This window comes from Corynebacterium sp. UMB2355A, from assembly GCF_033877495.1.
Taxonomy (GTDB): Bacteria; Actinomycetota; Actinomycetes; order Mycobacteriales; family Mycobacteriaceae; genus Corynebacterium; species Corynebacterium pseudogenitalium.
Genome location: NZ_CP138855.1, coordinates 288,137 through 345,270, shown reverse-complemented (window position 1 = coordinate 345,270; position 57,134 = coordinate 288,137). Strand labels below are relative to the sequence as shown.

The 57,134-nt window shown below is 55.5% G+C and carries 52 protein-coding genes and 4 pseudogenes (2 of these 56 running past the window's edge); 31 read left to right on the top strand and 25 right to left on the bottom strand.

What is annotated here, in order from left to right; all coding sequences use genetic code 11:
* The 4 genes from R0V12_RS01720 to R0V12_RS01705 form a co-directional block, all read left to right on the top strand.
* Positions 1–407, top strand: the 3' end of a protein-coding gene (locus R0V12_RS01720; protein WP_252930810.1) for a bifunctional riboflavin kinase/FAD synthetase. The gene continues 586 nt to the left of window position 1, outside the view; the window shows 407 of its 993 coding nt (coding positions 587–993); its start codon lies beyond the left edge, outside the window; its stop codon occupies positions 405–407.
* 38 nt (positions 408–445) lie between these two features.
* On the top strand, positions 446–1,399 hold the full coding sequence (locus R0V12_RS01715; RefSeq protein ID WP_256005089.1) for a nucleoside hydrolase: 954 nt from the start codon (positions 446–448) through the stop codon (positions 1,397–1,399).
* 99 nt (positions 1,400–1,498) lie between these two features.
* Complete coding sequence (gene rpsO / locus R0V12_RS01710; RefSeq protein ID WP_070362312.1) at positions 1,499–1,768, top strand: 30S ribosomal protein S15; 270 nt, start codon at positions 1,499–1,501, stop codon at positions 1,766–1,768.
* 137 nt (positions 1,769–1,905) lie between these two features.
* Positions 1,906–4,224 (top strand): polyribonucleotide nucleotidyltransferase, encoded by a 2,319-nt coding sequence (locus R0V12_RS01705; RefSeq protein ID WP_070362313.1) that lies wholly within the window; start codon positions 1,906–1,908, stop codon positions 4,222–4,224.
* A gap of 60 nt (positions 4,225–4,284) precedes the next feature.
* Here R0V12_RS01705 and R0V12_RS01700 read toward each other — a convergent pair whose 3' ends face one another.
* Positions 4,285–4,899, bottom strand: a complete 615-nt coding sequence (locus tag R0V12_RS01700) for an AMIN-like domain-containing (lipo)protein (RefSeq protein WP_141742246.1) — start codon at positions 4,897–4,899, stop codon at positions 4,285–4,287.
* A gap of 97 nt (positions 4,900–4,996) precedes the next feature.
* Between R0V12_RS01700 and dapB the strand changes: the two genes are divergently transcribed.
* The 7 genes from dapB (at position 4,997) to R0V12_RS01665 (ending at position 14,595) form a co-directional block, all read left to right on the top strand.
* Entirely contained in the window at positions 4,997–5,743 is a 747-nt protein-coding gene (gene dapB, locus R0V12_RS01695) for a 4-hydroxy-tetrahydrodipicolinate reductase (protein WP_070478907.1), read from the top strand.
* A 36-nt stretch (positions 5,744–5,779) separates the two neighbouring features.
* The gene (gene thyX / locus R0V12_RS01690) at positions 5,780–6,499 is read left to right on the top strand and encodes an FAD-dependent thymidylate synthase (RefSeq protein ID WP_246814941.1); all 720 of its coding nucleotides are present in this window, start codon (positions 5,780–5,782) and stop codon (positions 6,497–6,499) included.
* 45 nt (positions 6,500–6,544) lie between these two features.
* Positions 6,545–7,453: a 4-hydroxy-tetrahydrodipicolinate synthase gene (gene dapA, locus R0V12_RS01685; protein WP_070478911.1), complete on the top strand. Its 909-nt coding sequence runs from the start codon at positions 6,545–6,547 to the stop codon at positions 7,451–7,453.
* Positions 7,454–7,455: 2 nt separating this feature from the next.
* Positions 7,456–9,468, top strand: a complete 2,013-nt coding sequence (locus R0V12_RS01680; protein WP_070478912.1) for a ribonuclease J — start codon at positions 7,456–7,458, stop codon at positions 9,466–9,468.
* Between the two features lie 53 nt (positions 9,469–9,521).
* Positions 9,522–10,148 carry a TIGR03085 family metal-binding protein gene (locus R0V12_RS01675; protein WP_083290919.1) on the top strand — a complete coding sequence of 209 codons (627 nt, stop codon included), beginning with the start codon at positions 9,522–9,524 and terminating at the stop codon, positions 10,146–10,148.
* 86 nt (positions 10,149–10,234) lie between these two features.
* Positions 10,235–13,246 (top strand): DNA translocase FtsK, encoded by a 3,012-nt coding sequence (locus R0V12_RS01670; protein ID WP_320072699.1) that lies wholly within the window; start codon positions 10,235–10,237, stop codon positions 13,244–13,246.
* 179 nt (positions 13,247–13,425) lie between these two features.
* Complete coding sequence (locus tag R0V12_RS01665) at positions 13,426–14,595, top strand: TerC family protein (protein WP_070478917.1); 1,170 nt, start codon at positions 13,426–13,428, stop codon at positions 14,593–14,595.
* A gap of 12 nt (positions 14,596–14,607) precedes the next feature.
* Here R0V12_RS01665 and R0V12_RS01660 read toward each other — a convergent pair whose 3' ends face one another.
* Positions 14,608–14,895 carry a YciI family protein gene (locus tag R0V12_RS01660; RefSeq protein WP_070478919.1) on the bottom strand — a complete coding sequence of 96 codons (288 nt, stop codon included), beginning with the start codon at positions 14,893–14,895 and terminating at the stop codon, positions 14,608–14,610.
* Positions 14,896–14,940: 45 nt separating this feature from the next.
* Here R0V12_RS01660 and pgsA point away from each other — a divergent pair, with 45 nt between their 5' ends.
* The 4 genes from pgsA (at position 14,941) to R0V12_RS01640 (ending at position 17,335) form a co-directional block, all read left to right on the top strand.
* Positions 14,941–15,477, top strand: coding sequence for a CDP-diacylglycerol--glycerol-3-phosphate 3-phosphatidyltransferase (gene pgsA, locus R0V12_RS01655; protein WP_246814944.1), 537 nt, complete (start codon positions 14,941–14,943; stop codon positions 15,475–15,477).
* Entirely contained in the window at positions 15,477–16,043 is a 567-nt protein-coding gene (locus R0V12_RS01650; protein WP_070478921.1) for a CinA family protein, read from the top strand. The genes pgsA and R0V12_RS01650 overlap by 1 nt, the downstream gene beginning before the upstream one ends.
* Complete coding sequence (locus R0V12_RS01645; RefSeq protein WP_083290921.1) at positions 16,043–16,417, top strand: helix-turn-helix domain-containing protein; 375 nt, start codon at positions 16,043–16,045, stop codon at positions 16,415–16,417. Before R0V12_RS01650 ends, R0V12_RS01645 begins: the two co-directional genes overlap by 1 nt.
* 90 nt (positions 16,418–16,507) lie before the next feature.
* Positions 16,508–17,335: a PspA/IM30 family protein gene (locus tag R0V12_RS01640; protein ID WP_070362323.1), complete on the top strand. Its 828-nt coding sequence runs from the start codon at positions 16,508–16,510 to the stop codon at positions 17,333–17,335.
* 76 nt (positions 17,336–17,411) lie between these two features.
* Here R0V12_RS01640 and R0V12_RS01635 read toward each other — a convergent pair whose 3' ends face one another.
* The 3 genes and pseudogenes from R0V12_RS01635 to R0V12_RS01625 all read right to left on the bottom strand — a co-directional run bounded on the left by R0V12_RS01635 (position 17,412) and on the right by R0V12_RS01625 (position 19,300).
* Positions 17,412–18,029, bottom strand: coding sequence for an energy-coupling factor transporter transmembrane component T family protein (locus R0V12_RS01635; protein ID WP_371327493.1), 618 nt, complete (start codon positions 18,027–18,029; stop codon positions 17,412–17,414).
* Positions 18,019–18,714 (bottom strand): energy-coupling factor ABC transporter ATP-binding protein, encoded by a 696-nt coding sequence (locus tag R0V12_RS01630; RefSeq protein WP_070478922.1) that lies wholly within the window; start codon positions 18,712–18,714, stop codon positions 18,019–18,021. Before R0V12_RS01630 ends, R0V12_RS01635 begins: the two co-directional genes overlap by 11 nt.
* 14 nt (positions 18,715–18,728) lie before the next feature.
* Positions 18,729–19,300, bottom strand: a pseudogene (locus R0V12_RS01625) (biotin transporter BioY).
* 75 nt (positions 19,301–19,375) lie between these two features.
* On the opposite strand from R0V12_RS01625, the gene R0V12_RS01620 reads away from it, so the two are divergent.
* The 5 genes and pseudogenes from R0V12_RS01620 to R0V12_RS01600 all read left to right on the top strand — a co-directional run bounded on the left by R0V12_RS01620 (position 19,376) and on the right by R0V12_RS01600 (position 23,752).
* A complete protein-coding gene (locus R0V12_RS01620; protein ID WP_083290922.1) occupies positions 19,376–19,591 on the top strand; it encodes a DUF3046 domain-containing protein in 216 nt (71 codons plus the stop codon).
* A 210-nt stretch (positions 19,592–19,801) separates the two neighbouring features.
* The gene (gene recA / locus R0V12_RS01615; protein ID WP_070362326.1) at positions 19,802–20,911 is read left to right on the top strand and encodes a recombinase RecA; all 1,110 of its coding nucleotides are present in this window, start codon (positions 19,802–19,804) and stop codon (positions 20,909–20,911) included.
* Between the two features lie 3 nt (positions 20,912–20,914).
* Positions 20,915–21,517 (top strand): recombination regulator RecX, encoded by a 603-nt coding sequence (recX, locus tag R0V12_RS01610; RefSeq protein WP_071572548.1) that lies wholly within the window; start codon positions 20,915–20,917, stop codon positions 21,515–21,517.
* 45 nt (positions 21,518–21,562) lie between these two features.
* Positions 21,563–23,144, top strand: a pseudogene (gene miaB, locus R0V12_RS01605) (tRNA (N6-isopentenyl adenosine(37)-C2)-methylthiotransferase MiaB).
* A 29-nt stretch (positions 23,145–23,173) separates the two neighbouring features.
* The gene (locus R0V12_RS01600) at positions 23,174–23,752 is read left to right on the top strand and encodes an Rv2732c family membrane protein (RefSeq protein ID WP_070362328.1); all 579 of its coding nucleotides are present in this window, start codon (positions 23,174–23,176) and stop codon (positions 23,750–23,752) included.
* On the opposite strand, the gene R0V12_RS01595 is transcribed toward R0V12_RS01600, so the two are convergent.
* Complete coding sequence (locus tag R0V12_RS01595; protein ID WP_240492804.1) at positions 23,749–24,801, bottom strand: GNAT family N-acetyltransferase; 1,053 nt, start codon at positions 24,799–24,801, stop codon at positions 23,749–23,751. The two genes, R0V12_RS01600 and R0V12_RS01595, sit on opposite strands and share 4 nt — an antisense overlap.
* Positions 24,802–24,812: 11 nt before the next feature.
* Entirely contained in the window at positions 24,813–26,192 is a 1,380-nt protein-coding gene (locus R0V12_RS01590; RefSeq protein WP_369822077.1) for a DUF349 domain-containing protein, read from the bottom strand.
* A gap of 434 nt (positions 26,193–26,626) precedes the next feature.
* Between R0V12_RS01590 and R0V12_RS01585 the strand changes: the two genes are divergently transcribed.
* Both R0V12_RS01585 and miaA read left to right on the top strand, forming a co-directional pair.
* Positions 26,627–26,950, top strand: coding sequence for a hypothetical protein (locus R0V12_RS01585; RefSeq protein ID WP_320072698.1), 324 nt, complete (start codon positions 26,627–26,629; stop codon positions 26,948–26,950).
* Positions 26,951–26,958: 8 nt separating this feature from the next.
* A pseudogene (miaA, locus tag R0V12_RS01580) lies at positions 26,959–27,860 on the top strand (tRNA (adenosine(37)-N6)-dimethylallyltransferase MiaA).
* Here the strand turns inward: miaA and R0V12_RS01575 are convergent.
* Both R0V12_RS01575 and R0V12_RS01570 read right to left on the bottom strand, forming a co-directional pair.
* Positions 27,861–28,376: a hypothetical protein gene (locus R0V12_RS01575; RefSeq protein ID WP_070362331.1), complete on the bottom strand. Its 516-nt coding sequence runs from the start codon at positions 28,374–28,376 to the stop codon at positions 27,861–27,863. It abuts the pseudogene before it with no gap.
* A 16-nt stretch (positions 28,377–28,392) separates the two neighbouring features.
* Positions 28,393–29,157 (bottom strand): hypothetical protein, encoded by a 765-nt coding sequence (locus R0V12_RS01570; protein ID WP_320072697.1) that lies wholly within the window; start codon positions 29,155–29,157, stop codon positions 28,393–28,395.
* A 127-nt stretch (positions 29,158–29,284) separates the two neighbouring features.
* Here R0V12_RS01570 and hflX point away from each other — a divergent pair, with 127 nt between their 5' ends.
* Positions 29,285–30,802 (top strand): GTPase HflX, encoded by a 1,518-nt coding sequence (gene hflX / locus R0V12_RS01565; protein ID WP_070362333.1) that lies wholly within the window; start codon positions 29,285–29,287, stop codon positions 30,800–30,802.
* Positions 30,803–30,821: 19 nt separating this feature from the next.
* On the opposite strand, the gene nagB is transcribed toward hflX, so the two are convergent.
* Positions 30,822–31,583 (bottom strand): glucosamine-6-phosphate deaminase, encoded by a 762-nt coding sequence (gene nagB, locus R0V12_RS01560; protein ID WP_320072696.1) that lies wholly within the window; start codon positions 31,581–31,583, stop codon positions 30,822–30,824.
* A gap of 62 nt (positions 31,584–31,645) precedes the next feature.
* Between nagB and R0V12_RS01555 the strand changes: the two genes are divergently transcribed.
* Positions 31,646–32,938, top strand: coding sequence for a uracil-xanthine permease family protein (locus R0V12_RS01555; RefSeq protein WP_070362335.1), 1,293 nt, complete (start codon positions 31,646–31,648; stop codon positions 32,936–32,938).
* Between the two features lie 58 nt (positions 32,939–32,996).
* Here R0V12_RS01555 and R0V12_RS01550 read toward each other — a convergent pair whose 3' ends face one another.
* The 5 genes from R0V12_RS01550 to lexA form a co-directional block, all read right to left on the bottom strand.
* Complete coding sequence (locus tag R0V12_RS01550) at positions 32,997–33,266, bottom strand: HPr family phosphocarrier protein (RefSeq protein ID WP_070363496.1); 270 nt, start codon at positions 33,264–33,266, stop codon at positions 32,997–32,999.
* A gap of 67 nt (positions 33,267–33,333) precedes the next feature.
* Positions 33,334–35,388 (bottom strand): PTS fructose transporter subunit IIABC, encoded by a 2,055-nt coding sequence (locus R0V12_RS01545; RefSeq protein WP_288857485.1) that lies wholly within the window; start codon positions 35,386–35,388, stop codon positions 33,334–33,336.
* Positions 35,389–35,410: 22 nt separating this feature from the next.
* The gene (locus R0V12_RS01540; RefSeq protein WP_288857484.1) at positions 35,411–36,379 is read right to left on the bottom strand and encodes a 1-phosphofructokinase family hexose kinase; all 969 of its coding nucleotides are present in this window, start codon (positions 36,377–36,379) and stop codon (positions 35,411–35,413) included.
* Between the two features lie 159 nt (positions 36,380–36,538).
* Entirely contained in the window at positions 36,539–37,324 is a 786-nt protein-coding gene (locus R0V12_RS01535; RefSeq protein WP_256041708.1) for a DeoR/GlpR family DNA-binding transcription regulator, read from the bottom strand.
* A 136-nt stretch (positions 37,325–37,460) separates the two neighbouring features.
* A complete protein-coding gene (gene lexA, locus R0V12_RS01530; protein ID WP_070478937.1) occupies positions 37,461–38,144 on the bottom strand; it encodes a transcriptional repressor LexA in 684 nt (227 codons plus the stop codon).
* Between the two features lie 203 nt (positions 38,145–38,347).
* Here lexA and R0V12_RS01525 point away from each other — a divergent pair, with 203 nt between their 5' ends.
* Together R0V12_RS01525 and nrdR are read left to right on the top strand one after the other, a co-directional pair.
* Complete coding sequence (locus tag R0V12_RS01525; protein WP_141742247.1) at positions 38,348–38,740, top strand: hypothetical protein; 393 nt, start codon at positions 38,348–38,350, stop codon at positions 38,738–38,740.
* Positions 38,741–38,791: 51 nt separating this feature from the next.
* Complete coding sequence (gene nrdR, locus R0V12_RS01520) at positions 38,792–39,253, top strand: transcriptional regulator NrdR (RefSeq protein ID WP_070362341.1); 462 nt, start codon at positions 38,792–38,794, stop codon at positions 39,251–39,253.
* A gap of 13 nt (positions 39,254–39,266) precedes the next feature.
* Here nrdR and hrpA read toward each other — a convergent pair whose 3' ends face one another.
* A complete protein-coding gene (hrpA, locus tag R0V12_RS01515) occupies positions 39,267–43,178 on the bottom strand; it encodes an ATP-dependent RNA helicase HrpA (protein WP_256005079.1) in 3,912 nt (1,303 codons plus the stop codon).
* Between the two features lie 15 nt (positions 43,179–43,193).
* Entirely contained in the window at positions 43,194–44,150 is a 957-nt protein-coding gene (locus R0V12_RS01510; protein ID WP_070479000.1) for a hydrogen peroxide-inducible genes activator, read from the bottom strand.
* 136 nt (positions 44,151–44,286) lie between these two features.
* Between R0V12_RS01510 and R0V12_RS01505 the strand changes: the two genes are divergently transcribed.
* Positions 44,287–44,883 (top strand): peroxiredoxin, encoded by a 597-nt coding sequence (locus R0V12_RS01505; RefSeq protein ID WP_070362343.1) that lies wholly within the window; start codon positions 44,287–44,289, stop codon positions 44,881–44,883.
* Positions 44,884–44,967: 84 nt separating this feature from the next.
* Positions 44,968–45,492, top strand: a complete 525-nt coding sequence (ahpD, locus tag R0V12_RS01500; RefSeq protein WP_070976764.1) for an alkylhydroperoxidase, AhpD family — start codon at positions 44,968–44,970, stop codon at positions 45,490–45,492.
* Positions 45,493–45,527: 35 nt separating this feature from the next.
* Here the strand turns inward: ahpD and R0V12_RS01495 are convergent, their stop codons facing one another.
* A complete protein-coding gene (locus R0V12_RS01495; protein ID WP_070362345.1) occupies positions 45,528–48,071 on the bottom strand; it encodes a DEAD/DEAH box helicase in 2,544 nt (847 codons plus the stop codon).
* A gap of 36 nt (positions 48,072–48,107) precedes the next feature.
* The gene (locus R0V12_RS01490) at positions 48,108–49,148 is read right to left on the bottom strand and encodes a PAC2 family protein (RefSeq protein ID WP_083290923.1); all 1,041 of its coding nucleotides are present in this window, start codon (positions 49,146–49,148) and stop codon (positions 48,108–48,110) included.
* A 136-nt stretch (positions 49,149–49,284) separates the two neighbouring features.
* On the opposite strand from R0V12_RS01490, the gene R0V12_RS01485 reads away from it, so the two are divergent.
* A complete protein-coding gene (locus R0V12_RS01485) occupies positions 49,285–50,442 on the top strand; it encodes a DUF4192 domain-containing protein (protein WP_320072695.1) in 1,158 nt (385 codons plus the stop codon).
* A gap of 13 nt (positions 50,443–50,455) precedes the next feature.
* Here the strand turns inward: R0V12_RS01485 and R0V12_RS01480 are convergent, their stop codons facing one another.
* The 5 genes from R0V12_RS01480 to R0V12_RS01460 all read right to left on the bottom strand — a co-directional run bounded on the left by R0V12_RS01480 (position 50,456) and on the right by R0V12_RS01460 (position 54,841).
* A complete protein-coding gene (locus R0V12_RS01480) occupies positions 50,456–51,142 on the bottom strand; it encodes a metal-dependent transcriptional regulator (protein ID WP_070362348.1) in 687 nt (228 codons plus the stop codon).
* Positions 51,143–51,281: 139 nt separating this feature from the next.
* Positions 51,282–52,277: a sigma-70 family RNA polymerase sigma factor gene (locus R0V12_RS01475; RefSeq protein ID WP_070478945.1), complete on the bottom strand. Its 996-nt coding sequence runs from the start codon at positions 52,275–52,277 to the stop codon at positions 51,282–51,284.
* Positions 52,278–52,369: 92 nt separating this feature from the next.
* On the bottom strand, positions 52,370–52,804 hold the full coding sequence (gene dtd, locus R0V12_RS01470; RefSeq protein ID WP_256005076.1) for a D-aminoacyl-tRNA deacylase: 435 nt from the start codon (positions 52,802–52,804) through the stop codon (positions 52,370–52,372).
* A 2-nt stretch (positions 52,805–52,806) separates the two neighbouring features.
* Complete coding sequence (locus R0V12_RS01465; RefSeq protein WP_256041711.1) at positions 52,807–54,360, bottom strand: DUF7782 domain-containing protein; 1,554 nt, start codon at positions 54,358–54,360, stop codon at positions 52,807–52,809.
* Between the two features lie 4 nt (positions 54,361–54,364).
* Entirely contained in the window at positions 54,365–54,841 is a 477-nt protein-coding gene (locus tag R0V12_RS01460; protein ID WP_256005073.1) for a DUF3099 domain-containing protein, read from the bottom strand.
* 51 nt (positions 54,842–54,892) lie between these two features.
* Here R0V12_RS01460 and R0V12_RS01455 point away from each other — a divergent pair, with 51 nt between their 5' ends.
* Together R0V12_RS01455 and R0V12_RS01450 are read left to right on the top strand one after the other, a co-directional pair.
* Positions 54,893–55,147 (top strand): DUF3039 domain-containing protein, encoded by a 255-nt coding sequence (locus R0V12_RS01455; RefSeq protein WP_070363499.1) that lies wholly within the window; start codon positions 54,893–54,895, stop codon positions 55,145–55,147.
* A gap of 65 nt (positions 55,148–55,212) precedes the next feature.
* Positions 55,213–56,925 carry a DEAD/DEAH box helicase gene (locus R0V12_RS01450; RefSeq protein ID WP_070363498.1) on the top strand — a complete coding sequence of 571 codons (1,713 nt, stop codon included), beginning with the start codon at positions 55,213–55,215 and terminating at the stop codon, positions 56,923–56,925.
* A 62-nt stretch (positions 56,926–56,987) separates the two neighbouring features.
* Here the strand turns inward: R0V12_RS01450 and R0V12_RS01445 are convergent.
* A pseudogene (locus tag R0V12_RS01445) lies at positions 56,988–57,134 on the bottom strand (RNA polymerase sigma factor) (it continues 1,294 nt past the right edge of the window).

Sequence of the window (57,134 nt, the reverse complement as noted above, 5' to 3'; positions counted from 1 at the left end):
CGATCGAGCGGGGTGCTGGGCGAGGAGGTCGCGAGCTCGGTTACCCGACCGCGAATCAGTATGTTGCTGATGTCTCTGCCCTCCCGAAGGATGGGGTGTACGCGGGGTGGCTCACAATTATCGACGATGCCCCCATCGGCGGGAACATGGTTCCGGGAAAGCGCTACCCGGCTGCGATTTCAGTCGGCACTAATCCGACGTTCGGTGACAAGCGGCGCAGTGTCGAGTCCTACGTGCTTGATAGAGATGCTGACCTTTACGATCGGATGGCCCGCGTCGAATTCGTGGCGAAGGTTCGCGACATGGTCAAGTTCGATTCCGTTGACGAGCTTCTGGAGCACATGGCTCGGGACGTTTCCCGGACCCGCGAGCTCTTAAGCGAGCCTGTTGCTGATTCCGTAGAATAAAGCCGTTGCTGATCTGTGTTGCTTGAAAGGTTTTTGCTGTGACCATCAAGATGATTCTCGACGTAGACACCGGTATCGACGACGCGTTGGCGTTGGCATATGCTATGGCTTCACCTGAAGTGGAACTTGTCGGCGTGACATCGACATATGGAAACGTCACGGTGGCTGATAGTGTTCGCAACAGTCTCGCGATTCTCGAGTTATTCGGGCGCACCGATATTCCCGTGTTCGCTGGCCCGACGCATGCTCGTGCCAAGGATAGCTTTGAAGTTCTGGAGATTTCGCAGTTCATTCACGGCGTAAACGGTATAGGGGAGGCGCAACTTCCGGATGCCCATCGCGCTGTCGAGGAAGCCTCCGCGGTGGACTTCATGGTCGACGCGTTCCACCGCTACGGCGACGAGTTAGTGGTTGTTCCTGTCGGGCCTCTGACGACGGTCGCAGCTGCCATGGAAGCCGATAAAGACTTTGCAGACAGTGCCAGGATTGTGATGATGGGCGGTGCGTTGACCGTGCCGGGAAACGTCAATACGTGCACTGAGGCGAACATCAATCAGGACCCCGAAGCTGCTGACTTTGTGATGCGCAGGGCACAGAACCTCACCATGATCGGGCTCGATGTCACTTTACAGACGTTGTTGACGTCGAAGGAAACCGCGGTGTGGAAGGAGTTGGGCACGTCTCAAGGCAACTTCTTGGCAAAGGCGACTGACTTTTACATCAAGGCATATGAAACAACTTCGCCGCATCTTGGTGGGTGCGGGCTGCATGACCCGTTGGCGGTAGCAGTTGCGATAGATCCCAGCCTGGTTGACTGCATTGGTATAAACCTGCGCACGGACCTCGAAGAGCCAACTCGTGGACGAACGATTGGGGACCCGGAGCGTCTGAATGACCCGAAGAAGACGAGTCAGGTTGCAGTTGGTGTTGACGTTGATCGATTCCTCGATGAGTTCATGACACGTTTGACCAACCTGGCGCGCAGCAGCTAAAGTAGTCCAGGCTTTGTGCGAGTTGAGACTGTGGTTCGCAGCAGTTGCAGCACAAAGTGGTCAAAGTATATGCGGACTGAAACAAATGAGGAGTTTTTCATGGCGCTGAACGCTGAGAAAAAGGCAGAGATTCTGAAGACCTACGGTGTGCACGAGACTGACACCGGTTCCCCGGAGGCGCAGGTTGCGCTGCTCACCGAGCGCATCAACAACCTGACTGAGCACCTGAAGTTCCACCAGCACGACCACCACTCCCGTCGTGGCCTGCTGCTGCTGGTTGGTCGCCGTCGTGGTCTGCTGAAGTACCTGCGCGAGAACAACGTGGAGCGCTACCGTGACCTGATTGCTCGTCTCGGCCTGCGTCGTTAAGACAATCACGTCATAAGGCTTCAAACCCCCGCTCTGGCTTTCAGGGCGGGGGTTTAGCTGTGTCTGGAGCGTGGTGAAATCCCTGGCAGGGTGGTAGAGTGTGCTTCGTTCTAAATGACACAAAAGCGGCGACATCGATGATCGCCCGGAGATCCAAGGAGAGGGATCAATTGAGCAGTTTTAAGCCGAGAAATTCGTACGAAATCCACGTTGATGAAGAGTATGGGGTTACCGAAGCAGTAGCGTCGCTCGACAATGGTGATTTCGGTTCTCGCACCATTCGTTTTGAGACGGGCCAGTTGGCTCGCCAGGCAGATGGCTCGGTGACGACCTACCTGGACGATGACACCATGATGCTTGCGACGACGACGGCGTCGAATAACCCCCGCGAAGGCTTTGATTTCTTCCCTCTGACCGTTGATGTCGAGGAGCGAATGTATGCCGCGGGCCGTATCCCGGGCTCGTTCTTCCGCCGCGAAGGCCGCCCATCCACCGAGGCGATCCTGGCTTGCCGTCTCATCGACCGCCCACTGCGCCCAACCTTCGTGAAGGGGCTGCGCAACGAGGTTCAGGTCGTGATTACCGTCCTGTCGATCGCCCCGGAAGAGTACTACGACGTTGTCGCTATCAACGGAGCTTCCGCGGCAACGCAGCTTTCTGGCCTGCCGGTTTCCGGCCCCGTTGGTGGTGTGCGTATGGCATTGATCGCTGACGATAAACACCCAGAAGGCCAGTGGGTTGCATTCCCGAATCACGAGCAGCACCAGCGTGCCATCTTCGAGATGGTTGTTGCGGGCCGCATTGTTGAGCGCAAGCGTGGCCGTAAGACGGAAGCGGATGTTGCAATCATGATGGTTGAGGCAGGAGCTGGCGCGAACGTCGTCAAGCTGATCGCTGACGGCGCACCTGCACCTACCGAGGAAACCGTCGCAGACGGTCTGGAGGCTGCGAAACCGTACATCAAGACGCTGTGTGAGGCGCAGCGCGACCTTGCAGCTCAGTTCGACAAGGAACGCAAGGAGTTTCCGCTATTCCCGGCATACACCGATGAGGTGTTTGAAGCAGTGGAGAAGAAGGCATCGAAGAAGCTCGCTTCCTTCCTGACCATCGCTGGCAAGCAGGAGCGCGAAGAGAAGATCAACGCGTACATCGAGGACATCGAAGAAGATGTGCTTGACCGCCTCGACGTCGACGAAGATGACGACGATGTTGCTGCTGTGGTGAAGGAGATTCGCGCGGCGTACAACGCACTGCAGAAGGAGATTGTTCGAGGCAAGATCCTGAAGGATGGCTACCGTATCGACGGTCGCAGCGTGACCGCGATCCGTGACCTTGGTGTTGAAGTCGAACTCGTCCCGCGTGCGCATGGTTCGGCACTGTTCGAGCGCGGCGAGACCCAGATCCTTGGTGTGACGACGCTTGACATGCTGAAGATGGAACAGCCAATCGATTCGCTGAGCCCTGAGACTTCGAAGCGTTACATTCACCACTACAACTTCCCACCGTATTCGACTGGTGAAACAGGTCGTGTTGGCTCCCCGAAGCGCCGCGAAATCGGTCACGGTGCGCTTGCAGAGCGCGCGTTGTTGCCAGTGATACCTTCGCGCGAAGACTTCCCGTACACGATTCGCCAGGTTTCTGAGGCGCTGAGCTCCAACGGTTCGACGTCGATGGGCTCCGTGTGCGCATCGACGTTGTCGCTGTACAACGCTGGTGTGCCACTGGCTGCTCCGGTCGCGGGTATTGCGATGGGCCTTGTGTCGGGTGACGTCGATGGTGAGACGAAGTACGTCGCTCTGACGGACATTCTGGGCGCGGAAGATGCGTTCGGAGATATGGACTTCAAGGTGGCAGGCACCCGCGAGTTCATCACCGCCCTGCAGCTTGATACCAAGCTGGACGGCATTCCTTCTGACGTGCTCGCTTCGGCTCTGAAGCAGGCGCATGATGCTCGAGAGACCATCCTGGACACGATGGCAGAGGTCATTGATTCGCCGGATGACATGAGCTCGTTGGCGCCGAAAATCACCACGGTGAAGGTTCCTGTTTCCAAGATTGGTGAGGTCATTGGCCCGAAGGGCAAGATGATCAACTCGATTACCGAGGAAACCGGCGCGGACATCTCGATTGAAGAGGACGGAACCGTGTACGTCTCGGCAACCAGTGGCGAAGCAGCAGACGCCGCGATCGACAAGATCAACGCAATTGCTAACCCACAGTTGCCGAAGGTAGGCGAGCACTACCTGGGTACCGTGGTCAAAACCGTTGCATTCGGCGCGTTCGTTTCGATCGTCCCGGGAACCGACGGCCTGATTCATATCTCGAACTTGGGTGGCAACAAGCGCATCGAGAAGGTCGAGGACGTTGTCAACGTCGGTGACAAGATCGAGGTCGAGATTCGTGATATTGATAATCGCGGCAAGATCTCCCTTGTTCCTGTTGAGCAGGACAAGTAGTCTCACCGCTTAAAGAAGTGGCCAGGGCATTTACGCCCTGGCCACTACGCGTTTGCCGAGCTAACGGTGGACGTCAATAACTAGCCGTGTTGGACTTTCCAACACCGTGGCCTCAAACGAACGCTGCCGGTCGAGTCCGATGAAGAACTGCGACTGGTTCTCAAACGTGCCGCCGTTGGTGATCCCAGCGACGTTGCCGGTTGCCAGCTGATATGGGCCAGCGGAGATAAGGTCAGGGTTGCTCGGGAGTCGATCCATCGGTGTGCCGTCGATGAGCACCTCCAAGATATTGTTACCGGTGACCGCGAGCTCGTGGCCGGAGGCCTGCTGGAGTGCCTTATCGGTGTACTGAATTCGGTATCCAGGTAGGCCATTGCCTGAGAACTCGAAGACGACGCGGTCATAAGTCTCATGGCTACCGACTCGAACATCCTGGAGCGTTAGCTCAGGGGCACCTTCGGGCGGAGCGAAAGCGTTGAGAGCGACTGGGGCTGCGGGAGATGCGGCAGCCGACACCGTTGACTCCGTAGCAGATGCGTCTTGCGTAGTGGTAGCTGTAGCGCTTTCAGTGGACGCGGTTGCTGTGGACGGCTCTGTCACTTCGGAGCCCGTGCCGCACGCGGTGAGCAGTGCAGCCACGGTGAGGACACCGGGGAGGATCAAGCTTCTCTTCATGCTTTTCGAGTGTACCGAACCACACCTGCCTCACGGCGCGCTACAGTGACAGCAGTAGATCGAATGTAACTCGTATGTAGAGAATTGAGGAATGAAAATGTCAATCAAAGTCGGTGTATTAGGGGCGCATGGGCGCGTTGGTACCGCAGTTGTAGCGGGCGTGCGCGCTGCTGATGATCTTGAACTTGTCGCCGAAATTGATAAAGACGACAGCTTAGACAAACTTCTGGACGCTGGCGCCGAAGTTATCGTTGACTTCACCACTCCTGACTCCGTTATGGGCAACCTCGAATTCTGCATCAAGCACGGTATCTACTGTGTTGTCGGTACAACAGGCTTTGACGACGATCGCTACGACCAAGTACGCAGCTGGTGTGCTGCTTCGCAGGGCACTGGCGTTCTCATTGCGCCTAACTTCGCCATCTCAGCTGTATTGACGATGTCCTTTGCTCGCCAGGCGGCCAAGTTCTTCGAGTCAGCCGAGGTAGTTGAGTACCACCATCCGAACAAGCTGGATGCACCGTCCGGCACTGCGGTAAAGACAGCGCAAGGGATTGCAGAGGCCCGAAAGGCCGCCGGAATGCAACCTTGTCCGGATGCCACTGTGCAGGAACTCGATGGAGCGCGCGGCACAGATATTGATGGTGTCCGAGTCCACGCTGTGCGTATGACCGGAATGGTTGCGCATGAGGAAGTTATCTTCGGCACCGTCGATCAGTCGTTGACTATCCGCCAAGATTCCTATGGGCGTGATTCGTTCGTACCGGGTGTATTGCTCGGCGTACGAAACGTCATGGATCATCCAGGCCTCACGATTGGCCTTGACAAGTTCCTCGGGCTGTAACAGATGCAGCCGCAGCGCCAACTCAGCATCCAGCTCGTGGCAGCATCAACGTTCGAACCGCCAGCCGGATTGGGCTGGTGGCCTTCATCTGGTGCAGCGACGGCGGATGCTGTCGTCGAATTTGCAGGCAGGGCAAGCTATGACTCCTTCGGCGACAATGAGTCTCACACTTCGAGCACGGACGCCTTCCTGCATCACATCATTGATGCCGGCAACCTCTCGCTGCTCGAGCATGCAAGCGTGACGCTGTATATTCAGGGAATCTCAATGGCCACCAGCCATGAGATATTGCGACACCGAGACTTTTCAGTCAGCGAGCTTTCACAGTACTCCTTACCTGAAGAGCAAAGAGGAGTCGTGGTTCCTAGCGTTGTGCAGCGGGACGAGCAACTTCAACGGTTTTTCGAGCACGCGATTGAAGACGCTGCGTTTGTGCACGACGAATTGCATAACGCGGTGGAAGCAAGTCTGACGGATGAGAAGAATGTGTTACTGCGCAAGCAACAGGTACGCGAGGCAGCTATGGCACTTGCTCCGGCTGCGAGAGAAACCCGACTTGTTGTCAGCGGCAACCTCCGGACTTGGCGGAATTTTGTTGCGACCAGGGCAGCTGAGCACAGTGGGGAGGAACTACGAGCAGTCGCCGTGAGGTGTCTGGAACTTTTGAGTGAGTGCGCACCCGTCTTGTTCGAGGACTTCGTTGTCACAACGCTGCCGGACGGGACTAAGAAGGCAACAACCCAGTACAAAACGTAGCGGTGGAGTTACATTCAGCCAGCAAAAAGGGTACGCTCTTTTGGCATGGGCACTTCTATGAAAGCTAGTATCGGTGCTGACGTTTTCGGCACAGTCTGCGTCGCAATGGTCACGCCGTTCGATAAGCATGGCGAGCTAGACGTTAAGGCAGGACGAGCATTAGCTGCCCACCTTGTCGGCAATGGCATTGATGCCCTCGTGCTTGCGGGCACGACGGGCGAATCGCCAACGACAACCAGTGAAGAGAAAGTCGCGTTACTGAAAGCGGTGCGTGAAGAAGTTGGCGATAGCGCCAAACTTATCGCCGGAGTAGGCACGAACGATACCCGAAAGTCCGTCGCATTGGCGAAGGAAGCTGCTGAGGCAGGGGCTGATGGCCTCTTGGTTGTCACGCCGTATTACTCGAAGCCGTCTCAAGACGGCGTGTTTGCGCACTTCCGGGAGATCGCGTCTGCAACTTCGTTGCCGATCTGCCTCTACGACATTCCAGGACGCTCTGCGATTCCGATTGCTTCGGACACCATTGCGAAGTTGGCGGAATTGCCAACCGTAGTTGCGATGAAGGACGCGAAAGGCGACTTCTTCCAGGCAGCACCGTTGATCCAATCAACAGGTCTGGCATGGTATTCGGGGGACGACCCTCTGAACCTGCCGTGGCTGGCCATGGGGGCAACCGGTGTGATCTCGGTTGTAGGCCACGCAGCACCGCAAGCATTGCGCGAGCTCATCACAAGCTTCGAGGAAGGCGACCTCGTCCGTGCGCGGGAAATTAACGCCAACGTCATCGATGTTCTCGCACATCAACAGGCGATTCTCGGTGGCACAACATTTGCAAAGGCTGCCCTGCGTCTGCAGGGCATTGAAGTAGGCGAACCACGCCTGCCAGTGGTCGGAGCGACCTCTGAGCAGGTAGAGGTTCTCAGAGAAGATTTGAAGAAGGCTGGAGTCCTTTAAGTATGAACGAACCCCGTACACGCTCACGCAAAGTGACGCGTAAAGCAGGGCCACCTGAGGCCACTGAACAGAAGCCGGTGTTTCAGGCACCGAAGCAGGCCGCAGGAACTGCAAGTAATGAAGATGACAAGGGCTCTGAGAAGTCACAGCGGGATAACAAGTCCCGGAACTCGAACGGAAATGGCGGTAACGGCAGGAATCGCCGCCGCGGCCGTGGACGCGGTAACAACGGCGGTGGCCGCCGTAACCCGGTGAAGTCGATGCAGGGCGCAGACTTGACGAAGCGCCTCCCGGCTCCTCCGAAGGCACCGAAGGGAACCCTGCGTATTTACGCCTTGGGTGGTATTTCCGAAATCGGTCGTAATATGACGGTGTTTGAATACAACGGACGCCTGCTCATCGTTGACTGTGGTGTGCTGTTCCCGAACTCCGGTGAACCAGGCGTTGATCTTGTGCTGCCTGACTTTGGTCCGATTGAAAAGAAGTTGGACAAGGTCGAGGCCCTGGTTGTCACTCATGGACATGAAGACCACATTGGCGCAATCCCGTGGCTGTTGAAGCTGCGCCCGGATATCCCGATTTACTCGTCGCGTTTCACCAATGCGCTGATTGCTGCGAAGACGAAGGAGCACCGTCAGCGTCCGAAGTTGCATGAGGTGAACAAGGATTCTTCCGTCAACTTGGGCCCATTCCACGTGCGTTTCTGGCACGTGAATCACTCCATTCCGCAGTGTCTCGGCCTGTCTATTAAGACCGGCGCGGGTCATGTTGTGATGACTGGTGATGTCAAGGTGGACCAGACTCCGTACGACGGAATGCCGACGGACCTGCCGGCGCTGTCGCGTTACGGTGACGAAGGCGTCGATCTGTTTATGTGTGACTCCACGAACGCTACGGTGCCGGGTATTTCTGCATCCGAGGCCGGTATCGAGGAGACACTGACGCGTTTGGTGAGCCAGGCGAAGCAGCGCGTTGTGATTGCTTCGTTTGCTTCCAACGTTGCTCGCGTCCAAATGGCAGTCAACGCGGCTGTAGCGAATGGTCGCAAGGTTGCCTTCAACGGCCGCTCCATGTTGAGAAATATGGAAATCGCCGAGAAGATGAGCCTGCTGAAGGCTCCGAAGAACACGATTATCCCTATCGAAGAAGCTGCCAAGATGGCGCCGCATAAGGTTGTGCTGATCACAACGGGTACGCAGGGCGAGCCGATGGCTGCGCTTTCGCGTATGTCGCGCCGTGAACACCGCCAGATCACCATCCGCGACGGTGACATGATCATCCTGTCGTCTTCCCTGATCCCAGGTAATGAGGAAGCTGTGTTCGCGGCGATCAACAACCTCGCACAAATCGGTGCGACTGTGGTGACGAACTCCGAAGCTCATGTCCACGCTTCTGGCCACGGCTACGCCGGTGAGCTTCTCTTCCTGTACAACGCAGCACGCCCGACTTGCGCTATGCCTGTGCACGGTGAGTGGCGCCACATGCGCGCGAACAAGGAGCTCGCTATTGCGACCGGTGTGAAGCCGGAGAATACCGCACTTGCTCAAAATGGTGTTGTGGTTGACATGACGAAGGGCAAGATCAAGGTTGTTGGCCAGTACCAGGTCGGACAGCTTTATGTTGATGGCGCGACGATGGGTGACGTAGACCCGGACGTGCTGGCAGACCGCAGCTCGCTTGCCTCAGGTGGCGTTGTCTCGATTACCTGCGTGATCGACGACCGCACGAGTAGCCTCATTGAGGTACCGCGCGTCTCCACCACTGGTTTCTCTGAAGACGACCGTGACTTCAATAAGAAGGTCGTCGAGCGTGTCCAGGAAGTTATGGGTGATTTGGCTGCAGAAGGGGAGAATGACCCGTACCGCATGGTGCAGCAGCTTCGTCGTCAGCTCTCGCGAACGATTGAGCAGAAGTACAAGCGTGAGCCAGTCATTCTTCCAACCGTGGTTCCAACCGCGGCGGATATTGGACCGGCAGAAGACGCTGATGTTCAAGCAACACGAGAGTCGCTTTAATACCTGACACTTTTGTGAGCAGAACTATGGGCCCTGGCACTATGCTAGGGCCCATGTCATTTGCAAAGACTGAACGAAATCAACTCGCTGAACTGTTACTCGAAGTCGGGCCTGAAGCACCGACGCTGTGCGAGGGCTGGAACACTCGCGATTTGGCGACGCACCTCTATATCCGTGAACGAAGGCCATTAGCTGCCATCGGAATATTCGTAAAGCGAGCGAGGAAGTTTTTGGAGGCGGAGGAAGCCCGACTTGCATCATGGTCGTACGAGGATCTTGTGCGTCTCTGGGCCATCGGTCCGCCTTCGCTTTTCAAGCCGAGTGACGACACGTTAAATACAGCCGAGCACTTTATTCACCACGAAGACGTTCGTCGAGGTAGAGGTAAGGTCGAGCCTCGGCAGTTTAGTGCCGTCACCAACAAAGAACTTTTGAAGCTTGCGAAGCGGTTTGGTTCAGTCACGCTGAAAGGTGTTGCGGTACCTGTGATTTTGACGCCCCCGGACTTGCCTCCTGCGGTCATTGGCGAAGGCGTCGGCGTTTCAAAGCAGGGCGATAACGTCGTCCGCGTATATGGCGAACCCGGGGAACTATTGTTGTGGGCCGCCGGTCGCAGCGCGGTCGAAGTGGATGTAACCGGTGCGGTTGAAGCTCTTGCTGGAGTAGATATTAAGTTGTAGTACTTGATTCATTCGCCTGTAACAGTATCTGTGGTTTTAGAGTGGCGGATGGTAATAATGGTGCGCAAGGTACTAATGTGTAGCACATGTCTGCCAGGAAACCAGCGCCACGAAATACGCGAGCTTCGACAGGCCCGCGGGACCGTGCACGTTCAACGACGAGCCGTTACGGTGCCCCAGCGTCGATGACGCATCCACCGACCTCGTCCATGGTCGCGGCAGAGACTGCCGATGAACGGGTCGGGTCCGCGACGAGAGTCGTCGGAAGCTCAATTGGCAGTGCAGTTCGCGGAGTTGGTTCGTTGCTTACCAAACTTCGACCACGCCGTAAGGAGAGTTTTGACAGCGTGCCCGACGCAAACGGATACGATGACGAGGACGACAACTTCGATTTTCTTGACGACGGCCCCTCTGCTGAGGCGCCGCAACGTGAAGAGCACTCACGAAAGTCCAGTCGCTCGTTGGGCATCTCGCGTGGCAACGTTGACGCGTACGGTTTAGTGCTCATTGGCCTTGCCGCGATCCTGGGCGCCTCCGTGTGGATGGATATTGCTGGCCCGATAGGCAACGTCATTGCGCAGGGTGTTCACTGGGCAATTGGTGCTGGTGCGCTCCTGCTTCCTGTGATTTTGGTCTGCATCGCTATCGCTCTCATGCTGAACGTGAAGGCAGAACCGGCAGTACGTGCCAGGGTGGCGTCGGGCCTGTTGATTATTGGTATTGCGATGCTTGGCATGATTCATGTCTTCGCTGGCAACCCTGCCGATTGGGAATCTCGCAAGATCGCCGGTGGGGTAGTGGGCACGTTCACCGGTGGCTTGCTCGCCGCTGGATTCTCCTCATATGTGGCAGTTCCGCTGCTGGGACTTGTCATTGTTTATGGTGCGCTTCGTACAACCGGTATTACTGTGCGTGAGGCGTATGATTTTTTCACTGCGTGGCTTAGCTCGGTATTCCAGCGGCCCGAGACTGACGATGAGTCGGATCCTTACAGTGATGTAGGCCGGGACATTGACGCTATCGCAGAGGGGTGCCCGCGCACGTCGGCAAAGCGCTCGCGGGTTGAGCCTGAATCGAGGAGCCCACGTACCGGTCTTTCTCCACGTACAGCGGCAAAGAAACCAAGGGTTTCTGGGTTTTCGTCTTTCTCGGAGAAGTTGCGAAAGGCCTCCACGCCACTGGATAACTACCCGGCGAAGCCAGCGTCAGCGCCTCAAACATCGGGTGATGAGACAGAGGTTATCGATTTCGGTGAAGACTTCGACACGCAGGAAGGCAGCGACGCCACTGCGGTCATTGAACGTCCTGCGACGAAGGCGGCGTCGAAACGTCAGCCTGCGCAACCCGAGGAGACGAAGATTCTGCCTCGACCTACGCTCGAGGAGGCTCAAAGGGATGCCGTCGATCAGTCGCGAGACGCAGTTCGCCAGGCGGTCGTAGCGCGTTCAGGGAAGGACCCAAGCACAACTCCACCTGAGGCGCCGAAGGATGGCCACGCGAAGAAGATCGACAGGAATTCCACCTACGTCGTTCCAACAACCGATTTGCTGCTCGCTGGCCAAGCGCCGAAGACACGCACCGAAGCTAACGATCGCATGATCGAAGCCATCACAGAGGTCTTCGAGGAGTTCAAGGTCAATGCTATGGTGACGGGCTTCTCCCGTGGTCCGACCGTGACCCGCTACGAAGTAGAGCTTGGGCCCGGCGTCAAGGTGTCGAAGATTACCAACTTGCAGTCCAATCTTGCCTATGCAGTCGCGACCGATAACGTTCGTTTGTTGACGCCAATTCCCGGCAAATCTGCCGTCGGCATTGAGGTGCCGAATCAGGACCGTGAGATGGTTCGTCTGCGCGATGTCCTCGAAGCGCCGAATGTTGCTGCGGACGATGACCCTATGCTCATCGGCTTAGGCAAGGACATCGAGGGCGACTTTATTGCATCTTCGGTGCAGAAGATGCCGCACTTGCTTGTTGCGGGTTCTACGGGCTCCGGTAAGTCGGCGTTCGTGAACTCGATGTTGGTTTCCTTGCTGACGCGCGCAACACCTGAAGAAGTACGCCTGATCCTCATCGACCCAAAGATGGTGGAGCTCACTCCGTACGAGGGGATTCCACATCTGATCACGCCAATTATCACGCAGCCGAAGAAGGCATCAGCGGCACTGCAGTGGCTGGTGGAGGAGATGGAGCAGCGGTACATGGACATGAAGACCGCTCGTGTCCGCCACATCAAGGACTTCAACAAGAAGGTGAAGAGCGGTGAAATCACTGCTCCTGCAGGCTCTCAGCGCGAGATGCGACCCTACCCGTTCATCGTCTGTGTCGTCGACGAGCTTGCCGACCTCATGATGACCGCGCCGAAGGAGATTGAGGACTCGATCGTCCGCATTACGCAGAAGGCCCGCGCAGCAGGTATCCACCTTGTCTTGGCTACGCAGCGACCTTCGGTGGACGTCGTCACGGGCTTGATCAAGACGAACGTGCCGTCCAGGCTCGCGTTTGCAACATCCTCGCTTACTGACTCACGCGTCATCCTCGACCAGGGTGGCGCGGAGAAGCTCATTGGCATGGGCGACGGTCTCTTCATCCCGCAGGGCGCCGGCAAGCCGCAACGCATGCAAGGTGCGTTTGTGTCTGACGCTGAAATCCAAGCCGTCGTGGACGCTGCCAAGAGCCAGGACGAACCACAGTACGTCGAGGGCGTTACGGAAGAGAAGGAGTCCGAGAAGAAAGTTATCGACGACGACATCGGCAAGGACCTGGACGACCTGCTGGAAGCCGTTGAACTCGTTGTTACGGCGCAGCTCGGATCGACCTCCATGCTGCAGCGCAAGCTGCGTATCGGTTTTGCAAAGGCCGGCCGACTGATGGATTTGATGGAGTCCCGTGGCATCGTTGGGCCATCGGAAGGCTCCAAGGCTCGTGAAGTGCTGGTGAAGCCAGAGGAGCTCGAGACCATTCTTTGGATGCTCAAGGGTGCGGATCCCGCGGACGCACCGAAGGACGTCGACGCACAACTTGGTGATGACGCCACTGCAGATGAAGATGACGTTAAGACGGTCGAAGCAACCTACAATCCCACCGGTGGAGCCGTATAACTGGTAGCGACTCCTCTTGATGGTGTAGCCTGGCATTCGCATTGGAGGGGAGTACCCCGCAAGTGCCTCGAATCGTCAACACGGAACATACGTATCCCGGTTGAGGCAGCCGCGTAGCTACGTGGTGGGGGAGACCTCCGGTCTTTCTTTGTCCTATGCAACGACCGGAGGTAACCACGTTGAGTGTCCCCCTATGGATATGGCTGCTCACTGCAGCAATCATTCTGGGCTTTTTCGCCTTTGACTTTCTTACTCACGTTCGCCAGGCCCACGAGCCAACTATCAAAGAATCGGGCTTTTGGACGCTGTTCTACATGACGATGGCAGCGATCTGTGGCGGTGTGATCTGGTGGGAGTGGGACGGCGAGCACGGCGTCCAGTTCTTCACCGGCTACATTACTGAGCTGGCGCTGTCCGTGGACAACTTGTTCGTCTTCGCACTGATCATGGGCGCGTTCAAGATTCCAAGGAAGTATCAGCAAAAGGTGCTGCTCCTGGGCATTGTTATCGCGTTGGTATGCCGCTTGCTGTTTATTCTGCTCGGCGCAGCACTTATCGAGGCGTGGAGCGACGTCTTCTACATCTTCGCAGCGTTCTTGATCTACACGGCTGTCAAGCTCGTCTACGACGAAGCGACTGATGCACCTGAAACAGATCCGAACGATATGGCTGTCGTGAAGGCACTCCGTAAAGTCGTCCCAGTCACGAGCTCCTACCACGGTGACAAGCTGTGGTCGAAGACGAAGGAGGGCAAGTCCGCAGCGACCCCGCTGTTCGTCGCACTGCTCTCCATCGGGTTTATCGACGTAATGTTTGCGTTTGATTCGATCCCAGCAATCTACGGGATTACCTCTGAGGCGTACATCGTGTTTACCGCGAATGCGTTCGCACTCATGGGCCTTCGCCAGATGTTCTTCCTGCTTTCTGGCTTGTTGGACCGTGTGGTGTATCTGTCGTACGGGTTGGGCGTGATTCTTGGCTTTATCGGCATCAAACTGTTGCTTCACGCGCTACACGAGAACAACCTGCCGTTTGTCAATGGCGGTGAGAATGTGAGCGTACCGGAGGTCGGCACCGTTGCATCGCTCGGCTTCATTGTGGCAGTACTGGTGATTACCGTGCTGTGCTCCATGGTGAAGGACCGAGCGGATATCAAGGCTGGGCGTCGAGACCCGAACGGTCCGAGCTGGCACATCGACTACGACGACCACGGGAACCGTCGCAAGGTCGATAACCAGGGCCACCACATCGAGTGGATTGATGACCCTGCAACGTCGGGCAAGGGCGACCACACCGCCACTGGTTCCCGCGAGACGGATCACCTCCATGTGCAGCGCGGGAGGAAGTAGAACTTCCGCGGTTTAAGGGAACACCCGGGAGACCGGGTTCCACTCGTGGACCTCGCGGCTGAGTAGAGCGTTGTTCTGCCAGTAGGGGTCCTGGTTCATGAGTGATACTGCCTCCGCAGCGTCGGCAGTATCTGGTAATTGCACGATGATGAGGGCCTTGCCGGCGTCGACTAGCGGGCCAGATCCGACAATCCTTCCGAGCTCTAGCTGCTTCGCGATGAACTCGCGGTGTGCGGGGCGCGTAGCATCTACGACGTCCGTATTATCTGAGTACGTGTAATGGAATGCAAAATATTTCATAACACGCAGTCTAAGGGAAAGCATGGGATAGGTAGGGTAGAGGGCGTGACTGAAAAACCATCGAACTGGAACGTACCCAACGTCTTGACGTCGTTGCGAATCATTTTTATCCCCGTCTTCGCATGGTTGGCACTGGACCAGCGATGGGGTGCGGCGTTCGGTGTGTTCGTTGCGCTGATGCTCACGGACAAGCTAGACGGAACAATCGCCCGTACCTACAACCTGATTACCGACTTCGGGAAAATTGCGGACCCGATCGCGGACAAGGCCCTGATGATTACGGCACTTGTAGTACTCAACGTGGCGTCCAACCTTCCTGTGTGGATGACTATCGTCATCGTGGTCCGCGAGCTCGGCATCACCATGTGGAGAATGTGGATGCTGCGCAACGACCATGTCGTTCCCGCGTCCAAGGGTGGCAAGGTGAAGACGGTGCTCCAGACCGTCGGCGTTGCTCTCTACCTGTGCCCGCTGCCTTCCTGGATGGACGTGCCTTCCTACGTTGTAATGGTGTTGGCCGTAGTCGTCACCGTGGTGACCGGCGTGCAATACCTTGTCGATGCTCGCAAGGTGAATAACTAATGCGAGGTACTGCATCCGATGTGATTGCGGAACTTACTAAGAGGGATGCAACAGTTGGGCTTTGTGAATCGCTCACTGCCGGTTTGGCAAGTGCCGCACTCGCAGGCGTTCCGGGTGCCTCCGCAGCGCTACGAGGCGCGATGGTGACTTACGCGACCGAGTGCAAAGTTACCTTGGCCGGTGTTCCCCAGGACGTCATCGATGAGTTTGGACCTGTTTCTCCGGTGACCGCGAAAGAGATGGCGAAGGCGGCAAGGCGGAAGCTCAACGCAGACTGGGGTCTTTCGCTCACTGGTGTGGCCGGGCCCAGTGAACAGGATGGCCACCCTGTCGGTGAGGTCTGGGTAGGGATCGCCTCAAGTGATGGTTGTGAAGCAGTTCTTGCAGGCGACATTCTTTCCGACGCCCCTCTCGTACGCGGAACCATTCCAGGATTCAGACAGGCCCGAAACTTGCTACAGGCGCCGCGCAACGAGGTACGCGAGTGGGCTGTTGAAGCAGCGCTTCGCGTCCTGTTGCATGCCGTGCGGGAACAAAAACACGTTGAGGGGAGTTATACCAAGTGATGACTACGACACTTCTAATCGATACGCCGCTTGAGCCCTCGTTCGATGCACAGGATGAGGTCGCTTTTCCATTTCGCGAGTCTGGAACCCGCCAGAAAGAACCGCTGCTGAGAGAGGCGCTAGGAATGTCACTGCGAGCTTTCCGGGCGGATAAAGGCGTGACGTTGCGATCTCTTGCTGCTCAAGCCCGCGTTTCTTCTGGTTATCTCTCTGAGCTGGAGCGTGGGCGCAAGGAAGTTTCCTCAGAGCTGCTCGCATCGATTTGCGAAGCACTGGACACAACGGTTTCAGAAGTTGTTCTCGAGGCTGTTGCGAACCTTTCACTGCAATCGATGAACGATGAATTCGCTACGGCTGATGCGATTCACGCATAGCGGAGCAGCGCTGTAACAGATAGAATACGAAACAGTTTGGCCGTGGACACGGCCAATTTCAATGCTCAGCGAAAGGTAAAACGCAACACTATGGCAAACCCGTTTTCAAAATTCTGGAACTACCTGATGGCACTTTTCGACAACAAGATTGAGGAGAATGCTGATCCAAAGATCCAGATTGAGCAAGCAATTTCCGAGGCTCAGCGCCAGCACCAGGCGCTTTCGCAGCAGGCAGCCGCCGTTATCGGTAACCAGCGTCAGCTGGAAATGCAGCTGAATCGTCGCTTGGAGGAAGTCGAGAAACTTCAAGCGAACGCTCGCCAGGCGCTCCAATTAGCAGATAAGTCCCGCTCCAACGGTGACGCACAGAAGGCGACCGAGTATGAGAACGCTGCTGAGGCGTTCGCGGCGCAGCTTGTTACCGCAGAGCAGGGCGTTGAAGACACGAAGGCGCTGCACGACCAGGCACTTCAGCAGGCCGCACAGGCAAAGCAAGCCGTGGAGCGCAACGCGGCACACCTGCAACAGCAGGTCGCTGAGCGTTCGAAGTTGCTGTCGCAGCTTGAGCAGGCCAAGATGCAGGAGAAGGTTTCCGAGACCATGCGCTCGATGAACTCGTTGACCGCCTCCGGCCCGAATTTGGACCAGGTTCGCGACAAGATTGAGCGCCGCTACGCGAACGCACTGGGTGCTGCAGAGCTCGCGGAGAACTCGATCCAAGGCCGCATGGCTGAGGTGGAGCAGGCTGGAATCCAGATGGCAGGCCACAGTCGGCTCGAGCAGATTCGCGCAGAGATGTCTGGCGAGTTGACCTCGGGAAAGGAACAGCAGTCGATTGAGCAGGGCAAGACCGGCGCCCCGCAAGCAAGTCAGGACGCCGTCGCACGTCGGATGCGTGAGCTCCGCGGCGAAGCCTAAGGCGTGGTAAAGAAAGCTCCAGGATTTCTATAGAAACCTGGAGCTTTTGCTTTGCCCTGCGAAGGATTGAAGGCGGTTAGTCGAGCGCGCCACGAGCGACAAGTGCATCGCCGATCTGTTCCGCCCTTCGGATACTTCGCACGATGAGCGGTACGCCAAACGCGAGGGGAGAAAATCCCAGTCCTCGGGCCTTGCGGGCGTCGAGAACTTCCTGCGATGTCTGCAAGATGAGCGGGATGAGACGGAGCGTGAGGGCGATAGCGAGGCTGATTTTCTCAGTTGGTATTCCGAAACGGCCGAGCGGTTTGAGGCCTTCCTCGAGCGATACAAGGAGCGCTTCAACTGTTGTGGTCAGAGTAAGAAGGTTTGCGGCGAGAATCGTTGCGAACAACGTAATCAGCGTGACGCCGGCAAGCCAGATGCCATTTTGCCAGACAAGGAATGCGCCGAGTATTGCGAGCAAGGGAAGAATTGGCACGAGCTGATTGGCAACGATTCGGATCGGAATTCTTGCCACGATGTACAGAACGAAGATCAAGCCTAGCAACGTGAGCGCGATTGGGAACGTACGCCCGAAGTTGGTCGCTATGAGGATGTACAGAATGAGCAGTACGAATTTCTTCTTTGGGCTCATACGGTGGAGCAGCGTTTTGCCTGGGACGTACACGCCCATTGGTAGCGAGTCAATCTTCACTGTTCGGCTCCATTAGCTGAGTGTAGAACTGAATCGTGTCTGCTGGTGTGCCGTCGTATGCAATGACGCCGTCGTTGACACAAATTACTCGGTCGAAGTCACTGAGTAGCTCTAGATCATGGGTCACCACGATTGTTTGTTGATCAAGCGAGTTCAATTCAGCGATTATTCGCCGACGGTTTCGCAGGTCAAGCAATGTTGTTGGCTCGTCTGCGATGATGGTGGTCGGTTCAGTCACCAGTACCGCGGCCAGCGCGAGAAGCTGTTTTTCACCGCCAGAGAGCGTATGAGGTGATTGTTCTGCCTTGTGCAAGAGTTTGAAGCGTTCCAGTACCTCATCGACGCGTTGCTCTTTCTCTGCCTTAGAGAGCTTGAACTTCTTCAATGAAAACGCCACGTCATCGTGGACTTGGGGCATGACAATCTGGCTTTCTGCGTCGGAGAACACGAACCCGACACGTCGGCGGACTTCAGAGCTACGAGTTGCAAGCGAAATCCCGTCGTAGAATACCTCGCCTGTGCTCGGCTCTTCGAGCCCATTGATAAGCCGGACGAGCGTTGACTTACCAGAACCGTTCGAGCCAATGATGCCGATCCGATGTTCCTGCAACGTAAGTGAAAATGGTTGGAGCAGTGTGTTGTCATTACGTACGACGCTCACGTCGTTGAAGCTGATCTGCGGCATGGAAATAATCCAGTTTATGCGCGACGGAGTGAGGGGAGTGCAGCGCGAACTGCGAATGCGATGAACACAATCACTAGCACCTTGGCGGTGTCAGGGATGACAAACGGTAGCTGTGCTGCCCATGCAGCGCCAAAGGTCATGTTTGCGCGTGCCATCAATCCAAACACCCCAAAGAAGTACTGCAGGAACAGGCCAGCGAACCCGGCTCCAAGAAGGAGGGCGATATTCACGAAAGAGCTCTTGCTGGAAGCGCGGTAGGCGATGAGACCTGCAACAAATGCGCTTGCGATGTAGCCAACCAATATCCGATTGTAGGGCTTCCCAGGGCATAGACGACGGTGCGTCCACCTGCGAGAACGGGAAGAGCAAGTCCGATGAGGAGGAACAATAGCACTGTGTAGGTTCCCCGTTTAGGGCCGAGCACGAGCGCCGCGAGAATACAAGCAGCGTTCTGCATGACGATTGGAACGCCGGCAGCGCCGACTGGAATAGAGACAAACCCGAGTACGATGATCACCGCCGCGAACACGGCGATGTATGCGAGGTCTTGGGCTTCAATCTTTGATTGCGGAATGCTTTTTGACATAGCGAGAATAGTACTTGAACAGTGTTCAGTTCGCTATGAAATCGTATTGATTTTTCTGCGCGTATATTTGAGGCCATGCGATTAACGGAGTTTCACCAACTCGTCCAGGATGAATTTGGGTCTGATCGGGCGTCATGGATTATTGAGGCGCAACTTTTGCCTCGTCATGGGTGTACCGCCGCAGAGGTTATCGAAAATGGAGGCGATTTGCGTCAAGCCTGGGACGAACTTTGTGACGCCTTTGATGTTCCAGAGGCGCGTCGCCTTGGCGTAGATCGGCCGGGTTTCTAGCTGCTCTCGCCGTTTTGCACTTTTAATTCGAACATGTATGCGTGTACACTCTGGTGATGTCTCGGCACTTGCCTATAGTCAGATCCAGATTTAGAAGTCATCGGGAACCGTAACCCTCGAAGGTGAGTCTAAACATGTGTGTGGGCGATGGCGTATGCAAAAACGCCGCCGCCGAACTCGAACAGAATGAACATTAAGGAGAACATGTAAATGGCTGCGAAAAAGAAAACCGCATCAGCCGCGAAAGATCGCCAGAATGCGCTAGATGCTGCACTCGCAATGATCGAGAAGGATTATGGCAAGGGGGCTGTGATGCGTCTCGGTGATGAGAACAGGCCTCCAATTCGGTCGATTTCATCTGGGAATACGGCTATTGACGTCGCTCTGGGGATCGGTGGGTGGCCACGCGGCCGCATCGTTGAGATTTACGGACCTGAGTCTTCCGGTAAGACAACTGTTGCGCTTCACGCCATCGCTTCCGCGCAGCGGGCCGGCGGAATCGCAGCTTTTATCGACGCCGAGCATGCTCTGGACCCGGATTATGCCCGCAAGCTGGGCGTCGATACTGATAACTTGCTCGTTTCTCAGCCAGATACAGGGGAGCAGGCACTGGAGATCGCGGACATGCTTGTCCGATCTGGCGCGATTGACATCATCGTCATTGACTCGGTTGCCGCACTGACGCCTAAGGCTGAAATTGAAGGTGAGATGGGTGACTCTCACGTTGGCCTCCAGGCTCGGTTGATGTCGCAGGCACTGCGGAAGATGACAGGTGCGCTGTACAACTCCGGCACTACAGCGATTTTTATTAACCAGCTGCGTGAGAAGATCGGCGTCATGTTCGGTTCACCCGAGACAACTACGGGCGGTAAAGCGCTGAAGTTCTACTCCTCGGTTCGTTGTGATGTCCGACGTATCCAGACGTTGAAGGACGGACAGGATTCCATCGGAAACCGAACCCGCCTCAAAGTAGTGAAGAACAAGGTTTCGCCACCATTCAAGATCGCAGAGTTTGACATTATGTACGGAGAGGGCATCTCTCGGGAATCGTCCATTATTGACATGGGCGTAGAGAACGGCTTCGTGAAGAAGTCAGGTTCCTGGTTTACCTACGAAGGCGATCAACTTGGACAGGGCAAGGAAAAGGCGCGCAATTTCCTGAAGGAGAACCCGGACCTTGCGGACGAGATCGAGCAAAAGATTTTCCGTGCATTGGGGGTTGGCGAATTTGCCGATGATGATGCGCTGACTGATGACCCAGTAGACATGGTGCCAAACATTGACTTCGACGACGAGGAAGAGCCAGCGAAGGCGAAGTAATACGTGGCAACACCAGATCCGGAAAAGATTCAACGCCTGCAGGACGCACTTGCCGAATGGGAAGCTACCGGTGGGAATGGAGAACTCTTCAACTACGAACGTGAAGAAGCCCTCGCTCCAGTACGGCGGCGTGCATTAAGGTTGCTGGATCAGCGACCGCGATCAGAGCATGAACTCAGGGAGCGTCTTGTCAAGGCTGAGTTCCCAGCGCCTCTCGTTGATGAGGTACTGGCGTCTCTTCGCGCGTCCTCGCTTCTCGACGATCGGCGCTTCGCCCATGAATGGGTTCGACAGCGGGCGAAACGTCGAGGAAAGTCGAGAAGCTTTCTGGACCGCGAGCTCAGGGAAAAAGGAGTCTCAGAAACAGATCGGCGCGCCGCGCTCGCACAAATCAGTGACGAGGACCAACACGCAATTGCTGAAGCCCTCGCGGAAAAGAAGGCGCGAGAAGTGAAAACACCACCAGCGGGGCACGCGGAGTACACCCGCGCGCTGCGCAGGGTTGTCGGAGTGCTGGCGCGTCGAGGCTTTCCACAAGGTATGTGCATGTCTATCGCAAGAACTGCACTAGATACAAGGGTTGAATCACTTCGAGAGACTTCCTAGGGAGCAATTTGCGGCGTTTGGGCGGGGTAGTTGGCAGTGGCTAGAATGTTCAGCCGTGCCTGCGTAGGCCCGCGTAATCAACCAGGAAAGGCGAACCAGATGGCTGCATCAAGGACATACGAAGTACGAACCTTCGGATGCCAAATGAACGTTCATGATTCGGAGCGGTTGTCGGGTCTGCTGGAAGATTCGGGGTACGTGGCAGTTGAAGATGGGCAGGCCCCAGACCTCATCGTTTTCAACACCTGTGCCGTGCGTGAAAACGCAGACAAGCGTTTGTACGGAACGCTTGGACATTTGAAAAAGGTTAAGGAATCGCAGCCTGATTTGCAGATTGCGGTTGGTGGATGTCTGGCGCAGAAAGACAAAGACCACGTTATCCAGAGAGCACCGTGGGTAGACGCGGTCTTCGGGACCCACAATATGGGCTCACTGCCGGTACTGCTGGAACGTGCACGAGTACAGGGCGAGGCGCAAGTTGAAATTGCAGAAGCGCTCGAAGTATTTCCTTCTGTTCTTCCAGCGAAACGTGAAAGTAGCTATGCGGGCTGGGTTTCGGTGTCTGTCGGGTGCAATAATACGTGTACATTCTGTATCGTTCCGAGTCTGCGTGGCAAAGAAGTTGATCGCCGTCCGGGCGATATCCTCGCCGAGGTACAGGCGCTCGTGGATCAAGGCGTCTTAGAAGTCACTTTGCTTGGCCAAAACGTCAATGCTTACGGTGTGCATTTCGTTGACGAGGAAATGGAGCGAGATAGGTCCGCGTTTTCAAAACTGCTACGAGCGTGTGGCGAGATCGAAGGCCTCGAGCGTGTTCGCTTCACCTCCCCGCACCCCGCAGAGTTTACATCTGACGTCATCGACGCAATGGCAGAAACCCCGAACGTTTGCCCGCAGCTACATATGCCGTTGCAGTCGGGGTCTGACAAAGTACTCAAGGACATGCGCCGTTCGTACCGATCCAAGAAGTTTTTAGGCATTTTGGATGAGGTCCGTGAGAAGCTTCCTGAGGCTTCGATCACCACCGATATCATTGTCGGATTCCCAGGCGAGACGGAAGAAGACTTCCAGGCAACGCTTGATGTAGTTGAGAAGGCACGATTCACGTCCGCCTATACATTCCAGTACTCACCGCGCCCTGGGACCCCGGCGGCTGAAATGGAAAACCAGGTTCCGAAAGCTGTGGTGCAGGAGCGGTTCGAACGACTGCTTGAACTCCAGGAACGAATCAGCCTGGAAGAGAATGAAAAGCTCATTGGATCTGTGCAAGAACTCCTTGTTCAGCAGGACGAAGGTCGAAAGCACGAGACGACTCACAGAATGTCAGGACGCGCTCGCGACGGCAGGCTCGTGCACTTTGCTGTCGATGAGGCCAATCGAATCTGCCATCCGTCCGGGTGACATTGTTACCGCTCGTATCACCGAAGCAAAGTCATATTTTCTGATCGCGGATTCTGGTGTGCTTTCACACCGACGCACACTCGCGGGTGATCACGCTGAGGCAGGCGAGGTACCAACGACTGCACCTGTTGGGGTGGGACTTGGAATTCCTACGGTTGCACGTCCAGACATCGTTCCAGTGACTAACGTAAGCAACACTGGCTGCTGCACGACTCCTGAAGCGTAAACCACGCGACTACTGGAAGGGAGACTTCAATGAAAATGGAATTAGGATCCGCGCGCTGGGTACTCGGTATTGCAAGTATTGGGTGGCTTGTTGCGCTGTTTTTGCCCTTCGTTGGTGACATTCCCGGATGGCAGGTGCTCGCGGTGGGCGAAGGCGCCCGCAGTGCAGATACCAAGATCACGGAGTACGTATTTGTATGGCTAGGCTTCTTAGGCGTAGGCGTTTGCACGTCGCTAGTGACGGTTTCGCGACGTTTCGGAATGGCCACAGCCGCGTGGATGATTTCAACAGTTGCCCTGGTTAGCTCGTTGCTGGCAGTGTGGCTGCGGAAGTCGAGTACCGGTGTTGCAGGAACGTTTCAGCACGGGCCCGGGTTTTACCTAGAAGTTGTCGCGGTACTCCTGGTCGTGTTGACGTACATTCCGCTGTTCGTGCGAAAGACAGCGGTTGCCCCGGAACTGCTCCGGAATCAGCCAAGCGAAATCGACGCGGATATCGCGGATGCGCAATTGAATGCGACGCGGACTCATCAGGAGCAAGAAACGAACCCACTGCTTGTCGATGACCGACGAGCGAACGCGGCACGACGCCACAAAAGAAGCAACTAGCTATCGAGCTTTGGTACGCCCTTCTGCCAGGCCGTCGCCTGGCTTATCCCGGTTGGGGCATAGTGGTCGAGAATGTGGCTCGCACCCGGCTGCGGGTTGGGATAAGAAGCGTAGATCTGCTTCGTTTGTGGCCAAATCGAGAGCGCGGCTGATATCGCAGAAGCCAAGGCGCGCTTGCCTAAACCGAGTCCCCGGCTTGCCTCCCGTACGTACACCAGCCCGATTTCTGCAACAGAATCTGCGTCATTCTCGAATTTTGCTACCTCTGCAAGCCCGACCGGTTTCCCTGAGACATCACGGGCAATGGCGGTGATCTGGGAACCGCCGCGGTCCTTGAGACGTGCAGCAGCGTCCTGAAGACGGGACGCAGACCACTGGACAGGCTCGAGCGATAGTGAACCACGAGGGTATTTCGCTGCGGACTCCTGGAGAGTAGCTAAGAAGGAGGGCAGATCAGTAGGGTCGAATGCCATGTCTTCAATCACGTCGCACCTATCATTCTGGTCAGGCGCCACGATAGCGTCCGCGTTGATAATTGCCTGTCGCTCACAGTGCGCCGGCGTGTAGCCGTCAGCGCGAAGGAATGGGTGCTCCGGTGCCCCCAATGGCTCCGTGATCCAAATCTGACGGATGGGACGGTGCAACTCTGCAGAAAGCGCGTCAATCAGCGCGAGCGCACTTCGCCACACGTGCGCCGGCTGCTCCTCCCCGGGAAGAGGAGCGATGGAGGCGTCGATAGTGACGTTCGCTTCTAACACATCGACGTCCTCAAGTAGAGGAAGCGATATGAGCACCCAGCCTTCGACGTCGTACAGATCATCCTCAGTCAGCACTGGGTAACCGAACGCTCCAAGGGACCGTGGCGCTGGTTTGCTACACAGCGCGAAGAGAAGCGCTAACGATTCTTCGGATCCCTCCAGGCGTTTCGCGAGATGGGCTGCACTCACTCCGGAGTGCGCTTCTCCCGTAATGTCCTGGATAGCAAGCGTGACTGAGAATGCGTAGGAGGAGACTGCGGCGTGTGACGGGTCGGCACTCCCTACGATCAAGGGATATAGCACTACTGCTCGTCGACGGCCTTCGCTGCGACGTTGGCAAACTCCTGCCACTGCTCAGCCTGTTCACGGAGCTTCGCCGCCTTGGAGGAATTCCCGGCTGCCTCAGCTTCCTGAGCCTGCTGCAGGAAGTGATCAGCTTTCTCCTGGAACTGATTCACCCGCGCTTGTGCCTCAGGGTCTGCTTTGCGCCATCGTGATTCCTCTGCATCCGCTACGCGCTGTTCCAGCCGAGCAATCTTGTCTTCGTACGTACGGACCTTGTTGCGAGGCACAAATCCAATTTCGTCCCACTTCTCCTGGAGCTCACGCAGCTTGGCACGTGCCGCACCTAGACCCTTCTCTGGAGTGATGAGCGCATCGTACTCATCTATAAGTGCGTCCTTAGCTGCAGCATTTGCTTCAAATTCGCGGTCGCGCTCCGCGTTTACGGCGTTGCGGGCGGCGAAGAAGTGATCCTGAGCAGCGCGGAACTGTGCCCACAGCTCATCGTCGACGCCACGTGGGGCGCGTCCGGCTGCTTTCCACTCATCCATCAGAGAGCGGTAGGCACGGGCGGTGGCGTTCCAATCCGTTGAGTCCTGGATTGCCTGCGCGCGGGCGATGATATCCTCCTTGATACGACGAGCCGTTGCGCGATTCCTATCGAGCTCAGCGAAGTGAGCCCCACGACGGCGATTGAAGGCATCGCGTGCACGCGAGTAGCGCTTCCAGAGCGCGTCGTCGGTTGTGCGATCGATACCGCGGATCGTCTTCCATTCTTCGAGGATCGCTCGAATCCTGTCCCCGGCAGCCTTCCAGTCCGTAGACTTCTCGGCGATCTCCTCAGCCTCGGCCGCTAGACTTTCCTTTTTGGCAATTGCGTTAGCCCGTCGGGTCTGCTTGAGTTCCTTTGCTTCGTGTTCCGCAACCTCTGTTTTGCGCAGTAATTCTTCTAGGCGTGCCTCGAGCGCTGCGAAGTCGCCAATTGCGGCGACGTCTTTCAGCGAGTCTTTCAGCTCAGTCACGCTGCGATGCAGAGTGTGTGCGTCCTCTGGGTGTGCAGTGAGTCGCGCCTCCAGGACTTCAGTTTCGACGATGAGGTCGTCGAAACGCTGCCCGTAGTGGCGAAGTCCTTCCTCGGGAGACCCGGCCTGCCAAGATGCGATCTGACGCTCAACGCCGTCACGGGTGACAAAAACATTGCCGGCATCATCGACGCGCCCGAACTTCGACGGATCAGTGTTCGCTGATGACGACTGAGCATGCGCGAGTGGAACAACCCGCTGTGAAGGAACAGACTGTGCCGCACCTGGACGAGGTCCGGGCTTCGGCGTTTGCTTCGGCATGGCAGCCGGGTTCGGACGTCCAGCTGGTGGCTGTGGCTTTGGAGTCGAGGAAGTCATGAAACAGTCCTTTCACAAATAGCTGTGCCGCGCGTCACGGCGCCGAGATACATAATCGACGGCATTCTCGTCTTCATAACTCTAGCGTGTTGCAGACGAACATGCGTCATGTGTCATGGTTTCAACTCCGAGAAAACCCCACTATGGTGGGCGAGGTGAATGAAGCCCGTGCCTGCCTACTTGTCATGCCTGGTTCGCCAGCTCTCGTGCGAGAACTCGCACCTGCTGACGAACCGTCGCAGCGTTTGCTGAACTCAATTAGAGAGACAGCCGGAAAACTGACGAAAACTATTGACATTGTGTGCAGCCACGACAGGAGATGGGCAACGCACCTTGCTGGCTCGTTTGCTGCCTGGGGAGCACCACACGTCGAAGTAGGAGGTGGGCACGTATTAGGCGAACTTGTCGCCAGATACTGCCTTCACGGGGCTACGGTGCGTGAGAGTCGTGAGCACCTGTTGCCGTTAGATCCTTCAGTGCTCACAGTGTTGGTAGTCGATGGACCTGCAGGGCTGACAACTCGCGCCCCGCTAGCGTTAATCCCTGCGGCTGCTGATACGAACGACAAACTCCAGGCTTTGTTGTCAGGAAAGCAAAGCTCCCTGATCCGTGAGCAGGAAATGCGAGACGCAGGAGTACTGGAACCAGATATTTGGCTTGAGCTACAAACACTGCAGCCAACGAAGGCCACACTCGTAGACGTAGACGACACGTTGGGCGTTGGTCGGTATGTTGCTTACTGGGAGGTAGAGCAGTGAACAAGGAGATCGGACACCAACCAGTAGCAATCGTCGGCCCGACGGCTTCAGGTAAGTCCTCGCTGAGTCTCGCGCTTGCGCACGAACTCGATGGTGAGATTGTCAACGTTGACTCGATGCAGCTTTACCGCGGGATGGATATCGGCACTGCCAAATTACCTCTCGCGGAGCGACAAGGAATACCGCACCACCTGCTTGATATTGGGAGGTTACGAAAACCGCCAGTGTCGCAGAGTATCAGCAACGAGCGGTGGAGACCGTTGAGGAGATCTCCAATCGAGGAAAGCTGCCGATTCTCGTTGGTGGGTCCATGCTGTACATGCAGTCACTTGTCGACGCTTGGCAGTTCCCGCCAACCGACCCCGAAGTCCGCGGGCGCTACGAGTCTCTATTGAAGGAAATCGGAATAGATCGCCTTCATGCGCAGCTAGCTGCAGTTGACCCTGTGGCGGCGTCGATAATTGAAGACCGTGACCCCCGGCGCACAGTGCGTGCACTCGAAGTCATTGAGCTTACTGGTAAGCCTTTTCAGGCATCTCAACCCCCCAAAAACGCCCCTACACGCTGGGGTACGCGCATGATTGGGCTGGAGACAACCCCAGAGTGGCTCAACCCGCGGATTGCGCAGCGTACTGATGCGATGTTCGAGCAGGGGCTCATCGATGAGATTCATCGGTTGGTGGGCCAGGGATTAGCGAAGGATTCGACTGCTGGCAGGGCTATCGGATACGCCCAAGGACTTGGAGTTATCGACGGCCACCTCACCATCGACGAAGCCTGCGAGGACACCAAACTGCGAACGCGGCGCTATGTGCGGCGTCAGAAATCCTGGTTTAGGCGCGACAAACGAATCACTTGGATTGACGCGGCGAACTATGACGTTGCGGAACTAGTAGCACAGCTTGGTTGATTACGACGGACCAATTTCCCGAGCAGCGTTACGGGCAGCGACCCAGGCGTCCTCAAGCTCGAGGGCGCGCTCGTCCGCAATTCGAATCAGTTTTTCAAGGTGGACGCGTTCCAAGTCCGGTGACTGCAAGTAGGTGTCAACGCGCGCGAGAAAGCGCTGTGCCGCACTGTACTTGAGATGAAATTCGCTGATTTCTGGTACAGAAAGATCGGTGTTCGCAAGCGCGGGAAAATGAAGCGTGCGGTCGGCCAACGCCTGCGTCGAGCTACCATGTTGCAAGTTATCAAATGCTTCAACGATGTCGCGGATGTCATCGCACGCAATCAGAAGCGATGAGCGAAGCGACTCTACTTCCGGGTTAGGAATAAAACGCCTGCGGGTCAAAAGCGCCGTGACACCAATCAGCCCGGCGATGATGGCGCCAGGAGTCTTGAGGAGCAGCACAAGCAGCACCATGACGGCGAAGATCAGGGCGCCCCACAGTGCTATGGAAAGATCACGACGTGCTGGATCCATGAGTAGTGCCTAGTTCCTAGCAGCCGCCACCGCAACCGCAGGAGCCACCACAACCACCACATCCGCCACCTGTAGGCACCGGGATGGTACCGACCATGACGGCGTTGCCTGCGATGACTTGGTCGCGTTGGGGGAGATTGCCATCAGGTAAGCAAACGTCGAATGGAAACGCCCCGTCGACTGAAACATGAATGAAGCGGTCACCCGTCAACTCCGACGTGCGGTATTCAGCTTCCAGCACGCGTGCGGAAAAAGTGGCTTTTGCATCGGGGGAGGAGGCTGCCCCAGTTGCAATCGCTTCGGCTCCTGCAGAAATGACTGTGCCAACCGTGCTACCAGGGTGCTCCTCAAGATAAGCAGAGGTGGATTCGTACGTGCTCACATCGAGTGCAAGGGCGGTCACGCTGAGCTCTTGCCACTGGATTGTGGGCTCATCGACGATCAATGGCTCCTGCGCCAGGTTTAGCGTCAGAGATCCGATTGGATTCCCATGTGGATCCACAACCTCAGCAAGCGCAACCACATCGGTTGCCGGGGTGATGTGCGCGTTTGTGCGTGTGATGCCCTCAAAGCCGGCAAAGGTGGCGAAAGGCTCAACTGCCAAGATATTCAGCTGCGCACCAGAGTGGTCCTGGTATTGGACCATTTGGCCGCCACGTACCTCACCGATAACACCGAGGCGACCGGATGCGATTGCAGCTTCTACCGCGTCTTGCCACTTAGGAAAGCTCAGGCCGATCGCTGCCAGATCCTTGTTTTCAGTCAGAGGTTGTTGGTTCATAAATGTGAAGCCTAGTCGAATGCGCTCTGAGGTGAAGAAATGTGGTGGAAGAAAAATGGGTGGGCTACCGTTGAGCAAGGAAGAAAGCGAAAAAAGTTACGTATACCCACTATTTTTGAAAGCTTGCATGAATTCGAAATCAACCACTCCTGATTCGCATGAGGCGTTGCTGGATGAAGCGTTTCGCCATAACGCACAGACGCGCACCGAAACCTCGGGAACAGACCTATCGACGCCAACACAGGGCGCACTCGACCTAGAGGAACGAAACTCGTTTCGTCGCGTAAACACCACGACAGAGCTGCGCAACGAAGACCGGGAAGACATCTACGAAGTCGAGTACCGTAAACTGCGGCTCGAGCGCGTCATCCTTGTTGGAGCATGGACTGAAGGTTCCACTGCCGAAATGGAAGCAAACATGCGGGAATTGGCAGCACTGACCGAAACCGCAGGCGCTGAAGTTATTGACATGCTCTATCAAAAACGAGATAAGCCGGATCCAGGGACATACATTGGTTCCGGAAAGGTGAAAGAGCTGCGCGAGATTGTCGACGCCAGTGGAGTGGACACCGTCGTATTCGACGGTGAGCTATCCCCTGGTCAAATGGTGGCGCTAGAGGAAGCCCTCAACTCTAAAGTGATCGACCGAACGATGCTCATTCTGGATATCTTTGCTCAACACGCAAAGAGCAAGGAGGGCAAAGCACAAGTTAGCCTCGCGCAGATGGAGTATCTCTACACCCGTACCCGTGGTTGGGGCGGCAACCTTTCGCGCCAGGCCGGTGGTCGTGCGGGTTCGAATGGCGGCGTTGGTTTGCGCGGTCCTGGTGAAACCAGAATTGAGGCAGACCGGCGAAGGTTGCGCTCAGAGATGGCAAAGCTGCGTCATCAATTAGCAGACATGGAGACTGTTCGTCAGATTAAGCGCGCGAAGAGGCAGAGCTCGACGACACCCAAGATTGCGATTGCCGGATACACGAACGCAGGGAAGTCCTCACTCATTAACGCAATGACGGACGCCGGCGTGCTTGTGGAAGACGCATTGTTTGCAACGCTTGACCCATCCACGAGACGCGCAACGCTGGCTGATGGGCGAAACGTCGTTTTGACGGACACAGTTGGTTTCGTTCGGCACCTGCCGACCCAGTTGGTCGAGGCGTTTAAGTCGACGCTGGAGGAAGTGAGCAATGCAGACCTTTTGCTACACGTCGTTGATGGAGCAGACGAGTTCCCACTCAAGCAGATTGCTGCCGTGAGCGAGGTGCTGGCAGAGATCACGCGAGATAAAGATTCCGAATTGCCTCCGGAGATTGTGGTCGTCAACAAGATTGACTCCGCTGACCCTGTGGTTTTGGCAGAGTTACGCCACGTGTTTGACGCGACCGGTCGGGAAGCGGTGTTTGTCTCAGCGCTCACGGGTGAGGGTATTGCTGAACTCGAGGGAAAAATCGAGATGTTCCTGAACACGCTCGATGAGCATGTAGTCATGCTGATCCCCTACACCCGAGGAGATGTTGTCTCACTCGTCCATGAACACGGGACGATTCGCTCCGAAGAATATGAAACCGACGGCACCAGGATCGATGTCCGCTTGCCACGAGTTCTGGCGCGCCAGTATGACGAGTTTGTCCAGCAGGTCTACTAGAGACTGCTGGAGTGGTGAATTAACGCCAGTAGGCGTCGATCTCCTTGTAGAACTCCACATCGCCGAGGCCGGATGCTGCGGCTTCGTCGAGTAATATGCACACATCGTTGTGCATTTGCAGCGATGAGGCAGGGCAGAAAGAGCTCAAGGGCCCTTCGATCATTGCTTGGACAGCCTCGGCCTTCGCTGCACCGGTAGCGATGAGGAGGATCTTCTTCGCTTCCAAGATGGTGCCGATGCCCTGTGTCATTGCCTGGCGAGGCACTTCATCTGCTGACTCGAAGAAGCGTGCGTTGTCAGCAATGGTCCGCGGGCGTAGATCAATCAGTCGGGTCCGGGAACTCAGCGAGCTGGTCGGCTCGTTGAAAGCGATATGGCCGTTCGCGCCGATGCCGAGCAGCTGAATGTCGACACCACCGGCGTCTTTCATCATGGACTCATACGTCGCAGCCTCTTGCTCCGGATCGGCCGCTGAGCTGCTAAGCGAGTGCACGGCCGCGTCATCGATATCGATTGATGCCGTCAGCTCGCGTCGGATTGTGGACCAGTATGACTGCTCGTGGTGTTGATCGATTCCGTAGTATTCGTCGAGCAAGAATGCGTCACAGTCGGCGAAGCTGAGGCCTTCCTCGCGGTGCTTTCGGATTAGTGCCTGATACGTTGGACTCGGTGTCGAGCCAGTAGCAAGACCAAGCGTTGCACCTTGCTTGACGAATGGTTCAATCATGTTTGCAGCGAAATCGCCAATTTCGTCTGCCGTGCGGCGAATGAAAATCTCCATGCGTATTACGCTACTTTGCCCAATTCGCTTTCGGCAATTATCTAGCGACATAATATGAGCCTGTGAGTAAAACTATTGGATGGACCTTGCATGGCGACGGGCGCCGCGTTCTGCCCGGCGCGGTGGTCGCCCCTGATGAACGCCTTTCTTGGCCTCGAACAATTGGCATCGGCATGCAGCATGTCGTAGCAATGTTCGGAGCCACACTTCTCGTTCCAACGTTGACGGGATTCCCTGTAAACACAACGCTGCTGTTTTCAGGACTGGGAACCATCATCTTTTTGCTGATTACCCGTAATAAACTGCCTAGCTACCTTGGCTCGTCATTCGCTTTCATCGCGCCGCTGTCTGCGTCGTCCCAGTACGGAATCGGCTCTCAGTTGGGCGGGGTACTCATCACGGGTCTGACGTTGATTGCAGTTGGCTTTGTTGTTCAACTTGCAGGCAAGAAAGTTATCGACGCCGTCATGCCTCCCACGGTCACTGGTGCCATCGTCGCGTTGATCGGTTTCAATCTTGCGCCGACTGCCGTTTCTAATGTGGAAACTCAGCCCGGGGTCGCGTTTGTCACGCTCGGCACGATTGCTCTGCTGACTGTCGCTGCGAGGGGAATGCTGTCTCGTCTGAGCATTCTGATCGGCGTCATCGTCGGCTGGGTGTTTGCGGCGCTCACTGGCGGGTTATCGGATGATGCACTGGACACAATTGGCGCTAGTCCTTGGATCGGCTTGCCGCAGTTCCATACGCCAGAGTTCCACCTCTCAGCGATTTTGGTGACGCTTCCTGTCATCGTCGTGCTGATCGCGGAGAATATTGGTCATGTCAAGGCAGTTTCTGAGATGACGCAACGCGACCTGGACCCATACCAAGGCAGGGCGTTGATCGGTGACGGTATCGCGACGACATTGGCTGGTGGCTTTGGCGGCTCTGGTACAACGACTTATGCGGAGAACATTGGCGTGATGGCTGCTACCAAGGTTTACTCGACGGCTGCGTATTGGGTCGCATCGTGTTTCGCGATCGTTTTGGCGTTCATCCCGAAGTTCGGCGCAGTCATCTTCACAATCCCAGCCGGTGTGCTGGGCGGAGCGTGCCTGGTTCTTTACGGCCTGATTGGAATGCTTGGTGTACGTATTTGGCAGGATAACAAGGTAGATTTCACGAACCCGGTGAACCTAACAGTTGCGGCTGTGGCACTCATTGTTGGTATCGGCAACCTGTCGTTCACTGTCGGTCAGGTGACGCTTGAGGGCATTGCCCTGGGGTCGGTCGGCATCATCGTGTTCTATCCTCTGTTGAAGTGGATTTACAACACAGTGGGTGAGGGGCAGTTCAACGCTGCATCTCGAAAATAGCTCGAACAAGCAAAAGCCCGAGCGCTCAGATGTAGCGCCCGGGCTTTTGTTGTGGGATTTACTCTTCGTCGAGGTTCTTCTCGATCAATGCGGCAATCTTTTCAACTGCCTCACTGTTGTCAGAGGTAACGGTGACCTCATCACCGAACTCGGCGCCCATTGCCATGATCATCAACGAGGAAGCAGCATCCGTCTCTTCCTCGTCCTCGTCACCGACAAGGGTCAGGATGACCTCGTCATCGTATTCACCGGCGGCGTCAGAAATAATGGTTGCTGGACGTGCGTGCAGTCCAACGGTGGATCCGACTTTAACTGTCTTTGAAGCCATGTGCTTCATCCTTTCTGCTTTGAAAGTATCTATCGAGTTTCTGTATTCAGTTTAGGGGCCTGTGTCCTTAGTTCGCCACCGCTGCAGGTTCTGCTTGGGCAGCGGCCTTCTGAATCTCCTCGTTTGGCCAGAACTGCTTAGCGACGATGACCGCTACAGTTGCGACCGCCACGCCTGCAATGAGCGCGACGAACAGTCCCCACCAAGGCTCGTAGGCAAAGAGCACGAAGAGACCACCGTGTGGAGCCTGCACACCAACATTGAGTGCCATGCTGACCGCGCCAGCAGTGGCGCCACCGAGCATCATCGAAGGGATAACGCGGAACGGGTCAGCTGCAGCAAACGGGATTGCGCCCTCGCTGACAAACGACAGTCCGAGGAGCCATGCGGATTTGCCGTTCTCTTGCTCCGCCGGGGTAAACAATCCTTTGCGGAGGAACGTCGCGATTGACAGTGCGATCGGGGGAACCATGCCAGCAATCATTACAGCCGCCATAATTTGGAAGCTTGCCTCCGTTCCCGCAGACAGACCAGCGGTTCCGAAGAGGTACGCCGCCTTGTTGACTGGGCCACCTAGGTCAAAGCACATCATGAGCCCGATGATGACGCCGAGCAGGACCGCAGAGGATCCGCTCATCGACTCAAGCCAGCCCTGCAGTCCCAGCATGAGAGACTCAAGCGGACGCCCCAACAGTAAGAACATGATGAGGCCGATAGCAAGGGAAGTCAGCAGCGGGATGATGACCACTGGCATCAGGGACCCGAGCCAGCGCGGAACCTTCCATGTCTGGATCCAGTATGCGATCAAACCAGCCAGCAGACCTGTGACAAGGCCGCCGATAAAACCTGCGCCAACCATGACGGAGATAGCACCGCCGATAAATCCTGGCGCGATACCTGGACGTCCTGCAAGGCCATACCCGATGTAGCCGGAGAGCGCCGCAACAACGAAGCCCATGCCCATCTGGCCTGTCGCGAACATGACAGCACCGAGATACAGAAGCCAGCCGGAACGGCGGAACGTCATCATTTCACCGTCGACATCGATTGTATGTCCAGGCAGGTGGGTCGGGGAGAAGTTCGTGACGAGGGACTGCCAGCCATTCGCCATGTCGTATCCGCCGAAGAGGAAACCAAGCGCGAGGAGCAGGCCGCCTGCTGCAACGAAAGGCACCATGTACGACACACCGGTCATTACAGCTTGCTGGATCTTCTTTGGCCAGCTTTCACCAGAGGAAGCGGAGTCTTCTCGCTGCTCCGATCCCGCCGTGGTGACTCTTGGTGCATTCGGATCGTTTGCAGCGGCAATGGCCTCGTCGATCATCTTGTTTGGCTCGTTGATGCCACGCTTTACTGGACTATCAACGACCGGCTTGCCTGCAAAACGTGCTTTGTTACGCACAGCAACATCATGGGCGAAGATTACGGCGTCAGCACTGTCGATGTAGGCCTGATCCAGAGGATCGCCGCCGGAAGAACCTTGCGGCTCCACCTGAAACTCGACATCATCGCGAGCCTGCGCAGCTTGTGTCAGAGCGTCGGCTGCCATGTATGTGTGGGCAATGCCGGTCGCGCACGATGTAACAGCTGCAATCCTAAACTTTTTCACGCCATCGGTCTTGCCCGTCGCAGCGGGAGTAGGTGCTGCGGCAGTTTTCTTCTTAGGAGCAGCGTTGACGACGTCCAGCACCGCGTTGACGACCGTTTGCTCATCCTTTGCCTCGCGGAGCTGAGTTACGAAGTCGCCGCGTACCAAGGCACGTGCGAGCTTGGAAAGGATCTTCAAATGCGCCTTACCGCCGCCTTCAGGAGCAGCGATCAAAAATACAAGCTCTGCGTCTCCATCTGGCCCCGAGAAGTCAACGGGCCGCTGTAACCTGGCAAAAACCAACGTTGGGGTTTCGACTGCTTCGGTGCGGCAGTGGGGGATTGCAACACGGCCATTCACACCGGTGCCAGCTTTCTGCTCACGGGCGTAAGCTGCGTCGGCTAGCTTCAAGCTGTCGCTTGCTCGGCCTGCGTCCTGGGCTTGCTGCGCGAGGTGTTCGATGACCTCTCTTGGCGTCGACCCGTAGTCCACATCGAGACTAACGAGTTGTGGAGTGATGATGTTGTCACTCATGGTGGACTCCTGTTCTCTTAAATTATGAATCGATTTCTACAACTTGGGTTTGTTCCAAGTTGATGTCGTCAGGGCTTGGAATCCCGGTACCTGGTAGGCCTGCTGCAGCAGAGCCATAGGCGACCGCGGTTTGAAGGCACTGGTCCAACGGCAGGCCTTGAGTGCGAGCCATAACATATCCAGCAAGTGAGCTGTCGCCTGCTCCAACGGTAGATTTCACAACAGTCGGTGGTGGCGTTGCTGCCCAGGCAGAGTCTGCAGTGACCAGGCAAGCACCTGCGCCACCAAGGGTGACGAGAACTTCCTTAGCCCCTCGCTGAATCAAGCGTTTCGCTGCCTCAACAACCTCGGAGTAGTCTCCTGCTGAAGCGCTAGTCTCTAGTACATGCCCATCGGCTCCCACCAATTGCGCTAATTCAAAAGCGTTGGGTTTCAGGATATCGGGGGCTGCAGATTCAAGCTGATCTCCCAGCTTTACCAGGGGTTCGTCTGATGTGTCGACGGCCACCAGTACGTCTTCGGCGAGCTTCAATCGGATTTCTCGGGTCAACGTTGCGTAGAGATCCGCCGGGGCTCCACTTGGCAGTGATCCTGCCATGACGACGGCCTTACATTCGCTGATATGCGAATCAAGCGCGTCGAGGAACTCCTGCTGGACATCAATGGTGTATTGAGGGCCAAGCTCATTGATTTTGGTAGTCGTACCGTCGGACTCAGTAATCGCAGTATTGGTACGGATAGTGCCCTCAACCGGGATGAAAACAAAAGGAAAACCGAGTCGGTTAGCAGCGAACTTGAAAGGGTCGCTTTCCCCGCAAGGAACTACAGCGAGTGCCGCTCTTCCAGCCTTCGCTACGGCGTGGGCCACGTTGACGCCTTTTCCGCCAGCTTCTCGCGTAGCGGTAATGGCACGGGCGACTTCGCCGCGACGCAACGTTGCTACAGAAAGCGTTGCATCTGTACTTGGATTCGGAGTGAACGTCAGAATCATGTGGCGCATCCTTAGAGTAATTGGTGCTCTGTGGGGTAGCGCCTACCGAAAGTCTGTTGTGCAGCTGCAGTATCGAAAAGCGCTACTAAAGCCATAATGCCCGATTGTGTCCGTTAATGCAATAGATCGGACGCAATCGGGCATTTGGTTCCTTTTGTTTCACTCTTCGGCAAGGACGACCTTGATTCCACGCTCCCGCAATTCGCTGACAAAGCTCTCTGGTGCGTCTGTGTCGGTAACAACGATGTCAATTGCGTCTAGCGGCGCAAAGCTAACTAGATAATCATTGCCGAGCTTCGTGGAGTCGCAGAGTACAACTACCTTGCGTGCATTGGTGACCATTGAAGATTTGACGGCTGCCTCTTGGGCGTCGGCGGTAGAGAGGCCGTGGTCAATAGTCAAGGCATTCGTGCCAATAAAAGCAACATCAGCACGCATAAGAGCGAGAGTGCGTAATGCCGTATCACCTACAACAGCTTGGGTGATTGCACGGACTGTCCCCCCGAGGAGCTGAACGTCTGTAAGCCCGCAGGATGATAGGTCTAGCGCGATCGGGAGGGAGTTCGTGACTATTGACCAGTGCTGTGTTTTTCCTGCTGCGGCAATAAGATCGGCCAGTCCATTGATGGTGGTGCCGGCGTCGAGAAAGATGCCAGCGCCAGGATCCTCTGGGAGAAACTGTGTCGCAGCGCGCGCGATCGCCGATTTGGCGGTCGGTGCCGACCGGAACCGGGCATCAAGAGAAAACTCTGTGGTGAGAAATGATTGGCTAGCGACGGCTCCGCCGTGAACGCGGTGGACAATTCCTTCATTATGGAGAATTGCCAAGTCCCGCCTGATGGTCTCGGCTGTTACATCAAACCGTTCGGCCAGCTCCGTAACATTCACGCGTCCTTCGACTGCGGTAAGTGACGCGATCTGCCTTCTTCTCTCTTCGGCGTACATACAACTCCTCCGTGGGGCAACCACGAATCAGCAGGGTTCAAAAATTAGGTTGCCCCTATTGTTGCAAAACCGTGCGCCCGAATGCTTTTACATGTGTTTGATAGCCCCCGGTTGGGGGCGAAATGGCGAAAAATGGCTACAGGGTCCGGAAAACAGAGACCACTTTGCCCATAATCTCGGCGTCGTTGCCTTGTATCGGAGAAAAGGCATCGTTATGAGGAATGAGCCATACTCCGGAAGAGTCCTTATGAAACTCCTTGACAGTTGCCTCCCCGTCAATTAGCGCTGCTACGAACTCGCCCTCTTCGGCAACATGTTGTGAGCGAATGACTACCCAGTCACCATTGAGAATGCCTGCATCGCGCATTGATTCTCCAACCACCTGAAGCATGAAGAGGTCGCCGCTATCGAGTAGTTCTTCCGGCAGGGGGTAGTAGTGTTCAATGTTTTCCTCTGCCAGGATCGGAGTTCCAGCGGCGATTTGGCCGAGGACAGGGATCATCCGTGCTGGAGAAGTTCCATCAATGTCCGCATCGTTTTTCGGTGTAACCGAACCTCCCATAGATTCTGGCAGGTGGCGGAGGTCTACGGCTCGTGGCTTGTTTGGGTCACGGCGAAGGAACCCTTTCTTTTCGAGCTCCTTCAGCTGGTAGGCGACAGAAGAAGTCGATTGGAGTCCTGCGGCGTCGCCAATCTCTCGAATGCTTGGTGGATAGCCACGTAATACGACGGCGTCGCGAATGACTTGAAGGATTCGCTTTTGTCTGTCTGAAAGTACGCTCATATCGAACTTTTCACTGGTTGTGTTCTTGCGTGCCATGGGTCCTCACATTGAGTCTTGATAGTGTCTTCTGTACAGAATATATCAAAGAGGGCAAATATGTTCGATAGTTGGGGGGTTGTGGGGATGTGATGTGGGATGGTATAAATCGAACATAGAAGTTAAATCGAACAAATACGCTAAAAGTGTTTCGCGTGAGATGAGAAACCATCGAATTCGCGAAATGAGGTAAGGGGCATTTTATGAGTATCATTGACCAGGCGAAAATGATTTCTACTCGTGCTGATATGGCGGGAGCTCCACTTGCACCACGGTCTTCAATGCCAGCTGAAGTGTGGGATTTTGTACCCATGCGGGGTGATCGAGGGGGTAAGCCGTCACGCCACGAGCAGGTTATCAACCAGAACTTTCGTTGCCACTGGGCGGCTGCAGATGCTCCCGAGCCAACCGTTTATTCTTCCGCCGAGCCTCAAGAGCAGCGAGCAAACGTTCTAATGGGAGCCCTTCTTGGGGTAACTATGTTCGTCGCTGTACTTATCTCGGGCGATTTCGGTAATAGCGAGTGGGACTCGGTGTCGCGGGACGATTCGAACGTTGCTCATAGCTATGAAGTCGCTTCTGCAGCGCAACGTTAACCCGCTAATGTAGGGGGGGTGATAACTGTTCTCCGAGATAGTGGGGTGTAGATGTACTGTCCGTTTTGTCATCACGAACAATCGCGAGTTACAGATTCTCGTGTTGTAGACGGGGGCTCTGCTATCCGGCGGCGGCGAGAGTGCACCTCGTGCGGAGGCCGATTCACAACGATCGAGAAGGCCGTGCTGACCGTTGTGAAGCGCAATGGAGTAACTGAACCGTTCGACAAGGAAAAGTTGATCGTTGGTGTTCGGCGTGCTTGTCAAGGCAGGAACGTTAGCGACGACGCATTGAAGCGGCTAGCGCAGCAAGTAGAGGAGACGGTTCGGGCCCAAGGAAGTTCTCAAGTTGCGGCAAATGACATTGGACTGGCGGTATTGGAACCGCTTCGCACACTGGACGAGGTTGCGTACCTGCGATTTGCCTCGGTGTACAAGTCTTTTGAAAGCGCCGAAGATTTCCAGTCGGAAATCCGCTTGATGAAACGACGCGAGCGAGAGGGACTGGAATAAAGTCCGAGGCTCACTAGCGAAGTTTATCGACCATTTTTTCAATACGACGCACGCTCACAGGCTTTTGGGTGCCAAGGTGTTGTGCAAACAAACTCACTCGCAGCTCCTGAATTCGCCACATCACGTCCTTGTATGCGCGTGTCTTCCTGCGTTGGGCAGGGAGCTGTTCCAATCGTCGCTCTAGGTAAGCCTTAGCATTTGCTACTTCAGCCTGCCGCTCTTCGTCACGTTCCGGTTCCGCTTCTAGATGCTCAAGCCGTATCTGGATTGCCTCTATGTAACGGGGGAGGTGCTGTAGGTGTTGCATGCCATGAACCGTGATAGCGTTCGCGGGCAGCATGAATGCTAGTTGCTCCCGAATATCGTCAATCGCAGGACCAGACCAATTCTTGAGCTCTTGCATCAAATCTGAGTATGCAGCGAGACCTGGCGCGATCGATACAATTGATCGTCGGACAGCTCCCGGAATAGTCGGTTTAATTTTCGCACATAGTGCGTCGAAATCAGCAGGTGACCTCACAGGGCCGCCGGCTTGAATCATCGCGTCGCGGATTGCTGCAACGCGAGCGTCTTCGACAAGGCCGGAAGCCCCGCCATGTGGATACCTATCAACAGCGACACGTTGCTGTAGTGGCAGTCCCTTCGTCATCTGAGTATCGGAAACCTCGATTGCCCGCAGCAGCAACGTGAGCGTTGCCGTCATCATTGATGCATCAGCACTCGCCCGGGTTGGATGCACAGCAACGCGAACGCCTTTGGGAGTCACCTCGAGCGCAGGATAGGCCTCGACTTTGTTGCCATCAATGGTTGTGGTCGTACTTTCGGGAATATCGCCGAGTGTGTCTTCGGTCCATACAGGAACTTCGGCAGTTTCAGAGTGGCGGCTTGCTTTCGCGACTGAAGAACGAATCTGTGTGGCCCGACGCTTCTTCAAAGCAAGGAGACTCTTGTCTGAGTCGACAATCTTCCCACGTTTATCAATGACTGCAAACGTTATGAGCAAGTGCGGTGGCAGCAGGTGCGTGCGGAAATCATGCCCGCTAATGCCGCTGGCACCCAATTCAGTGAGGGCCTGAGCCAGTGCTTCGGTAACCGACGTGCGTGGATCGAACGTCATACGCTCAAGTGCACGGTCAGCGAAGTCTGGAGCGGGGACGACGCCCTTGCGTAGTGGTTTCGGCAGTGAACGAATGAGTTCAGTCAGCAACTCTTTACGTAGCCCAGGTACAAGCCAGTCAAATCCGACTGATTCAACGCTGGCCAGTAGAGGCAGGGGAATTGCGATGGTAACGCCGTCGTAGGCGGTTCCAGGCTCGAATTTGTACGACACATCGAACCGCATCGACCCTTGTGACCATGACATTGGAAAGTCTTCTGCAGAGATAGTCTGGGCAGAATCGTCAACGAGTTTACTTGGATCAAAGTGAAGATATCCGGGATCGAGCTGCTGTTGCTTCTTCCACCAACTGTCAAAATTGTTCGCTGTTGTGACTGAATCCGGCAGTTTCACGTCGTAGAAATCGAATAGAGTGTCTTCGTCAACGACGATGCCCCTACGCCGTAGCTTTTCTTCAACTTCTGCGGCTTCGCTTAGCAACAAGCTGTTGTGTTCGAGAAACTTATGAGTCCTCGTCCAATCGCCGTCAATGAGTGCGTGACGAATAAACATCTCGCGCGCAGCCGTAGGATCAACGCGGTGGTAGGGGATAAGTCGGTCTCGCACGATAGGGATGCCGTACAATAACGATTTTTGATGGACCATTGCGCATGCGCGTTTCCGTGACCAGAACGGTTCTGAATAGACATGTTTCAGGAGTGATCCTGCCGCGTGCTCGATCCATGAGGATTCTACTTTTGCCACGTCTCTGGCCCAAAGCCGCGAGGTTTCTACAAGCTCGCTTGCCATCAAAAACTCTGGTGGGGTCTTGGCCAGCGATGACCCTGGGAAAATCAGGAAACGGGTACCACGAGCACCTTGGTATTCCTTGCTGTTTCCGTCGCGAGCACCGATATTCGAAAGTAAGCCAGTGAGCAATGCTCGATGAATCGAGTCAGCGTCACGTTTCGTTGTCATTGTCATTGCTTTGTCGACGTCCCAGCCCAGTCGACGTTCGACGTCGCGGAGCTGACGAACGAGGTCGTGCCATTCACGAATTCGCATATAGTGCAAATACTCACGCTTCATGCGCTTTCTGAACTGATTGCCTGAAAGCTCTTCACGGAGACCTCCGACGTAATCCCAGAGCTTGAGCGCTGAAAGAAAGTCGGATGTCTTGTCTTTGAAGCGTGCATGGGCTTGGTCTGCTTGTGCCTGAAATTCCAGGGGGCGTTCGCGCACGTCTTGAATCGACATATGGGCGACAACTGCGGTGACATCCTCCAACACCCGGTAGCGTTCGGCCTCGACGAGCATGCGAGCCATCTTGGGGTCGACTGGGATTTTCGCAAGCGTATGGCCAATTTTCGTGAGTTTTGGAAGTTCACCCTTTGGTATTGCTTTGATTGCACCGAGCTCGTACAAGAGCGTAAGGCCATCGCGAATAGCTTTGTCGTCTGGGGATTCCACGAATGGAAAGTGCCGCATGTCGCCGAGATTGAGAGAAATCATTTGCAGGATCACACTTGCCAAGTTGGTCCGCAATATTTCAGGGTCAGTAAATTCCGGGCGTGAATTAAAGTTCTCTTCCGAGTACAAGCGGATAGCGATACCGTCAGCAACACGTCCACAACGGCCCGAGCGCTGGTTTGCTGAGGCTTGGGATATTTCCTCAATCGGAAGACGCTGTACTTTAGTCCGCGTTGAATACCGTGAAATGCGAGCGAGGCCAGTGTCCACAACGTAGTGAATTCCCGGCACTGTGAGCGAAGTTTCGGCGATGTTCGTAGAGAGGACGATCCTACGCCCGCTATGTGGGGAGAAGACGCGGTGCTGTTCTGCGTTCGAAAGGCGTCCGAAAAGTGGCGCGACTTCAACATTCTTCCAATGCTGCTTTTCAATTGCTTCCATGCAGTCACGGATGTCACGTTCTGAGGCGAAAAAGCAGAGGATGTCACCGTCGCCTTCTGCCATCAACTCCTTGATGGCGTTGATAACACCGTCAATCATGTCAATATCAATTTCACGATCGCCGGCATTTTCGACGAGCGGACGGTAGCGCACCTCAACCGGGTAGGTACGACCTGAAACCTCAATAATCGGGGCGGGGTTGCCTTCTTCGTCACAGAAGTGCTGCGCGAAGCGTTCGACGTCAATGGTGGCGGACGTGATGATGACCTTCAGGTCGGGGCGTTTGGGGAGAAGCTCCTTGACGTATCCAAGCAAAAAGTCGATGTTCAGGGAACGCTCGTGCGCCTCATCGATAATGATGGTGTCGTACGCGTTGAGGAACCGATCACGCTGAATCTCCGTAAGGAGAATTCCGTCTGTCATGAGCTTCACTGAGGTAGTGGTGCTGACCTTGTCGTCGAAGCGAATGGCGTAGCCGACCGATTCTCCAATGCTCTGACCTAATTCGTCTGCTATGCGTTCAGCGACAGTTCTAGCAGCGAGACGGCGCGGCTGAGTATGCGCTATACGTCCTCGTCGACCGCGGCCGAGCTCGAGCAGCATCTTAGGAATCTGGGTGGTCTTGCCGGATCCAGTTTCACCAGCAATAACAGTCACTTGGTGGTTCGCGACAGCTTCTAAGATGTCATTCTTGCGTTGAGAAACCGGGAGTGCATCTGGGTACTCGATGTTCGGAATGAGTTCATCCCGCGCCCGAACTACGTGCAAGCTTCGGGCAATTGCCTCTTCAACTTTGTTAAGTTCCTTGCCGTTCTTGGCCTGTCGAATGCGACGGCGAAGACGTCGGACGTCGCGTAGTTCCACGTTGTCTAGTTGGCGGAAGAGTTCTTTCTTAGGTGTTTGTTCCTGGTCCTTCATAACTAGCGTCCCAGTTTAGCGGGACAGAATCGCATCACTGGTTTTCGCTACCTCTTTGTACGCCTTTCTACACAACGCTCCAAGTTCCTCAAACTCATGGATGCGGGAAGAAGAAGAGCGGTAGGCCAGTCCAATTGTACGCTTCGCGTCGACACTCTTCTGGAAGGTAGAAAGCCCCAAACCAGGACGTGTGCACTCAGCTGCAATAGCTGACTTGGGAACGAGGGTTGATCCAAGGCCAGCAACAACCAGCTGCATGATGGTAGTCAGTGACGCAGCCCGTGTATCTGATTGGCTTGAATTTGAGGGCGTGGTTTGAACGTTCTTGCAAAGATCAACTATTTGGTCGCGCAGGCAGTGGCCGTCGTCGAGAAGAAGCAAATCGAGTTCTTCCAGGACATCGAGGGTAAGGTTTTGGAGCCCAGACAACTTGTGTTTCTCATTCGTTACGACGATGAAGTCTTCGTCATAGAGTTCCAGTTCACTGACTCCAGGCGCGTGCGTAGGAAGGGCTAGCAGCGCCACATCGACGTTGCCGTCGCGCAATTTAGCGAGTAGGTGTTTGGTGGGCTCTTCGATGATTCGAGGAGTTAAATCGGGGAACTCGCTCTGAATCAGTTGTAAAAGGGTGGGCAGGATATACGGTGCGATGGTGGGGATGATGCCGATATTGAGAGGCCCGGAAAGGACCCCATGTGCACCGCGGGCATGTGCAACAAAAGCATCGGCTGCTTCAAGCGTTGCTTTCGCATAGGGGAGGAGCGCCTCCCCAGTTGGAGTGACGATGACCTTTCGGGTGGATCGCTCGATAAGTTGAATCCCTAAACCGGTCTCTAGCGCGACCAATGCCTGGGATAATGACGGTTGAGAAATGTTGAGCTTGCTCGCAGCAGTGCCGAAGTGCCTATTCTCGGCGATGGTCACAAACGTACGAAGTTGGGCCAAGGTTGGTTTATATTCTTTATTGTTCATTCTTATAACCATACGGCATTGCAATAGGTTTTGCTGTTGAAATTGCGCGGCGTTTCTGGCACAATGTTTGTCAGAGTGCGAGCGATTGCATTCCAAGACCGTATATATACGACATCTCACATTCGGAGGTTAAGCTATGGCAATTCTGACTGTAGGCGAGCGTTTCCCTGAGTTCGATCTGGTAGCGCTGAAGGGTGGCGACCTTCATGAGGTCGACGCAACAAGCCCAGAGGACTACTTCGAGAATGTATCCCTGGAAAAGTACGAGGGTAAGTGGAAGGTCGTTTTCTTCTACCCGAAGGACTTTACGTTCGTCTGCCCAACCGAGATCGCAGCGTTCGGCAAGCTGAACGAAGAGTTCGAAGATCGCGATACGCAGGTCCTTGGTGGCTCCACTGACAATGAGTACTCCCACTTCAACTGGCGTGCAACGCACCCAGATCTGAAGACCGTTCCGTTCCCAATGTTTGCTGATGTCCGCCACGACTTGATCCGTGCACTGGGCGTTGAAAATGAGGCAGGCGTCGCTGATCGTGCAACGTTCATCATCGACCCAGACGGCGTCATCCAGTTCGTGTCTGTCACCCCGGATGCTGTTGGCCGTAACGTCGAAGAGGTCCTTCGCGTTTTGGATGCTCTCCAGTCCGAAGAGGTCTGCGCCTGTGACTGGCAGAAGAACGACCCAACGAAGAATATCGACAAGTTGGCTGTCGTTCAGGAATCCCTGAAGTAAATGAACTCCGAGTCCCCGTCACTAGTTCAATACTCAGTGACGGGGATTTATTAATAAACAATAGAGAGGAAAGAGAAAAGAGATATGTCGATCGATAACCTGCGCAGCGCTTTGCCTGAATATGCAAAAGACCAGAAGCTGAACCTTGGCTCCTTGACACGCTCTACAGAGCTGAACGAGCAGCAGCTGTGGGGCACTCTCGTTGCCTCCGCTGCAGCGACAAAGAACCCCACCGTGATCTCTGAGATTACGGACGAGGCCAAGGAGCACCTGTCCGAAGAGGCTCTCGATGCCGCTTTCGGCGCAGCAACTGTTATGGCAATGAACAACGTTGCCTACCGCGCAAAGGGCTGGCTCGGCGATGACTTTGCACAGGTAAAGTTTGGCCTTCGCATGAACATCATCTCGAAGCCTGGCGTCGAGAAGGCAGACTTTGAGCTGTGGTCGCTCGCAGTATCTGCTGTCAATGGCTGCGAGCATTGCGCTGTAGCACACTCCAACGTCGTGCGCGAAGAGGGCCTGACCAAGGAGCAGGTCTGGGAGGCAGTAAAGATTGCTGCTGTTATCCAGGCCATTGCGCAGACCGTAGTGGCAGAAGACGCACGCTAACTGTTACGTCTTCTGCACGATAGTCGGCTGAGGGACTACATCTGGACAACGTCCAAGTCCCTCAGCCGAACTTCTCCCGCCTCATCAGAGGCATCGAGATCGACGACGCCGTGGAATTGGAAGCTGCGGTCCCCGTCTGGATCTTTCACGATCTGTACGACTTCCCAGAGCCGCGAGCTTTCATCCTTAACTCGGAAATACTCTGGCCCGCGAGCATCTGCGTCTATCATGACATCGTCGTACTCGTCGAAGTAGTCGTCGAGAAGCGAGGGCCAGTCGGGCCGAACATCGGGGTCGAGATATTCAAGCATCGACTCCAGGGCTTCTTCCTTTTCGAACGCAAACAGTTCGACAAGCCTAAAGAAGTAGTTGCGAACCATGATTTTGAACGCCCTGCGGTTCGCTGTGAGCGCCGTAGGATCCTCAACACCGAATGCAAGCTCGCGGTCGAGAACGTCCTGGGAGATTGGGGCGTCGTCATCAGCTAGCGTCGCCCATTCGTCAATGAGCGACGAGTCCACCTGACGGATCAGTTCGCCTAGCCATACGATGATATCTTCGAGCTCTTCAGTCATGTATGCCTCGGGCACAGAGTGGGAGAGGGTGCGCCACGCATCGGTAAGGTAGCGGAGCACCACACCCTCAGAGCGGGATAGCCCGTAGGTTGCGATGAGATCCGAAAACGTCATCGCATGCTCGATCATGTCGCGTACCACCGACTTTGGCGAAAGCTGCCACTCTTTCGCCCACGGGTTACTGGAGCAGTAGGTTTCAAATGCATCTTCCAGTTCCTCCGCGAGCGGCTGAGGGTACGTCACATCTTCGATGAGTGCCATGCGCTCCGTGTAGTCGACGCCCTCTGCCTTGAGAGCTGCGATCTCCTCGCCGCGAGCTGCTGACTGCTGAGCTTGCAGCACCTGACGGGGGTCATCCAAGATTGCCTCAAACGCTGAGATTACATCCAACGAATACGTTGAAGACTCGGGGTCAAGCACCGTGAGAAATGCCAGCGCGAACGGGGAAAGCGGTTGGTTGAGCGCAAAGTCCCTGTCCAGCTCTCGCGTGAGAGTATAGGGGCGATACGCTGGAGAATCAGGAGTGCGTTCTACAATGTCAGCCTGGATGAGCCCGCGAAACAGATCGACTGCCGTAAGAATGTCACGGTTCTGCTTAGCGCGTGTGTCATGGTTGCTCCGAATCAAGTGCTTCATGTGCTCGTAGCCGTCACCCGGGCGAGCAATAACATTGAGCAACATGGAATTCGATACTTGGAACTGGCTAGTGAGTTCCTCCGGTTCTGCCGTTGTGAGGCGCTGGAAAGTTTTTTCGGACCAGGTAACTTCGCCATCACGAGCTGACTTCTTGTTGAGCTTCTTAAGCCGCTTCGGATCGTCGCCGACGCGACGCCGAAGCTTTGCATTCTCAATCTCGTGTTCTGGCGCTTCGACGACGACCGTGCCCTCGGTGTCGTACCCAGCTCGCCCCGCGCGGCCGGCGATTTGGTGAAACTCCCTCGATTTAAGGATGCGTTGTTTCGTCCCGTCATACTTTGCCAGGCCGGTAATCAGCACAGTACGAATTGGCACATTGATACCGACGCCGAGGGTGTCCGTTCCGCAGATCACCTTTAAAAGCCCTGTTTGAGATAGTTTTTCGACGAGCCGTCGATACTTCGGCAGCATTCCGGCATGGTGAATGCCAATGCCTTTTCGAAGTAACCTCGACAACGTTTTACCGAAGGTAGTCGTGAACCTAAAATTCCCGATCTCCTCGGCGATACGTTGCTTCTCCTCTGCGGTGATGATTTTCATACTGGTCAGTGCCTGCGCGCGCTCTGCTGCCTCGCGTTGTGAGAAGTGCACAACGTAGATCGGCGCTTTGTTATCCGCCAGTAGTTCTTCGATCGTCTCATGGACGGGGGAGAACACGTAACTGAAATCGAGTGGCACGGGACGCTCCGACCCACCAACATACGTGGTTGGGCGGCCAGTGCGCTCGGTGAGATCCTTTTCTATCCAGGCAGTTTCTCCAAGCGTGGCAGACATCAAAAGGAACTGGGCCTGGGGGAGTTCCAGTAGCGGCACCTGCCATGCCCATCCGCGGTCCGGCTCCGAATAGTAGTGAAACTCATCCATGATGACCTGCTGAATCTTCGCGTGCTCACCTTCTCGCAGCGCAATATTCGCGACGATTTCAGCGGTGGCTGCGATAATAGGGGCGCCGCTGTTCACTGTGGCATCACCGGTCATCATCCCTACGTTTTCTGCTCCGAAGATCTCACACAGTGCAAAGAACTTTTCGCTCACAAGCGCCTTAATTGGGGCAGTATAAAACGAGCGCTGCCCTCGAGCCATGGCAATGAAGTGCGCAGCGTTTGCCACCATCGACTTTCCCGAACCGGTTGGCGTCGCCAGGATCACATTATCCCCAGCAAGCAACGCAAGCGAAGCTTCTTCCTGAGCTTCATAAAGCGAGATTCCACGACTCTGTGTCCACGCAGTGAAAGAGTCCCAGACGGCCTCTTCAAAAAGGTCTGCTGGAACGTCGTCAAGGTCTGCCAAATACGTCGAAAGAGTCACGCCAACTACCGTAGCCGAGTTCGTCGCGAAAAGCCGCTACTCGTCTTCCTCATCGGTTGGCTGAGCTGGGTCAATATAGTAAAAATCCTGCAAAGCCTGACTGAGATCATCGCCAAAAGGCAGTCCCCGTTGTCCGTCGACAAGCGGACGACTCTGCTGGTCCTCGATCGCCGTGAGATAGTTCTCGAAGGCTTCGCTGATCTCATCGCCGGAAGGAACCTGTGCCTCACCGGGCATCTTTGCGTTGGGATTGTTCCTGCGGTACTCCTCAACTTCACGGTCGTAATGCTGTTCGAGAGCCGAGACGACTTGCGCGATCTCCTTTGACGCAGCCGTTTGCTCTGCTAATTGACGCTGAACACTTGTTATCTCTTGCTCGAGCGCGCGGAGTGGCAACTGAAGATTTGCTGTATCCTCGAGCGCCTGCATGAGCTGGAACGCCGCCATCGGGTAAGGAGAGTTTGCAATGTAATGAGGTACATGCGCAGTAAAACCAGCGACCTTTTCGCCTCGCTTATCTAGCTCTCGCTCGATCATGATGGAGGCAGCCCCGGGCACAGTAATAATTCCGTCGAAGAGATACTTGTCTTTCACCAAGCTCTCATCATTTCCGTGTGTGGAAACCACTACTGGGCGGGTATGGGGAGCGGCAACAGGGGCAGCGTAGAGGCACAGCGTTTGCTGAACTCCAAACTGCACTGCAAGGTCAGCCACAGACTTGCTAAATGCCTCCCAACGCAGATCAGGCTCTGGCCCGCTCAGCAGCAGAAACGGCATATCCTTTGTGTCGCGGACAACACGCAGCTCAATGCCGATCTCTTCGACGTCGGCCACCGTGTGATTCGCCAGGGTTACAGCAGGCCTGCGAGAGCGGTAGTCAATGAGTTCATCGTTATTGAAGGTGGCTAAAGTGCGGGTTTCCAACGCCGCGTTGAGATGATTCGATACCCCTTCAACCGCATGGCCCGCATCTGCGTAACCCTGTAACGCAACGACGAGCGTTGGCCCCTCAGGAGATTCGCCAAGACTCGAGGGAGACGGGTACTCAAGTTCATACATGCGATTATTCGTTGGCATGACCGCTCCTAGGATAATTTGAAAGGATCTAACTTTGTACTTACCCACAACGTCTGGGGTGAAGAAATATTCCTGCTGAAAATAAGGAATTCTAGCAAAGCGGGAACCGATGCTGTGTTGGCTACGTCTAAACTGTATGAAAATAAATGCAGCTAATTCATCACTTTTTGGACCATCGAATATCATCGCAGCCCTGCCCGGGGTTCTAGGGTTTTATCCTCAAGAATCGGTCGTGGTGCTCGGCATCATTCCGGACAGCGAAGGAACACGTGGGCTTCAACTTGGACCTGTAGTTCGCGTTGACCTCACGCGCCTTGAAGCATTCATAGAAAGCCTCAAGACCGACGTGACGCAATACCTACTGGGGGATGACGTCATCGCGTACCTTGCAGTCATTGTGAGCCGTATTCCGAACTCAGAGCTCGTCAAAGACGCAGTTGATCGCTTGCAGTTCCTCGAAGAAGAAACCGGTTTCAAAGTCGACCTGTGCTGGCATGTTTCCGAAATTGCGCAGGGTACCCCATATACATTGCTTTTTGGACCGCCATTGAATGCGGCCGAAGAATGCGATCGCGCGTCCTCCCTCATTGGTGGCTGTGTATCGTCAGTGATTTCCTCTCCATCGATGCGCCCATACGTTGAGCAGGGGATACTCCCAGAACTCGATAGACAAGACACGTTTAGCTATTTTGAGCCGGTCGATTCGGAGTCCGTCCAACTGGCGCAACAAATCCAGGCACAGACACGCAAAGACGGGTTGCAGCTACTGAAAGACTTGTGGGGCGGTAGCCACGCTGGGGAGGAGGAACACCCGGCAAAACTGGCGAAAGAAGAAATTGAAAGCATTATCGAGGTTCTGCTTTGCTTGCCCGAGACTTGCCTCATCGGCCAGCGCGATGCTAATCCAATCGGCGAAATCTCGAATGAAATGAGAATCGCGCTCGAAGGCTTGACGGCTCTGCTCACCCATGCTCTACTGCGGGATACACTTATCCCCACGATTATGCAGAACCCAAAGCGACTTGCTGCTCCACTACTATTCTTGTCGCGCCATGCTGTGGGGACAGTGCGGGCAAACGCGTTAGCGTTGTGGGCTGTGATCGCTGTGCGGTGCGAGATCGGGTCTTGGGCAGGGGTCGCACTACAGTGCGCGCTGCAAGAAATGCCGGACCACTCATTAAGCGACGTGCTCCTGCAGTTACTCGCGATCGGTCAATATGAGGGTCTCCTGCACGCAGTTGAAGAAGGCGGGGAAGCAGTCTGGATGGAGCTAGAGATGCTTGCAGGTTCCTAACAGCAGATCGGCTCTACTGAAGCTCAATGCGCACGGCATGCGCGAGGTCATCAGGAATGACGAAATCTTTTTGGCCAGGAAGTGATAGCTGTAGCCCCCCATCATCCGGAAGGCTCACTATGACTTTTTGGCCGACGATATCGCCTAGGCCTGCCAGCTCCGGCAAGCGCTCTGCTTCGAGCTGCAGAATCTCACTGATTTGGACCACTACAGCTTCGCGGCCCTCGGAGAGATCTAAGTCCGTTGCGCGAGTGCCAAGCTCAGGCTTAGCAACATTTGAACCGCCAATTTCATCCAACGCAGGGATGGGGTTGCCAAACGGAGATACCTGAGGGTGGTTGAGTACCTCGTATACGCGCTTTTCCACGGCTTCACTCATCACGTGTTCCCAGCGACATGCTTCGTCGTGCACTTGTTCAATATCCAACTTGAGGATGCTGGTGAGAAGGCACTCTGCGAGGCGGTGCTTACGCATCACCGCAGTCGCACGGGCGCGTCCCTCGTCGGTAAGGGAGAGCGAGCGATCTGTTTCAACAACAATCAGGCCGTCGCGCTCCATGCGGGCGACGGTCTGGGAAACTGTCGGGCCAGACTGCTCGAGCCGCTCTGCGATTCGTGCGCGGAGCGGCACAATGCCTTCCTCCTCAAGTTCGTAAACTGTACGTAAATACATTTCTGTTGTGTCTACGAGATCACGCACGTGGAACTCCCTTGCCTAAAAGTCGCTCTGAAGCGTTGAGGCTGCATCAACATTCAACGCAGTCCAAGAATCGACGCCTATTAACGATTGCTATGGTAACCCAAAAAACTATTAGTTGCGGAACGCTTCGTCGCGGTTGTTACATTGCGTAATCCCTAAGGCGCTCTGCCCGGTCACCTACGCGAAGCTTCGCCATGACCTCTCGTTCGATTTGGCGAACGCGCTCACGAGACAAGCCGAATTTACGCCCAATCTGGTCCAATGTGCGGGGAACACCGTCGGTCAGCCCATAGCGCATACGGATGACGTCCTGCTCGCGCTGCTCCAAACCGTTGATGACATCTTGGATGTCATCGTGACGGAGCACGGATACCACCGCGTCTTCGGCGTCTGTAGCTTCTGCATCTTCAATGAAGTCCCCCAGGGGGGCCTCTTCATCCGCTCCGACCGGCATGTCAAGACTCACGGGGTCTCGGGATTGACGCAGGAGGAGCTCAATCTTGTCCTCTTCGATGCCAGACTCCTCTGCCAACTCCTCATTCGTTGGTTCGCGGCCAAACGACTGGTACATCTCGCGGCGAATTCGGGAGAGTTTATTGACTTGTTCTACAAGATGCACAGGGAGACGGATAGTACGAGACTGGTCTGCCATGCCGCGAGTAATGGCCTGGCGAATCCACCACGTCGCGTACGTTGAGAATTTAAAGCCCTTGGCATAGTCAAATTTCTCCATCGCGCGGATCAGTCCGAGGTTGCCCTCTTGGATCAGATCGAGCAGTGGCATCCCGCGTCCTGTGTAGCGCTTTGCCAACGACACAACCAGACGAAGATTTGCCTCGAGGAGGTGGGCGCGAGCTTTCCGTCCTTGCTTCGCCAGAATTTTATAGTCACGTTTCTGGGCTCGGGTGAGCTTGCAGTCTGGATCATCAAGAAGCTGCTGGGCATAGAGTCCAACTTCGATCTGCTGGGCTAGTTCGACCTCTTCTTCTGCATCGAGCAGGGCAGTCTTGCCAATGCCATTGAGATACACGCGAACAAGGTCAGCCGATGGATTGTCGTTCGTTTGATTGCGACGACTACCGCGGTCAACTTTTTCTTCGTTGTCCGCTGTTAAGGTCTGACTCTTCGACGTCATTGAGCACTGCCTCCTTGGACGAGTGGAACAGGTAATCTTCTACACCCTCAACGATCTTGGACACATTTTTGTTCCCAATGATCAAAAGAGTGCTAGGCCTCGACAATCACCGTGAATGGGCCGTCGTTGATGCTCTGCACCTTCATATGGGCACCAAACTTTCCTTCAGCGACCGTGATGCCCCGGTCCCGGAGGTAGGCTGCGATTTTTTCAATGATGGGTGCTGCTTCATCTGCGGGGGCTGCGTCACTCCATGATGGCCTCCGTCCTTTTGCCGTGCGACCCATCAACGTGAACTGACTCACAAGCAAAACAGGGGCTTGTGCGTCCACTACAGACTTTTCGCCCTCCAGGATTCGCAGTTCCGCGATTTTGCGAGCAACCGTTTCCCAAGCGTCGTCGCTATCCTTACGTCCTGCTCCGACAAGGGCCAGAATTCCACCAGTCGCCTCGCAGTCGATTGCTCCGACGACTTCACCGTCGACGGTGACGCTCGCGCTCGTAACTCTTGTCAATACAGCCTTCATTCCTACTCCACCTCTGCAATTTCCGACGGCAGCACGATGCCGTGGCGGATAAGATCCACAACAGCTGCAACCGTTTGGTTTTCCAATTCTTCAAGGGCCTGCTGGTCGTCGACACCTCGAGATGCTGCTAGGATGCCCACCACGTCACGCAGTGGCAAGCCGGCGGGATGCAATCCTGCAAGGACGGTTTTCAACGCCTCATCCAATGAATGAGAGAATCGTGGGCCATCCATTCGAGTAATGCGCAGCTCTTCGCGCGTGAAACCCAGCCCCTCTTCAGTATTTGGCACAGCGATGTCTTCGATCGCGACTGTGGGCCGGACCAGGAACGAACTATCTAAGAGTTCCTGGACGGATTTTTGCCGTAGCCACGCCTGCCGTAGATAGTATTCTTCGACCTCAGGCCCAAGCGGGTCCGTGAACGGGTGTGTTAATTCTTCCGCAGTAATCTCGGAGGGCTGGTCGCCGATGTGTTGCATGAAAATCCAACCGAAACCAATAGCGTGAACACCCGCGGCTTGGAAGTAATCGAGCCACTGTTGTGTGCGGGCTATGCCGCTTTCAGTCCTGAGGTCGACTGATTCATCTTTCAGCCACGTGGCGACGTAGGTCTCGGGGTCAACCACTTCTCGTTGAAGCACCCATGCGCTGACTCCTTGCGAAGGGACCCAACTCGCAACTCGCGACTGCCACGCCTCACCATCAATATGGGCCCATGAGCCCAGCATGCACAGCATCCCACCTTCTGCGAGATATTCAGGTGCGTGCTCTGCCACGAGGCGACTTGCTTCATCCAGTGGCATGCCGGAGTCGCGGTAAACATGCCCCACCTCCGGAATGCCGACTACAAACGGCGGGTTGGCAACGATCCTGTCAAACTGCTCGCCCGCGACAGGCTCAAACCAAGATCCTTCGCGGAGCTGAACGCTAGTGATGCCATTCATCTCGAGCGTGGCCTGAGCCAACTCGATCGCTCGATGATGAATGTCAGTACCGACGATCTGATCGGCAAGGCCAGATTGTGCTACCGACAGCACCCCTGAACCGGTTCCAAGGTCCAAAACCGTTCCAGTCGGTGACTGCGGGATCGCGTGCAACAGGGATTTCGACGCCGCTCCGACTCCAAGTACGTGATCTTTGCCGGGAACGATTGCAGACGTAGAGGCGTCGAGATCTGCAACTATGAGGTGATGCTGTTGAGACAACAAATGAGGCCGGATGTCGTAAGCAACCTCGTAGCGTTGCTCTTTGGTCTGGTGAAAGACACCTGCGCTGATGAGTTTCTCAGCAAGGGACGAGCCAAATAACGCCTCGAGCTCGTTTTGGGAAGTCGGGCGCCGCAACAACAAAGTGGATATGGCCGATCCGATAACGTCTTCTGAATGGCAGCGACGCAGGACGGCTCCCACCTCGCCCCGGTAGAGAGCCTGGTATGCATTTGGCCCAAGATAACTTCCAATCGAAGATGTGGTGTAGGGGAGCGCGCGCAATCGTTCACCGAGCTCCCGCGCAAGTCCAGGGTGTAATCCAAATGCTGTAGATGATAAATCTGTCATGCTGCTACTCCGAGTGGGATTCGTGATCGATAACGGTCGGCGTCGTATCTGTTGAAGCCTGGTTCGAGGATAGTTGTTGCCTCGACTGCTCCTCCAACGCGGCATAGGCACGACTCAGCGCAGGCTTGTAGACATTCTTTTCACGCGGATCACGCGACTCTCCTTTCGCGTTGCCCAACATCACTGCGACCCAGGGGAGCGGTACGGAAACAATAAAGAGCAACGTCGCAATCCACCAGTTTCCGAGCCACCACGCAGATGCGATCGAAAGCAAAATGAATGGGATTCGAAGCGCCTGCAACCAAAGGTATTGAGCCTCTCGGCTCTGCAGGTTTTGCTCCGGCGTCTGCTTCGCATCCGTAATGAGTGCACGGTGTCGTTTTGAGCGGAAATGACGAAAAAGGAAATGCTTATCGTCGTGGACTTCGACTTCCGCATCAATCGAGACGTGCTCTTGTGCCTCGTCCTCTCTCTCGTTCATAAATACACAGGTTAGCGCCTCGGCTTAAAAACTTTGCCAAAGTGGGGCATGATGGGAGTCGTGAATACGACGACGAAGACTCTTGAGCGCACAGACCTTCGGGAAGACACATCGTCAACAAATGATGATGGAACCCCCAAGTTTTTCCACTATGTGAAGAAGGATCAGATTTTCGATTCTGCGATTTCTGGAAAAGTCGTAGTCGCACTCTGTGGCAAGACATTTCCGGTGAAGAAGCAGGCGAAGCCTGGGTCGCCAGTATGTCCTGACTGCGAACGCATCTATAAGGGGTTGCGTCGGAAGTGACGGCTCCAGGTACGTCGGCCGGGCCTCAGCTGCGCGCATGGCAGCAAGAGGCCCTCGATTCGTTTATGCGCACCAAACCTCGAGACTTTCTCGCTGTAGCAACTCCTGGTGCGGGTAAGACGACGTTTGCACTGACACTAGCCAGCAAACTGCACGCATCGAAGGCAGTGCAGCGCATCATCGTCGTCGTACCAACAGAACACCTAAAACACCAGTGGTCCCAATCAGCAGCGAGGTTCGGCCTTTCGCTAGACCCAAACTTCACAAACTCATCTGCGGTAAACCCTGCCTATGACGGCATTGTCGTGACGTATGCGCAAATCGGTATGCACCCGTTCAAGCATCATGCGGTGGCCACTGCGAAGCGCAGTTTGGTGATTCTTGATGAGATTCACCATGCTGGTGACGCCAAAAGTTGGGGGGATGGAGTCTACGAGGCTTACAACGATGTCGAACACCGCTTAGCGTTGACAGGTACGCCGTTTCGCTCTGATGATTCCCAGATTCCGTTCGTCCGATACGTCGAAGACGGCGATGGGCACCTCGTTTCACAAGCGGACTACACCTATGGGTACTCCCACGCCTTGGCCGATGGCGTCGTCCGCCCAGTTGTATTCCTGGCATATTCCGGCGAGGCACAGTGGAAAGACTCCGCCGGGGAAGAGTATTCCGCAAGGCTTGGTGAGCCACTGAATGCCGAGCAGACCGCGCGTGCCTGGAAAACTGCCCTAGATCCGAAAGGGGACTGGATCAAGGCAGTCCTCCAGGCGGCACATACAAGGCTGAAAAAACTTCGTACGAATATGCCGGATGCCGGAGGCCTCGTCATCGCTACGAACAAGACGACAGCACGCGCCTACGCCAAGATCCTCTCCAGCATTTCGAGCACGCCCGTTACGGTCGTGCTCTCAGACGAAGCCGGGGCATCCGACCGCATCGACGAATTCTCCGCGTCCACCGACGAATGGATGGTCGCAGTCAGAATGGTCTCTGAGGGAGTCGACGTTCCTCGCCTCGCTGTCGGAGTATATGCAACATCAGCATCGACACCACTGTTTTTCGCGCAGGCAATCGGACGATTCGTACGCTCACGCATGCCAGGCGAATCCGCCTCCGTTTTTCTCCCGTCGGTCCCGGTTCTGCTCCGCCTCGCGGAAGAAATGGAGGTGTCACGCGACCACGTTTTGGGCAAACCACACCGAGAATCAGGGTGGTCCGACGAACTACTAGCCCAAGCAAACCAAGTTCAAAACGAACCAGACGACAACCCTTCGTACGAAGCCATCGGCGCATCAGCCGAGCTAGACTCTTTAATTTTCGACGGCTCCACCTACGGCACACCCACCGTCGCAGGATCCGCAGAGGAACAAGACTTCCTAGGCCTTCCAGGGCTGCTTGACGAAGAACAGGTCAAGACTCTGCTCCGCAAACGCCAAAGCGACCAACTAGATGCCCGAGAAGCAGAAGAAAAAGCGCGAAAGGCTGCCGAGCGCCAAGCACGCGAGCGTGCTGAAGTACTAGGAGAGCACTTGGCTCCCACTCAGCCGTCCAAGCAAACCTCCGCGCCGGGTAGCAGCGAGGAGGCATCAGTGGCGGCTGATGAGATTCCCCAGTTGAGAAAGGAACTCAACGCTCGCGTTTCAATCGTCGCTGGAAAGACGGGTCGCCCGCATGGTGCGATCCATACGGAAGCGCGTAAAGCGTGTGGTGGTCCGCCGACCGCGCTGTGCAATGCGGAACAGCTGCGGGCGCGTATTGCGTACTTACGAGATTGGTAATACACGAAACCGGTAGGAGAGTGGACCTCCTACCGGTTATTGCTTACTACGTAGAAACGCATTTAATCGAGGTAATCGCGCAGCACCTGTGAACGCGACGGGTGGCGAAGCTTCGACATCGTCTTGGACTCGATCTGCCGGATGCGTTCGCGTGTCACACCGTACACCTGGCCGATTTCATCTAGCGTGCGAGGCATGCCATCGGTCAA

Excerpts from the sequence above, each read along its gene's own strand:
- nagB (WP_320072696.1), bottom strand. The coding sequence starts at position 31,583 with ATGGAGATTTTCATTCGCCGCACGGCAGACGAAATTGGCGATTTCGCT.
- hrpA (WP_256005079.1), bottom strand. The coding sequence starts at position 43,178 with ATGAAGGACCAGGAACAAACACCTAAGAAAGAACTCTTCCGCCAACTA.
- R0V12_RS01575 (WP_070362331.1), bottom strand. The coding sequence starts at position 28,376 with ATGGATCCAGCACGTCGTGATCTTTCCATAGCACTGTGGGGCGCCCTG.
- R0V12_RS01700 (WP_141742246.1), bottom strand. The coding sequence starts at position 4,899 with ATGAAGAGAAGCTTGATCCTCCCCGGTGTCCTCACCGTGGCTGCACTG.
- R0V12_RS01680 (WP_070478912.1), top strand. The coding sequence starts at position 7,456 with ATGAACGAACCCCGTACACGCTCACGCAAAGTGACGCGTAAAGCAGGG.
- R0V12_RS01550 (WP_070363496.1), bottom strand. The coding sequence starts at position 33,266 with ATGGCTTCAAAGACAGTTAAAGTCGGATCCACCGTTGGACTGCACGCA.
- R0V12_RS01650 (WP_070478921.1), top strand. The coding sequence starts at position 15,477 with ATGCGAGGTACTGCATCCGATGTGATTGCGGAACTTACTAAGAGGGAT.
- R0V12_RS01535 (WP_256041708.1), bottom strand. The coding sequence starts at position 37,324 with ATGTACGCCGAAGAGAGAAGAAGGCAGATCGCGTCACTTACCGCAGTC.
- R0V12_RS01705 (WP_070362313.1), top strand. The coding sequence starts at position 1,906 with ATGATCGCCCGGAGATCCAAGGAGAGGGATCAATTGAGCAGTTTTAAG.
- hflX (WP_070362333.1), top strand. The coding sequence starts at position 29,285 with ATGAATTCGAAATCAACCACTCCTGATTCGCATGAGGCGTTGCTGGAT.
- R0V12_RS01485 (WP_320072695.1), top strand. The coding sequence starts at position 49,285 with ATGAAAATAAATGCAGCTAATTCATCACTTTTTGGACCATCGAATATC.
- recA (WP_070362326.1), top strand. The coding sequence starts at position 19,802 with ATGGCTGCGAAAAAGAAAACCGCATCAGCCGCGAAAGATCGCCAGAAT.
- R0V12_RS01465 (WP_256041711.1), bottom strand. The coding sequence starts at position 54,360 with ATGACAGATTTATCATCTACAGCATTTGGATTACACCCTGGACTTGCG.
- R0V12_RS01455 (WP_070363499.1), top strand. The coding sequence starts at position 54,893 with ATGGGAGTCGTGAATACGACGACGAAGACTCTTGAGCGCACAGACCTT.
- R0V12_RS01570 (WP_320072697.1), bottom strand. The coding sequence starts at position 29,157 with ATGAACCAACAACCTCTGACTGAAAACAAGGATCTGGCAGCGATCGGC.
- R0V12_RS01675 (WP_083290919.1), top strand. The coding sequence starts at position 9,522 with ATGTCATTTGCAAAGACTGAACGAAATCAACTCGCTGAACTGTTACTC.
- nrdR (WP_070362341.1), top strand. The coding sequence starts at position 38,792 with ATGTACTGTCCGTTTTGTCATCACGAACAATCGCGAGTTACAGATTCT.
- dapA (WP_070478911.1), top strand. The coding sequence starts at position 6,545 with ATGGGCACTTCTATGAAAGCTAGTATCGGTGCTGACGTTTTCGGCACA.
- dtd (WP_256005076.1), bottom strand. The coding sequence starts at position 52,804 with ATGAAGGCTGTATTGACAAGAGTTACGAGCGCGAGCGTCACCGTCGAC.
- R0V12_RS01450 (WP_070363498.1), top strand. The coding sequence starts at position 55,213 with ATGCGCACCAAACCTCGAGACTTTCTCGCTGTAGCAACTCCTGGTGCG.
- dapB (WP_070478907.1), top strand. The coding sequence starts at position 4,997 with ATGTCAATCAAAGTCGGTGTATTAGGGGCGCATGGGCGCGTTGGTACC.
- R0V12_RS01645 (WP_083290921.1), top strand. The coding sequence starts at position 16,043 with ATGACTACGACACTTCTAATCGATACGCCGCTTGAGCCCTCGTTCGAT.
- R0V12_RS01600 (WP_070362328.1), top strand. The coding sequence starts at position 23,174 with ATGAAAATGGAATTAGGATCCGCGCGCTGGGTACTCGGTATTGCAAGT.
- R0V12_RS01490 (WP_083290923.1), bottom strand. The coding sequence starts at position 49,148 with ATGCCAACGAATAATCGCATGTATGAACTTGAGTACCCGTCTCCCTCG.
- R0V12_RS01640 (WP_070362323.1), top strand. The coding sequence starts at position 16,508 with ATGGCAAACCCGTTTTCAAAATTCTGGAACTACCTGATGGCACTTTTC.
- R0V12_RS01660 (WP_070478919.1), bottom strand. The coding sequence starts at position 14,895 with ATGAAATATTTTGCATTCCATTACACGTACTCAGATAATACGGACGTC.
- R0V12_RS01590 (WP_369822077.1), bottom strand. The coding sequence starts at position 26,192 with ATGACTTCCTCGACTCCAAAGCCACAGCCACCAGCTGGACGTCCGAAC.
- R0V12_RS01540 (WP_288857484.1), bottom strand. The coding sequence starts at position 36,379 with ATGATTCTGACGTTCACTCCGAATCCAAGTACAGATGCAACGCTTTCT.
- rpsO (WP_070362312.1), top strand. The coding sequence starts at position 1,499 with ATGGCGCTGAACGCTGAGAAAAAGGCAGAGATTCTGAAGACCTACGGT.
- R0V12_RS01670 (WP_320072699.1), top strand. The coding sequence starts at position 10,235 with ATGTCTGCCAGGAAACCAGCGCCACGAAATACGCGAGCTTCGACAGGC.
- lexA (WP_070478937.1), bottom strand. The coding sequence starts at position 38,144 with ATGGCACGCAAGAACACAACCAGTGAAAAGTTCGATATGAGCGTACTT.
- ahpD (WP_070976764.1), top strand. The coding sequence starts at position 44,968 with ATGTCGATCGATAACCTGCGCAGCGCTTTGCCTGAATATGCAAAAGAC.
- R0V12_RS01505 (WP_070362343.1), top strand. The coding sequence starts at position 44,287 with ATGGCAATTCTGACTGTAGGCGAGCGTTTCCCTGAGTTCGATCTGGTA.
- R0V12_RS01525 (WP_141742247.1), top strand. The coding sequence starts at position 38,348 with ATGAGTATCATTGACCAGGCGAAAATGATTTCTACTCGTGCTGATATG.
- R0V12_RS01475 (WP_070478945.1), bottom strand. The coding sequence starts at position 52,277 with ATGACGTCGAAGAGTCAGACCTTAACAGCGGACAACGAAGAAAAAGTT.
- R0V12_RS01460 (WP_256005073.1), bottom strand. The coding sequence starts at position 54,841 with ATGAACGAGAGAGAGGACGAGGCACAAGAGCACGTCTCGATTGATGCG.
- R0V12_RS01630 (WP_070478922.1), bottom strand. The coding sequence starts at position 18,714 with ATGCCGCAGATCAGCTTCAACGACGTGAGCGTCGTACGTAATGACAAC.
- R0V12_RS01620 (WP_083290922.1), top strand. The coding sequence starts at position 19,376 with ATGCGATTAACGGAGTTTCACCAACTCGTCCAGGATGAATTTGGGTCT.
- R0V12_RS01510 (WP_070479000.1), bottom strand. The coding sequence starts at position 44,150 with ATGAACAATAAAGAATATAAACCAACCTTGGCCCAACTTCGTACGTTT.
- R0V12_RS01545 (WP_288857485.1), bottom strand. The coding sequence starts at position 35,388 with ATGAGTGACAACATCATCACTCCACAACTCGTTAGTCTCGATGTGGAC.